Raw genomic sequence first — 57,671 nt, 5'->3', positions numbered from 1 at the left:
TCCTGGCCCTCGGTGTTCATCAGTACGTAGCGGGCCGCGTTCCAGATCTTGTTGCAGAAGTTGCGATAACCCTCGATGCGGCCCATGTCCCACTTGATGTCACGGCCGGTGGAGGCCAGCGACAGGAAGGTGAAGCGCAGCGCGTCGGTGCCGTAGGCGTTGATGCCATCCGGATATTCCTTGTGAGTGCGCTTGGTAATCTGCTTTTCCTTCTGCGGCTGCATCAGGCCCCGGGTGCGCTTTTCCACCAGGCTATCCAGGTCGATGCCGTCGATCAGGTCCAGGGGGTCGAGCACGTTGCCCTTGGACTTCGACATCTTCTGGCCTTCGGAGTCACGTACCAGCCCGTGTACGTACACCGTTTTGAAGGGCACCTCATCCATGAACTTGAGGGTCATCATGATCATCCGGGCGACCCAGAAGAAGATGATGTCGAAGCCGGTGACCAGCACGTCGGTGGGGTGGAAGGTCCTGAGATCCTCGGTTTGCTCGGGCCAGCCCTGGGTGGCGAAGGTCCACAACGCGGAGCTGAACCAGGTGTCCAGTACGTCCTCGTCCTGGGTCAGCGGCGTGTCGCCCAGGTCGTTGTCGGCGCGCACTTCGGTCTCGTCGCGGCCCACGTAGATATTGCCATCGGCGTCGTACCAGGCGGGAATGCGGTGCCCCCACCAGAGCTGCCGGGAGATGCACCAGTCCTGCAGATCGCGCATCCAGGAGAAATACATGTTTTCGTAGTTCTTGGGCACGAACTGGATGGAACCGTTCTCCACCGCCTCGATGGCGGGCCTGGCCAGGCTTTCCACGGCCACGAACCACTGATCGGTGAGATAGGGCTCGATGATCACGCCGGAGCGGTCGCCGCGCGGCACCTGCAGGGTGTGGTCTTCCACTTTTTCCAGCAAGCCCAGGGCGTCCAGGTCGTCCACCACCCGCTTGCGGGCCTCGAAGCGTTCCAGGCCCCGGTAGGCTTCGGGGACGCTGTCGTTGAGGTGGGCGTCGTCGGTGAGCAGGTTGATCATCGGCAGGTCGTGCCGCTTGCCCACTTCATAGTCATTGAAGTCGTGGGCCGGAGTGATCTTGACGCAGCCGGAGCCGAAGTCCGGGTCCACGTACTCATCGGCGATGATGGGGATTTCCCGGTCCGCCAGGGGCAGGCGGATGTGCTGGCCGACCAGGTCCTTGTAGCGTGGATCTTCCGGATGCACCGCCACGGCGGTGTCGCCAAGCATGGTTTCCGGGCGGGTGGTGGCCACCACCAGATGGCCCGAGCCGTCCGCCAGTGGGTAGCGGAAGTGCCACAGGTGGCCCTGCTCCTCCCGGTTCTCCACTTCCAGGTCGGAAATCGCGGTGTGCAGTGCCGGGTCCCAGTTAACCAGCCGCTTGCCCCGGTAGATCAGGCCTTCCTTGTGCAGGCGCACGAACACCTCGCGCACCGCCCGGGAGAAGCCCTCGTCCATGGTGAAACACTCACGGCTCCAGTCCACGCTGGCGCCCATGCGCCGCAGCTGGCGGGTGATGGTGCCGCCGGATTCGCCCTTCCATTCCCAGACCTTTTCCAGGAATTTCTCGCGGCCCAGCTCGTGGCGGTTGGTGCCTTCGCCGGCCAGACGCCGCTCCACCACCATCTGGGTGGCAATGCCGGCATGGTCGGTGCCCACTTGCCAAAGGGTGTTGCGGCCCTGCATGCGCCGGTAGCGCACCAGGGTATCCATGATGGTGTCCTGGAAGGCGTGGCCCATGTGCAGGCTGCCGGTGACGTTGGGTGGCGGGATCACCATGGCAAAGGATTCGCCCTCGCCGGAGGGGCGGAAATGCCCCGCCTCTTCCCAGGTCTTGTACCAGGCCTGCTCGATACGCTCGGGTTGGTAGGTCTTGTCCATGGTCTGCGCTGTCTTCACCGTCAAAAACGAAGGGCGAATTATAGCGAAGAGGGCGCGCCCCGTCGCCCATTGCGGGCGGCCGGGGGGCGCTTCACAGACGGTGGCTTTGGATATCGAAGCCCCGGTCGCGGTAGAAGCGAAACCGGGCCCGGCCCGCCTCGCGCAAATCCGGGTCGCCGGTGATCATTTCCGCCACCCGCTGGAAGCGGGTGGCGAAGTCCGGCACCGCCGGCGCCAGGTTGATCAGCACGTCATGGTGGTCGCCGGGATCGTCGCCATGGCCCACCACCACCGGGGAGGCGGCATTGGGCCCGGCGGGCTCATGGGGCAGGAAGCCGGTGGCCGGCTGGCGCCAGAACGCCTCGTCCACCGCCCGGGCGTGCTCGGCGTCGCCGCAATGGATGTAAATCCGGTGGGATTGACGCCAGGCCTTGTCGGCGATGCGCCAGGCGAGGGCGGTTTGCACGCCCTCGCCGGCCCGGTCGGTGATGTAGAAGAGGATCTCGGTCAAGGCCTCAGCCCTTCTTCTTGCCGTCCGCCAGATTCATCAGGTAGCGGGTCAGCATGGGCACCGGCCGGCCGGTGCCGCCCTTGTCCTTGCCGCCGCTGACCCAGGCGGTGCCGGCGATGTCCAGGTGGGCCCACTTCACGTCCCGGGCGAAGCGGTGCAGGAAGCAGGCGGCGGTGATCGAGCCGGCCTTGGGGCCGCCAATGTTTTGCATATCGGCGAAGGGGCTGTCCAACTGGCTCTGGTAGTCCTCCCACAGCGGCATGGGCCAGCCCCGGTCGCCGGTGTCCTGGCCGGCGCCCAGCAGCGCCTCGCCGAGATCGTCGTCGTTGGCGTACACCGCCTGGGCATGGGCGCCCAGTGCCACCACGCAGGCGCCGGTGAGGGTGGCGATGTCGATCACGGTGTGCGGCTTGTGCTTCTGTTGCACGTAGGTGAGGGCGTCACACAGCACCAGCCGGCCCTCGGCGTCGGTGTTGAGGATCTCCACGGTCTGGCCGGACAGCGTCTTGACGATGTCGCCGGGCCGCGTGGCCTCGCCGTCGGGCATGTTCTCGGCGGCGGCCACCACGGCCACCAGGTGGATCGGCAGGCCCAGCTCGCAGACCGTCTTGACGCTGCCGAACACGCTGGCGGCGCCGCCCATGTCGTACTTCATCTCATCCATGGTGGCGCCGGGCTTCAGGGAAATGCCACCGGTGTCGAAGGTGATGCCCTTGCCGACCAGGGAAACCGGCTTGCCAGCGGCGCCCTTGTAATCCATCACGATCAGGCAGCCCTTGCGGGCGCTGCCCCGGGCCACGGCGCAGAAAGCGCCCATGCCCATCTTCTCGGCCTGGGCGTAGCTGATCACCTTAACGGACAGCTTCTCGTAGTGCTTGGCCAGGTCCCGGGCACACTGGGCCAGATAATCCGGGTGGCAGTCGTTGGGCGCCATGTTGCCCAGATCCCTGGCCAGGGCGGTGCCCTCGGCCACGGCCTTGCCGGTGGCGGCGGCCTTTTTCAGGCCGTTATTGCGTTCCGCCAGCCAGAACGTCCATTTCTTCAGCTTGGACGCCTTGGGCGGCTTACTGCGATAGTGGTCGAACCGGTAGGCGGCTTCCTCGGCCACGCGGGTGCCTTCGCGTACCTGCCAGTCCAGATCACGCTCCACGGTGACAGTGCCCAGCACCCAGGCGGCATGTTTCACCGGCCCTTTTTGCAGGCCGCGGCTTACCTGGCCGATCAGTTTCTGGAAGGCAAGGCCGTCCAGCGGCTTGGCGCCGGTTCCCACCAGCAGCAGGCGGGCCGCCGCCAGGCCGGCGGGCTGGTGCAGCCACGCCATCTGGCCCTTGTCGCCGGAAAAATCACCGGCCTTGATGAACGCCTTCACCGCCGCGCGGGTCTCATCGGGCAGGCTCTCGGGCAGGGTGGTGTCGCTGCCGAGAGGTAAAATCAGGCAATCCACCCGTAATTTGGGCAAGGCCGAATGGCCGATGGCGTACTCCATGCTGTCTCCTGAGTTACAATGCCGCACTCGATGAGTGCAGGACAGGGCCAACGTTGATACTACACCGCTATATCAATCGTCAGATCTTCATGACCACGGTGATGGTCACCTTCATTTTGGTGATGGTGCTGGTCAGTGGTCGCTTTATCAAGTACTTGGCCGAAGCGGCGGCCGGCCAGATCGCCGCCGACGCCCTGTTTCTGGTGATGGCGTTCCGGTTGCCGGAATTCCTGCAGATGATCCTGCCGCTAAGCCTGTACATCGCCATTCTGCTGGTGCTCGGGCGCATGCACATGGACAACGAGATGGTGGTGTTGCGCGCCGGTGGCCAGGGCGATGGCAGGGTGGCGCGCTCCATCATCGCCCCGGTGCTGGTGGCGATGGGCGTGATTGCCCTGTTCGCCCTTTACGTGACCCCCAATGGCGACGCCGAGGTAAACCGCATCTTCGAGGAGCAGAAGGGGCGCTCCGCTCTGGAACTGCTCACGCCGGGCCGTTTTCACGTCAAGGGTGACGGCGATGCCCAGCGCGCCACCTACGCGGAAAGCCTCAACCGCGAGGAAGGGCACCTGGAAAACGTGTTCGTCGCCGACGCCAGTTTCGCCGACCAGGAGGCGGGGCGCCTGCTTACCGTTTGGGCGCGTAGTGGCCGTCTGGAACAGCAGGATGGCATCAGTTATTTGCTGCTCGAGGATGGCTATCAGTATCAGGGCAAGCCTGGCGAGGCGGATTATCGCGAGGTGGCCTTCGAGCAGGCCCGGGTGCGCATCGGCGAGGAGCGCTCCAGCAGCCGGCCGCCGGAAGTGCGCGGGCGCACCACCGTGGAGCTGCTCGACGAAGGCACCAATCAGGCCTGGGCGGAGCTGCAGTGGCGTCTCTCCCTGGTGCTCACCGTGCCCATCATGTGCCTGGCGGCGATCCCCCTGGCCCGGGTCAATCCGCGCCAGGGCCGCTTCCTGCGCATGATCCCGGCGGTGCTTGGCTACATGCTCTATGTCGGCCTGTTGCTGACCATGCGCAGCTGGATCGCCGCCGTGCCCGGTAGCGAGCGGCCCTGGTTCTATTCCATGCTGTGGATACATGTGATCGCGTTGCTCGCCGTCTTCATGCTGTATTTCGGTGGTCGCCTGTTTTCCCGGAGGGCCCGTTCATGAAGCTGCTCAACGGCTATTTCTGGCGGGCGGTGCTGATTCCGTCCCTGGCCATCGTCGCCATCATCGTCGGGCTGGATTGTTTGTTCGGGTTCATCTACGAGCTGGAATTCCTGCGTGGTAACTATCAGATCCTGCAGGCACTGCAGTTCATCCTCACCACGGTGCCGCGCCGGGTGCATGAATACATGCCGATGGCGATCCTGTTGGGCACCTTGATCGGGCTGGGGCTGATGGCCAATAGCGGCGAGCTGTCGGTGATCCGCGCCGCCGGCGTCTCCACCCTGCGGGTGAGCTGGATGGTGCTGCGCCCGGTGATCTTCCTGATGGTGATTTCCCTGCTGGTCGGCGAATACCTGGCGCCTTATTCCGAGCAGGTGGCGCAGAGCAATCGCTCCCTTCAGGAGGGAGGTGGTGAAGCGCTGCGCTCGGACTACGGCTTCTGGCACCGGGAAGGTGATGAGTTCATCCATATCAACACGGTGCAGCCCAACGGCGTGCTTTACGGTCTCACCCGCTACCGCTTTACCGATAACCACACCCTGGCGCAAAGCCAGTTCGCCGAGCGCGCCATCTATCAGGGCGACCACTGGTCCCTGGAGAACATCCAGGGCACCCGCTTCACCGACAAAGGCACGGAGACCTTCAGCCAGCGCGGCGGCGAGTGGCACACCAGCCTCACGCCGCAACTGCTCAGCGTGGTGGTGCTGGAGCCCGGCCGCCTGGCGATGAGCAAACTGTGGAGCTATGCCAGCTACCTGCGCCAGCAGGGCCTGGAAAGCGCCGATTACCTGCTGGCCTTCTGGCAGAAGCTGCTGATGCCGGCGGCCACCATCGGCATGGTGCTGATCGCCATTTCCTTTGTGTTCGGCCCTCTGCGCGAGGTGACCATGGGGCTGCGCATGGCGGCGGGCATCGTCGCCGGCCTGACCTTCCACTACGGACAGCAGTTCTTTGGTCACCTGTCCCTGGTGTTCCGTACCGACCCCCTGATCGCCGCCGGGCTGCCGCCTTTACTGTGCGTGATCCTGGGAATATGGATGCTGGCGCGGGTGCGTTGACGCTCGCCGCTGGCAATCGGGCCGCGCCTTGGTATACTCGCGGCCCTGGGCGACCCGCGCGGGCGGATCGCCCGCCAAAGCCAGAGTGGTGGAATTGGTAGACACGACGGATTCAAAATCCGTTGGGGTAAAACCCGTGCCGGTTCAAGTCCGGCCTCTGGTACCAGATTCAAGACCGTTCACGGTCCCCGAGAGCCCGCCCCGCGCGGGCTCCATTGTTTCCGACAGTTGCGCCCTGCCCATGCCCGAAGACGCGAAACCCGCCGGTCTGTTCAAACGCCTGATGGCCCTGGTCTACGACGGCTTTCTGGTGCTGGCGTTGTGGTTCGTCAGTGCCGGGCTGTTCGTGATCCTCTATAACCACAGCGGTCTGCCCACCCAGGACATCAACGGCGTGACCCGCGCCGATCCGGTGATTCTCAAGGGGGTGCTGTTTCCGCTGCTGCTGATCGAGACCTGGGCCTTTTATGCCTGGTTCTGGCTGCATGGCGGCCAGACCCTGGGCATGCGCGCCTGGCGCCTGCAGGTACGCGATTATCGCGGCGGCCCCTTGCGTCTCTGGCAGACGGTGGCGCGTTTCGCCGCCGCCGGCCTGTCCTGGCTGCTGCTGGGCGCCGGTTACCTGGTGGCGCTGGTGCATCCCCATCAGACCCTGCACGACCGTCTGTCGCTCACCGCTACCGTGGTGCTGCCCAAGGGCACCAAGGCGTCACGTAAAGGGTAGGGCTCGCCATGCGCGTGGATGACTTCGACTTCGATTTGCCCGACGACCTGATTGCCCGGCATCCCCCCCAGCAGCGCCGCGACGCCCGATTGCTGGCGCTTACCGGCGCCGGCATCGCCCACCGGCGTTTCCCGGATCTGGCCGGCCATCTGCGTCCCGGAGATCTGCTGGTGTTCAACGATACCCGGGTGATTCCGGCCCGGCTGTTCGGGCAAAAGGACAGCGGCGGCCGGGTCGAGGTGCTGATCGAGCGGTTGCTGGACGGCCACGAGGCGCTCGCCCATGTGCGCGCTTCCAAATCGCCCAAGCCCGGTGGCTGGCTGCATTTCGACGAGGGCCTGGCCGCCGAGGTACGGGGCCGGCGGGGCGAGCTGTTCCATCTGTTGTTCACCGGCTGCGAGTCGGTGCTGGAGGCCCTGGAACGGGTCGGTCATGTGCCTTTGCCTCCCTATATTGACCGGCCCGACGAGGCGGCGGACCTGGAGCGTTACCAGACCGTTTACGCCCGCGAGCCGGGAGCGGTGGCCGCGCCCACCGCCGGCCTGCATTTTGATGAGCCGTTCCTGGACCAGCTCCGCGAACAGGGCGTGGACGCCGGCTTCGCCACCCTGCACGTGGGCGCCGGCACCTTTCAGCCGGTGCGCGTGGACCGGGTGGAAGACCACCATATGCACAGCGAGCGTTTCCGCATTCCCGAGGCGCTGGTGGAGCAGGTGGCGGCGGCCCGGGCCCGGGGCGGTCGCGTGGTGGCGGTGGGTACCACCGCCTTGCGTGCGCTGGAGGCCGCTTCGCCGGAGGGCGGCCTGCGCCCCGGCGAGGCGGAAACCGACATCTTCATCTACCCGGGTTACCGCTTCCGTCAGGTGGACGCCCTGGTCACCAATTTCCATCTGCCCCGTTCCACGTTACTGATGCTGATCAGCGCCTTCGCTGGCCGTGACCGGGTGCTGGCGGCTTACCAGGAGGCGGTGCGCGAGCGCTACCGCTTCTTCAGTTACGGTGACGCCATGTTTATTGAAAGAGCGCCAGAGGCTGGATGCTCTATGTCGGGCGCCCAAAAATGAATCGCGGCCTGTCAGTTGATCTTTGCGTCCGGCGTCGAGCGTCTGGCGTTCAGCGAGGTTTTCCATGTCCCGAATGACATTTCAGCACCTGGCCAGCGACGGTCGCGCCCGCCGTGGGCGGCTTTCCTTCCCGCGCGGCACCGTGGAGACGCCGGCGTTCATGCCGGTGGGTACCTACGGCACGGTCAAGGCCATGCTGCCCCGGGATCTGGCGGACATCGGCGCCGAGATCTGCCTGGGCAATACCTTCCACCTGATGCTGCGCCCGGGCACCGAGGTAGTGAGCGCCCACGGCGGCTTGCACGGCTTCATGCAGTGGGACAAACCGATTCTGACCGACTCCGGTGGGTTCCAGGTGTTCAGCCTGGGCGCGTTGCGCAAGATCTCCGAGCAGGGCGTGGTGTTCCAGAGCCCGGTGAACGGCGACCGCATCGAGCTGAGCCCGGAAATCGCCATGCGCGTACAGCGCGATCTCGGCAGTGATATCTGCATGATCTTCGACGAATGCACCCCGTTCCCCGCCACCGAGAAGCAAGCGGCGGACTCCATGCGTCTGTCGCTGCGTTGGGCGGAGCGGTCCAAACGGGCCCATTTCGACGATCTCGGGAACGATGCGGCCTGTTTCGGCATCGTACAGGGCGGGATGTACGATGCCCTGCGCCAGGAATCCCTGGCCGGGCTGGTGGATATTGGCTTCGATGGCTATGCCATCGGCGGGCTCAGCGTCGGCGAACCCCAGGAAGAAATGCTTCGCACCCTGGGTGAATTGACGCCGCACATGCCCGGCGAGCGTCCCCGGTACCTGATGGGGGTGGGGCGCCCGGAGGACATCGTTGAAGCGGTGCGCCGGGGCGTGGACATGTTCGATTGCGTGATGCCTACCCGCAACGCCCGCAATGGCCATCTGTTCACCGCCGAGGGGGTGATCAAGATTCGCAACGCGCGGCATCGGCACGACCTGGGGCCTCTTGAAGAAGACTGCGACTGTTATACCTGCCGGCACTTCTCGCGCAGCTATCTGCACCATCTGGAACGCTGCAACGAAATGCTCGGCTCACAGCTCAACACCATCCACAATCTGCGCTATTACCAGCGCCTGATGGCTGGATTGCGGGGGGCTATCGAAGCGGGTACATTGAGCGCCTTCATAAGTGACTTCTACGCGGCCCTGGGCCGTCCCGTACCCGCGCTTTAACGACGATAACGTGGAGTAACGTAATGAATTGGTTGATTTCTCCCGCGCACGCCCAGACCGGCGGCGGTGCCGCGCCCGGTGGTGGTGGCATCGAACTGATCATGCTGGTGGTAATGGTGGTGGTGTTCTACTTCTTCCTGATCCGTCCGCAGCAAAAACGCGCCAAGGAACACAAGAACCTGGTGCAGGCTCTGAGCAAGGGCGACGAAGTGATCACCAGCGGCGGCATCGTGGGCCGCGTCACCAAGGTCACCGACGACTTCGTGGTGCTGGAGATCAGCAACAACCTGGAAATCAAACTGCAAAAACAGAGTGTCCAGGCCACGCTGCCCAAGGGCACCATCAAATCAATCTGAAGTAACGCCTTATGACCCGCTATCCACGCTGGAAATTCTTCCTGCTCCTGGCCGTGCTCCTGGCGTGCGGTCTCTATGCCCTGCCCAACGCCTTCCCGGACGTGCCAGCCATTCAGATCAGCGCCGATGGCGCCGGCGAGGAAGTGCCCGCCAGCGTGCGACGGCAGGTGATGGAGACCCTGGATCAGGCGGGTCTGTCCCACGGTGATGGCGAGGACGTCAACACCACCTGGATGGTGCGCCTGGACAGCACCGACGCCCAGCTGCGCGCCAAGGATCTGCTCTCCGAGCAGCTCGGCGACGACTATGTGGTGGCCCTGAATCTGGCGCCGACCACGCCACAGTGGCTGCGCGCGCTGGGGGCATCCCCCATGAACCTGGGCCTGGATTTGCGCGGCGGCGTGCATTTCCTGCTGCAGGTGGACATGGAAACGGTGATCCGCCAGCGCATGGACGCCTGGTCCGGACAGGCCAAGATGGCGCTGCGCGACGAGGGCATCCGCTACCGGGACGTGGCCGTCGAAGGCCGTACCCTGGTGGCCACCTTCGACGATCAGGTGGCCGCCGACGCCGCCCGTTCGCCGCTGCGCACCGCGCTGCCGGAGTTCACGCTGTCGCAGGCCGGGGAACAGCCGCGCCTGACTCTGACGCTCAATGCCTCCACCCTGGAGGAGTTGCAGGACTACGCGGTGGAACAGAACCGCACCGCGCTCAACAACCGGGTCAACGAACTGGGCGTGGCCGAAGCGGTGGTGCAACGCCAGGGCGCCGACCGCATCGTGGTGCAGTTGCCGGGCGTCCAGGACGCCGCCCAGGCGCGCCGTATCCTGGGCCGCACCGCGACCCTGGAATTCCGCCTGGTGGCGGATCAGTACTCTTCCCAACGGGCAGCCACCGGTATCGCGCCGCCGGGCACCGAGATCTTCCCGTTCAAGGATCAGGGCAACCGGCCGGTGATTCTGGAGAAGTCCAAGATCGCCACCGGTGATCAGGTGACCAACGCGCGCATGGGCTTTGATCAGCAAAGCGGTCAGCCGCAGGTGAACGTGGAGCTGGATTCCACCGGCGCGCGCAGCATGCAGCGGATCACCGCCAAGAACGTGGGCAACCCCATGGCGGTGCTGTTCATCGAAACCAAGACCGAGATGAAGACGGTGGAGGGCGAGGACGGCGAGCGCAGTCAGGTGCCGCAAAGCACCACCGAGCGCTACGTGATCAACGTGGCCACCATCCAGGATACCCTGGGCAGCCGTTTCCGGATCACCGGCCTGGACAGTCCGGCGGAGGCTTCGGAACTGGCCCTGCTGCTGCGCGCCGGTTCCCTGGCGGCACCGGTGACCATCGTCGAGGAACGTACCGTGGGGCCGAGCCTGGGCCGCGAGAACATTGAGGCGGGGCTCAAATCCATGGCGCTGGGCATGGGCCTGGTGCTGGTGTTCATGCTGCTCTGGTACAAGATGTTCGGCGTCTTCGCCAACATCGCTCTGCTCGGGAACCTGGTGATCATCGTCGGCGTGATGTCGCTGATCCCCGGCGCCACCCTGACGTTGCCGGGCATCGCCGGCATCGTCTTGACCGTGGGCATGGCGGTGGACGCCAACGTGCTGATCTATGAGCGCATCCGCGAGGAATTGCGCAACGGCAGGCGGCCCCGTGAAGCCATCGATGAAGGCTATAACCGCGCCTTCACCACCATCCTGGACGCCAACATCACCACCCTGATCGTGGCGGTGATCCTGTTCTCCGCCGGCACCGGCTCGGTACAGGGCTTCGCCGTGACGCTGTTCATCGGCATCCTGTCGTCCATGTTCACCGCCATCGTGGGTACCCGCGCCATGGTGGAAATGACCTACGGTCGCGGCGCCCGGGCGCCGACCAAACTGAGCATCTGAGGTGGCTATGCCTACGCCTACGAAAACGATCAATTTCATGGGCATCCGCAAGGTGCTGGGTGCCTTGTCGATCTGCCTGGTGGTGGCGTCCATCATTCTGCTCGCCACCCGTGGCCTGAACCTGGGCCTGGATTTCACCGGTGGCACCACCGTGGTGGTGGAAGCGGCGGATGATATCGATATCGCGCAGGTGCGCGAGGATCTGGAACAAGCCGGCTTCGATGATGCGGTGGTGCAGCAGTATGGTTCCACCCGTGACATCAGTGTCCGGGTCGGCCCCCAGGACGGCATGGAAGCTGATCAGGTCGGTCAGAATGTCTACCGGATCCTGTCCGCCGGCATTGACGACCTGGAACTCAAGCAGGTGGAATTCGTCGGGCCGCAGGTGGGCGACGAACTGCGTGATCAGTCCGGTCTGGCCATGCTCATGGCCCTGGGCCTGATGCTGGTGTACGTCTGGTTCCGGTTCAGCAACAAGTTCGGCATCGCTACCGTGGCGGCCCTGCTGCACGACGTGATCATCGTACTGGGTCTGTTTTCCCTGGTGCGCTGGCCGTTCGATCTGACGGTGCTGGCGGCGGTGCTGGCGCTGATCGGTTACTCGCTGAACGACTCCATCGTGGTTGCCGACCGGATTCGCGAGAATTTCCGCAACACCCGGGAAACCGACCCGCACGTGATCGTCAACGGTGCCATCAGTGAGACCCTGAGCCGTACCATCAACACTTCCTTTACCACCATGCTGGTGCTGGTGGCGCTGTTCTTCTTCGGCGGTGAAGTGATGCGCGCCTTCTCCGAGGCGCTGCTGGTGGGGATCTTCGTGGGTACCTACTCGTCCATTTACGTGGTGGCGAACCTGCTGTTCACCCTGGGCGTTTCCAAGGATGACTTCCTGGAGCCCGAGAAAGAAGAAATCGACGAAATGCCTTGAGGGCGGCGCCCGCCAAGCCCCGTCGTCGTAGGAGCGGCTTCAGCCGCGATCACCGGTAAACCAGATCGCGACTGAAGCCGCTCCTGCGTTTTGGGGTGTTGCTACCAGTCCTGCTTTTCCATCCATGGAATGATGCGCTCGAAGGCGGCCTCGATCTGATCCAGCGAGGTGGAGTAGCTGATCCGCAGCGAGTTCGAGCAACTGTCCCCGAAGGTCTCCCCGGCCACCGTGCACACTCCGGTTTCGCGCAGCAGTTTCAACGCCACGTTGCCGCCGTTGACCCCCTCTGGCAGGGAGGGGAACAGGTAGAAGGCGCCGTCGGGCCGGTAGCCGGTCAGGTGGGGCGTCTGTTTGACCAGCTCCACCAGGCGATCGCGGCGACGCTGGTATTCCTCCAGCATCCGGTCGATAAAGCCCCGGTCGCCGCGCAGCGCCGCCACCCCGGCCCACTGGCAGGGCGTGTTCGCCACCGTGGTGGTGAACATGTGATAGCGCCGGAGTTTCTTGATCGCCCCCTGGCTGGCCATCAGCCAGCCAATGCGCATGCCCGCCATGCTGAATGTCTTGGAGAAACTGGAGATCACCATGACGTGGTCCAGGTCCGAGCAGCAGGACAGCACGCTGGGATATTCCTTGCCGTCGTAGATCAGGTGATCGTAGACCTCGTCGCTGATCACATAGACGCCCCGGTAGGCCGCCTCCTGCACGATCGCCTCAATGGTTTCCCGGGGGTAGACGGTGCCGGTGGGGTTGCTCGGCGAGTTGAGCACGATGGCGTAGGTATTGGCGTCGATGGCGTCGATCACTTCCTGGGGATCGAGCTGGTGCTGGTTTTCCGCCCGGGTGGGGATGCTCTTCACCACGCCGCCGTTCATGCGAATGAGCGGCGCGTACAGCATGAACGACGGCTCCGGCACGATGAATTCCCGGCCCGGCGCCGAGGTGGCGGTGAGCGCAAGATAGATGGCCTCGGTGGCGCCGGTGGTGATCATGATGTTTTCCGGCACCAGGGTGCGGTGGTAGCGCTCGCCGTAATATTCGGCCAGCGCTTCCAGCAGCTCCGGCAGGCCGGCGTCCATGGTGTAGCCGGTCTGCCCGGCCTGCAGGGCGTCCACCGTCGCCTGCACCACGTGCTCCGGCGGTTTCAGATCCGGCTGGCCGATCGACAGGTGGATCACGTCGTCCATGGTCGATGCCAGGTTCACCATGCGGCGAATGCCCGGCACCGGAATGGTGAGCAGCGCCGGGTTCCAGATCGGGTCCTCGGTTTCGTAGAAATCCGTGTCCAGGTTGATGTTGCTCATGATCACGCCTCCATGCCGGCGAGCGCCAGATCCGGGCGCTCGGTGAACGGGCGGGCCTGTTCGAACAGGTGGCCGGCCTTGAGCACCAACTCGTCCTGGAAGCGGCGCCCGACGATTTGCAGCCCCATGGGCAGGCCGTCGCTGGCGCGCCCCACGGGCACCGACAGGGCCGGCTGGCCGGTCATGTTGAACGGGTAGGTGAACGGGGTCCAGGTGGGCCAGCGGGTATTGGGCCAGTCCCGCGGCACTTCCCGGTTGGTGTCGAAAGCGGTGATCGGCAGCGTCGGAGTGACCAGCAGATCGTACTTCTGATGAAACACCGCCATCCGTTCCGACAGCGCCATGCGCTCATTGACCGCCGCCAGGTAGTCAAGCATGGACAGCTTCTCCGCCTTTTCCACCACCTGAACCAGAGCCGGGTCCATCAGGTCGCGCTTGCGCGGGCCCAGATCCCGGCAGGCGTTGGCGGCGCCCCCGTAGAACAGGTGGCCGAAGGCGGCCAGCGGGTTGCTGAACCCCGGGTCCACCTCCACCACGGTGGCGCCCAGATCCCGGAATACCGCCAGCGCCTCGGCGGTGGCGCGTTCGATCTCCGGGTCCACGTCCACATAGCCAAGATTGTTGCTGTATGCGATCCGCAGGCCGCTCAGGTCGCCCTGGAGCGCGCCCAGATAATCCACGTTGCGGCGCGGCGCCGCCTGGGCGTCGCGCGGGTCCGCTTCGGTGAGCACCTGCATCATCAGCGCGCAGTCTTCCACCGTACGGGTCATGGGCCCGGCGTGGGCCAGGGTGCCGAACGGGCTGGCCGGCCAGTGCGGCACTTCGCCGAAGGTGGGCTTGTGGCCGACGATGCCGCAGAACGCGGCGGGGATACGGATCGAGCCGCCAGCGTCGGTGCCCAGGGCCAGCGGCGCCATGCACGCCGACACCGCCGCCGCCGAGCCGCCGCTGGAGCCGCCGGCGGTCTTTTCCGGGTTCCAGGGGTTGTTGGTGGGGCCGCACAGAGGGCTGTCGGTGATGCCCTTCCAGCCGAACTCCGGCGTGGTGGTCTTGCCCAGGGGCACATAGCCGTGCCGCTCCAGGGCCGCCACCGCCGGCGAGCGCTTGTTCAGGGTGCTCTCCGGGTCGATGGTGCGCGAGCCTTTGACGGTGGGCCACATCGGCGTCAGGAAGACATCCTTCACCGCCACCGGGATGCCGTCCAGCAGCCCGCGGGGTTCCCCCCGGCGGTAGCGCTGCTCGGCGGCGCCGGCCTCGGCCAGGGTGGTATCGCGATCAATCAGACACCAGGCGTTGATGGCGTGGTCGTGATGCTGTACGTGGTCGAGCAGGGTGGCCGCGACCTCCACCGGCGACAGGTCGCCGCTTTCGAAGGCCCTTTTCAGGGCGGTGGCGGTGAGCATCCTGATTTCATCGGCCATGGCTTTCCTCCTTCTTCAACGGCGTCCATAACCCCGCGCCGTGTCCACCGGATTGGCCAGCGGCTCGCCGAGTCGCCAGCGGTTGAAGTTGTCCGTGAACTGCTTGCCCAGGGCCTGACGCCAGCCGATGAAATCGCCGGCCATATGGGCGGAGATCATCACGTCGGAACGGTCCCAGAGCGGGTGCCCCTCGGGCAATGGCTCTTGCTCGAACACGTCCAGGGCGGCGCCGCCCAGGGGGCCGTCCAGGGCGCGCAGCAGGGCGTCGGTTTGCACGATGGCGCCACGCCCCACGTTGATGAAGGCGGCGCCAGGCTTCATGAGCCCGAAGTGGTGGTCGTCGAACAATCCCTCGGTTTCCGGTGTCAGCGGCGCGGTGACGATCACGTAGTCCGCGTAACCAAGCAGGTCGGGGAGGTCTTCCTGGGCATACACGTACTCGAAGGCGGCGTCCGGTCGGGCGCGTCGGGCGGTGCCCATCACTTCCATGCCCATGGCGCCCAGCATGTTGGCCACGTAGGTCCCGATGGACCCGGCGCCCACCACCAGAGCGCGCTGGTCGCGGATCAGCGCCGTTTCCCGGTGTAGCCAGCGGTGCTGCCGTTGCAGTGCCAGGTTGGTAAGGGTGCCCTTGGCGAACATCAGAACCGCGCCCAGCACGTATTCGGCGATGCCCCGGTCGAATACTCCGGCGGCGTTGGTCACCGGGAAGCCGCCGTCGCGAATCGGAGGAATCATCAGGGCGTCGACCCCGGCACTGGTGGCATGCACCCACTGGATCGGACACGGGTCCGGCCAGGCCGCCTGCAGAGCGTCCACGCGGAAATCCGTGACCACCAGCACGTCAGTGTCGGCGAGCGCCTCCGCGAGTCCTTCGTCACCTTGCAGCTGGCGCACCCGGGCCTGGTACCTTAGCGCTTCCAGGCCGGGCAATGGCGGCTCGTCCGGAGCCAGAAGAACGGTCACGCGGGCTTCCTTCATGCCGTTTCCTCCAGCGCGTCCTGGAACAGATCCACCGCCCGGTCGATTTCCCTTCGGCTGGCGGTGAGCGGCGGCAACCAGCGCACTACCTGGCCGTGGGTGCCGCAACGCAGCAGCAGCAAACCGCTGCTTTCACAGGCCTTGAGCAGGGCGCCGGCACGCTCGCCATCGGCCTGCCCGGGAGCCTTGACGATCTCCAGGCCCAGCATCAGCCCCAGGCCGCGCACCTCGTCGATACACTGATAACGCCCGCGCAGCGACTCCAGCCGTTGGCGCAGGTAGTCGCCCTCACCGGCGGCGTGGGCCACCAGATCCTCCTCCTCGATCACGTCCAGGGTGGCCAGGGCGGCGGCGCAGGCCACCGCGTTGGCGCCGTAGGTACCGCCCTGGGAACCGGGCCAGCCCTCGGCCATCAGGGCGCGACCAGCGGCCACGGCGGACAGCGGGTAACCGCTGGCCAGGCCCTTGGCGGTGACCAGCACGTCCGGTTGCACATCGTAGTGCTGATGGCTCCAGAAGCGACCGGTGCGCCCGTAGCCGGCCTGGATCTCATCGGCGATCAGCAGAATGCCGTGCTTGTCGCAGCGCTCGCGCAAGCCCTGCATGAAGCGCCGCGTGGCCGGGTAGTAGCCGTATTCGCCCTGCACCGGCTCGATGATCATGGCGGCGGTGTCCGCCGGCGCCGACTGGGTCAGGAACAGGTGGTCCAGCTCCTGGAGGCAGAAATCCACGGTGTCGTCCTCGCTCCAGCCATAGCGGTAGCTATGAGGGAAGGGGCTGAAGCAGACGCCGGCCATCAGTGGCTGCCAGCCGCTGCGGACCTTGGTGGTGGAGGTGGTCATGGAGGCCGCCGCCAGAGTGCGGCCATGGAAACCGCCGGTGAAGGCGATGATGTTGGGCCGGCCGCTGGCCTGGCGCACCAGCCGCAGGGCGGTCTCGATGGCCTCGCTGCCGGAGTTGGAGAACGCCACCGCGTCCAGGGCACCGGGCAGGTGCTCGTAGAGACGGTCGGTGAGCCGCAGCATGTTGGGGTGGGTGACGGTGGCGTACTGAGCGTGCACCAGGGTGCCCACCTGACGCTGGGCCGCTTCCACCACACGGGGGTGGCAGTGACCGGTGGCGGTGACCCCGATGCCTGACGTGAAGTCCAGCCAGCGCCGGCCCTCGCTGTCGTACAGATAGCTCCCTTCACCGCGTTCCGCGCAGATGCCGCTGGATTGCACCAGCAGTGGAGACAGATGATTCATGGCTTGCTCCTCCCTCGTCGATCTGGGCGGAGGGTGCCGGCCTTGGATCAAGACCGGATCAGCGGCTCCCGCCCAGGGCGCCTTGAATCCGCGCACCGATGGCTTCGGTGCCGCTCGCCGGGTGTTCACCGGCCAGGTCCGACTTCAGCGTCTCATGCAAATGGCGCGCCGCGCCATAAAAAATCGCGTTTTTTTCGCCCAGCCATTGCAGCAGCAGGGCCAGACTGAACAGGGTGGCCCGAGGATCGGCCACGCCCTGGCCGGCGATGTCCGGCGCTGAACCATGAGTGGGCTCGAACAGGGCGGGCTGGCCTGGATCGGAAGGATTGAGGTTGGCGGAGGGGGCCACGCCGAGACCTCCGGCGAGCACCGCCGCCAGGTCGGTGAGAATATCGCCGTGCAGATTGCTCGCCACCACCACGTCGAAGCGCCAGGGCGCCTGCACGAATTTCATGGCGGCGGCGTCGACCAGCTCATGGTGGGTGGCGATGTCCGGATAATCCGCGGCCACCTCCCGGAATACCTCGGTGTACAGCTCACCCCAGAATGCTTGTGCGTTGCGCTTGGTGATCAGGCACACCTGGGCGGGCTTGTCCTCGCCGCCGGGCTCATTGAACACCCGCTCGCGACCCTCACGGGTTCGCTCCGCCGCCCGGGCGCGGGCCTGCTCGAAGGCGTGGCGGATCAGACGTTCCGTGGCCGCATGGGTGAACACCTCCAGTTGGTTGGCGATTTCGTCGCGGGTGCCGGCGCGCAGACGGCCGCCCTGGCCGGCGTATTCACCCTCGCTGTTTTCACGGATCACCAGCATGTCCAGGTCCCGGGCGCGGGGATCGGCCAGATACTGAACGGTACCGGGGTAAAAGCGGGCGGGCCGTTCGCAGGCCCACAGATTGAGTCCCTTGCGCAGGGTCAGAAGCGGTGCCAGGGAAATGCCGTCGGGAAGATGATAACGGTGCGGGTCATCCAGCGGGCCCGGGTCACCCAGGGCGCCGAGCAGCAGCGCGTCGTACTGGCGCAGCCGGTCCAGCGCATCCTCGGGCATCATGGCGCCGTGGCGCCGGTGCCAGTCCGTGGCCGGCCAGGGCAGCACCTCGTGGTCCAGCGGCAGGTCGTGGCCGTGGATCAGTGTTTTCAACACTGCCTCGGCCACGGCCATCACCTCGGGACCGATGCCGTCGCCGGGGAGCAGTGCGATGCGATGTGAATCGGTCATAATGGCTCCCGATCAGAACGTTCCCACGGCCCGGGGCTCAGCCCATGCAGAGGTATTTGATCTCGCAGTATTCCTCGATGCCGTACTTGGAGCCTTCGCGGCCCAGGCCGGATTCCTTGACGCCGCCAAACGGCGCCGCCGCGTTGGAAATCAGCCCCTCGTTGATGCCCACCATGCCGGCTTCCAGGGCTTCGGCCACGCGCCACACCCGGTGGATGTTCTCGCTGTAGAAGTAGGAAGCCAGGCCGAACGGGGTGTCATTGGCCATGCGGATGCCTTCTTGTTCGTCCTGGAAGCGGATCACCGCCGCCAGCGGGCCGAAGGTTTCCTCCACGCAGAACTCCATGTCCTGGCTGGCGTTCACGATCAAGGTGGGCTGCACGAAGTTGCCGCCGCGCTCATGGGCTTCGCCGCCGAGCACCACCTTGCCGCCTTTCTCACGGGCATCCTTGATGTGCTCAAGCACCTTGTCCACGGCGCCCTTGTTAATCAGCGGTGCCTGGGTGACGCCTTCCTCGAAGCCGTCGCCCACTTTCAGTTTTTCGATCGCCGCCTTGAGTTTTTCGACGAAGGCATCGTGCACGCCATCCTGCACCAGGAAGCGGTTCACGCACACGCAGGTCTGGCCGGTGTTACGGAACTTGGAGGCGATGGCGCCTTCCACCGCCTTGTCCAGATCGGCGTCGTCGAACACCAGGAAGGGGGCGTTGCCGCCCAGCTCCAGCGACACCTTCTGGATGTGTTCGGCGCAGTTGGCCATCAACTGGCTGCCCACCTCGGTGGAGCCGGTGAAGCTCACCTTGCGAACCACCGGTGAACTGGTGATGGTCTGGGAAATGGCGGCGGCGGAACCGGTGATCACATTGATCACACCGGCGGGGATGCCGGCGCGGGTGGCCAGCTCGCCCAGGGCCAGGGCGGAGTAGGGGGTGGCGCTGGCCGGCTTGACCACCATGGTGCAGCCGGCGGCCAGGGCGGCGCCGGCCTTGCGGGTGATCATGGACGCCGGGAAGTTCCACGGCGTAATGGCGGCGGTGACGCCCACCGGCTGCTTGATCACCACGATGTGCTGGCCGGGCTTGGCGCCGGGGATGGTGTCGCCGTACAGGCGGCGGGCTTCCTCGGCGAACCATTTAAGGAACGACGCGGCGTAGGCGATCTCGCCCTTGGATTCCGCCAGCGGTTTGCCTTGCTCCAGGGTCATGATGGCGCCCAGGTCGTCCTGATGTTCCATCATCAGCTCATACCAGCGGTACAGCAGATCGGCGCGCTCGGCGGCGGTCTTGGCGCGCCAGGCGGGCAGGGCGTTGTCGGCGGCGGCGATGGCCTGGCGGGTATCCGCCTCCTTCATGCGCGGAACCTGACCGATGATGTCGCCGGTGGAGGGGTTGTCCACGTCGATGGTGGCGCCGTCCTCGGCGTCGCACCACTGGCCATTGATGTAGCACTGCTGACGGAACAGGTCTTTGTCTTTCAGTTGGAACTGGCTCATCGGGCTCTCCTGCAAATGCATCTACGCGCTAACCATAATGGGTTTAACGCTAGCAGAGCTTGGCGATGAGTCCTATCCCTTGACGCAGGCTTTTACGTGGCGGGTCTCCGAGGAGCGGCTTTAGCCGCGATAGCGCCATCCAATCACGGGAGCCATCGCGGCTAAAGCCGCTCCTACGGAATACGGCGGGTCGGGACAGGCGCGGCTTAGCCGCGCTTGAGGCTGTCGGTGAGGTGCGGTTTGATCTTCTGCAGCAGGCCCTTGAACACCTTGGGGGTGCCGGCCACCAGGTTGCCCCGGGTCAGGTGGTTGTGGCCGCCGGCCACATCGCCCACCAGGCCACCGGCCTCGGTGATCAGCAGGGTGCCGGCGGCCATGTCCCATTCCTGCAGGCCCAGCTCGAAGAAGCCGTCGGTGCGGCCGGCGGCCAGCCAGGCCAGGTCCAGGGCGGCGGAGCCGGGCCGGCGCAGGCCGGCGGTGTCCTCGGCGATGGCCCGGAACATGCCCAGGTAGGCGTCGATGTAGGCCATCTGGTCGGTGCGGAACGGGAAGCCGGTGCCGATCAGGGCGCCATCCAGGCTGGCGCGACCGGATACCCGGATGCGGCGACCGTTCAGCGCCGCGCCCCGGCCTCGGCTGGCGGTGAATTCCTCCTCGCGCAGCGGATCATAGATCACGCCATGCTCCACCCGGCCCTTGATCTTCAGGGCGATGGAAACCGCGTATTGGGGAAAGCCGTGGATGAAGTTGGTGGTGCCGTCGAGCGGATCAATCACCCACAGATGCTCGGCGCCGTCGCCCTTGCCGGGCAGCTCGCCGCCTTCCTCGGCCAGGATGCCGTGGTCCGGGTAGGCCTTGCGGATGACGTCGATGATGCGTGCCTCGGCGGCCTTGTCCACCTGGGTGACGAAGTCGTGGGCCTCCTTGCGATCCACCTTCAGCGGGTCGCCGTTCTCCGCCGCGCGGCGGATCAGGTTGCCCGCCTGGCGGGCGGCTCGCAGGGCAATATTCACTTGCGGCGCGTGCATGCAATCATCCTATCGGTTTGAAAGAGCGGGCTCCCGGGACATGGGGAGCCGGATGGGAGGCGGATTGTAACAGAGCGCGAACCAGGAAGGCAGACCCGCGCCGGCGCACCCGCCGCCCGGCGCGATCCTCGCGTTTGCCGGGCTCAGGGCCTAAAATCCCCTTCCTTCTTCGCAAGCTCCGGGAATCGAACATGCTCGACAAGGTGCGCGTGGTGATGGTGGAGACCACCCACCCCGGCAACATCGGCGCCGCCGCGCGCGCCATGAAAACCATGGGGCTGGCGGACCTGCGCCTGGTGGCGCCCAGGACCTACCCCAGCGCGGAGGCCACCGCCCGCGCCTCCGGGGCCGGCGACATCCTGGCCAATGCCCGGGTCTGCGCGGACCTGGACGAGGCCCTGGAAGGCGCCAGCCTGGTGGTGGGCACCAGTGCCCGCCTGCGCCGGGTACCCTGGCCCTGCCTGACGCCGCGCCAGCTCACCGCCCAGCTCCAACACGAGCCGGAGGACACCCGCATCGCGGTGCTGTTCGGTCGCGAGGACCGCGGGCTCACCAACGAGGAACTGCATCGCTGCAACCTGCATGTCACCGTGCCCACCAACCCGGAGTACGGTGTTCTCAATGTGGCCTCGGCGGTGCAGTTGCTGGCCTATGAACTGCGCCTGGCCCTGGTCGGCGACGAGGCGGAGCCGCGCGGCAACCGGTCCAAACGCGCCACCATGCCACTGCCGGAAATGTTCTGGGACGTGGAGCCGGCCAGCAACCAGACCGTGCAGGGTTTCCTGGAGCACCTGGAGCGGTTGATGGAGGACAGCGGGTTCCTGGACCCGGAGCAGCCCGGGCAGGTGATGACGCGCATGCGGCGTTTGTTCCTGCGTGCCCGCCCGGACAAAATGGAGATCAGTATTCTGCGCGGCACCCTGGTGGCTTTGGAAAAGCGCCTGCGGGGCCAGGATTCGAGGTAGCTATGTTTAAGCAGATCAAAGAGGACATCAATTCCGTGTTCCACCGCGACCCGGCGGCGCGCAACACCCTGGAAGTCCTGCTCAACTACCCGGGGCTGCACGCGGTGCTGTTCCACCGCCTGGCCCACTGGCTGTGGCGGCGTAACTTCAAACAGCTGGCACGGTTGATTTCCACCTTCAGCCGCTGGCTCACCGGCATCGAGATTCACCCCGGCGCGCGCATCGGCCGGCGCTTTTTCATTGACCACGGCATGGGCGTGGTGATCGGCGAAACCGCCGAGATCGGTGACGACGTCACCCTCTATCACGGCGTCACCCTGGGCGGCACCAGCTGGGACAAGGGCAAGCGCCACCCGACCCTGGAAGACGGCGTGGTGGTGGGCGCCGGCGCCAAGGTGCTGGGGCCGTTCACGGTGCACAAGGACGCCAAGATCGGCTCCAACTCCGTGGTGACCAAGGAGGTGCCCGAGGGGGCTACCGTGGTCGGCATTCCCGGCCGCGTGATCGGCCAGCCGGCCACCGAGCAGGAAAAGAACCGCAAGGAGATGGCGGACAAGATCGGCTTTCAGGCCTACGGCGTCAGCAACGACATGCCCGACCCGGTGGCGGAGGCCATCGGCGCGCTGCTGGACCACCTGCACGCGGTGGATGGCAAGTTGGACCGGGTGTGCGACAACCTGCGCCGGCAGGGCATTCAGGGCTGCGATGAAAAGCTGCCGGAACTGAAGGACGAGGATTTCGAGTCGGTGAAGGCCCGCGGCGGCACCGACTGAATTCAGGCCACCCGACCGATGATACAAACCCTCACCCGCCTGTTCCCGCTGTGGGCGATTCTGTTCTCGGGCTTCGCATTCGCTTTTCCCGACCAGTTGGCGACCCTGAGTTGGGCCATCGTGCCGCTACTTATGCTGATCATGTTCGGCATGGGCATGACACTCACCTGGGCGGACTTCGCCGATGTCGGCAAGCGCCCGGTGGTGATCGGTGCCGGGGTGGCGCTGCAGTTCCTGATCATGCCGCTGGTGGGGTTGTTGGTGGGCACCCTGCTGCGCCTGCCGCCGGAATGGGTGCTGGGTCTGGTGCTGGTGGGCGCCTGCCCGGGCGGCACTGCCTCCAACGTGATCTGTTACCTGGCGCGGGCGGACGTGGCCCTGTCCATCGCCATGACCTCGGTGTCCACTCTGCTGGCGGTGCTGGCAACGCCGTTGCTGGTATGGCTCTACCAGGGCCAGGCCATCGACGTGCCGGTGGCCTCCATGCTTGGTTCCCTGGTCAAGATCATCCTGCTGCCGGTGGTGGCGGGCACCTTCCTGAACAGTTTTTTCGGCGCCCGACTGACGCCGGTGCGCAACGTGTTCCCATTGGTGTCGGTGATCGCCATCGTGCTGGTGATCGGTGTGATCGTGGCGCTGAACCGGGAGCGCATCGCCAGCGGTGGGCTGCTGGTGATGCTGGCGGTGGTGCTGCACAACCTGCTCGGCCTGAGTCTGGGTTATGGCGGTGCGCGGCTGCTGCGGCTGGACCCGGCGCGGGCGCGCACCCTGGCCATCGAGGTGGGCATGCAGAATTCCGGCCTCGGGGTGGCGCTGGCGGTGAAGCATTTCTCCGCCAGCGCCGCGCTGCCGGCGGCGCTGTTCAGCGTCTGGCACAACCTGTCCGGTTCCTTGCTGGCCTGGTACTGGCGGCGCCGCGCCCCGGGGGACGGGCCCCGGGGCTGAGCGTCACACCGGCAGCTTGCCAAGCCGCTCCGGCAGGGTCGGATCGAACTGTTCCAGGGAGCCCGGTTCCACGTAGCGGGTCCAATTGTCGAATTCCTCCCGGCCAGCCAGGAAGCCCTCGAAGATGGCGTGGTCGGTCTTGCGCGGGGCCTGGCAATCGCCCACCCGGTGTACCTTCGGGTGGCGTTCCTTGAGCGCCAGGTAGAGCGCCTCCGCCGGCAGATGGCGTACCGCCAGGACCACGGTGTCGATGTCGTCCAGGGTGCGGGTTTCGCCGGTGTAGAGCTGGTACAGGTCCACCTTGCCGTTTTCGAAGCTGCTCACCCAGCTGTTCAGGGTGGCCTGGAAACGGTCGCCGGGCAGCTTGCCGTACACCACCGGCTGGTCCAGGGTCTGGGCCAGCTTGTGGAACAGGGCGTTCCAGCGGGTCACCAGATGGACATGGTGCCCTTTTTCCAGCAGATACTCGGTGATGCCGGCGGAATAGCGGTTGCCTTCCTCGTCCAGCACCAGCACCCGCCGGCCCACCTCGGCGCCTTCCAGCACGTCCACGGCGGTCAGCACATGGGGCGCGTCGACGCCGGGGATCGCCGGCACCAGCGGGTTGATGTCGGAATAGCCGCTGCGGTCCGGGGTGGAGCCGGTCGCCACGATCACGCCATCCGGTTGCAGGGCGAGCACGCCGTCCACGTCCGCCTCGCTGCCCAGGCGCACGTCCACGCCCAGTTTCTCCAACTGGGTGCCCAGGTCCTTGGTGATCCAGGCGAAGCTGTCCCGGCGCGGCAGTTTGACGATGTGATTGACCTGGCCGCCCAGGCGCTGGTCCTTCTCCAGCAGGGTCACCCGGTGGCCGCGCCGGGCCAGGCCCTCCGCCGCCTTCATGCCGCCCGGGCCGCCGCCGATCACCACCCAGTGGCCCGCCGTCGCCGCCGGCGTTTCGGTGTGCGGCGCGAAACGTTCCTCGCGGCCGGTGGCCGGGTTCACCTGGCAGGTCATGGAGGTGCCGTAGAACAGCCGCGCCACGCAGCCCTGGTTGCAGCGCAGGCAATGGTAGATTTCGTTCTCGCGGCCCTGGCGGGTTTTGTTGGCGAAATCCGGGTCGGCGATCTGTGCCCGGGTCATGGCCACCATGTCGGCGCCGTCCCGGGCCAGGATCGCCTCCGCCTCGGCGGCGGTGGTGATGCCGGAGACCGCGAACACCGGCAGGCCCACCGCCTGCTTGAGGCGCGCCGCCGGGTCGGCCAGCCAGCCGTTGGGCACGTCCGCCGGCGGCATGATGTAGCTGGCGGATTGGTACACCCCGGCGGTGGTCATGATGTAGTCGATGCAGCCGGTGGCCTCCACGGTGCGCGCCACCTCAATCCAGTCGTCCACCGCCAGGCCGCCGGGCACCATCTCGTCCAGGGTCAGACGCACGCCCACCACGAAATCGGGCCCGACCCGCTCGCGTACCGCGCGGATCACCTCCAACGGAAAACGCAGACGGTTTTCGAAGCTGCCGCCATACTCATCCTGGCGCTTGTTGAACAGCGGCGAGATGAACTGATGCAGCAGATAGCTGTGCGCCAGGTGCACCTCCACCCCGTCGAAGCCCGCCGCCTGGGCGTATTCGGCGGAGCGGGTCCAGCCTTCCACCACTTCGTCCATGTCCTGGCGTTCCATGGCCTTGGCCATTTCACCGAACACCGGCGATTTGATGTTGGACGACGACCACAGCACCCGGTAGTCGTCCATGGCGTGGGTTTCGCCCATCACACCGAAGTGGTTGAGCTGGGCGAAGATGCGCGCGCCGTGGTCGTGCACCGCCCGGGTCAGGGCGCGGTCGCGCTCCACCATTTCCTCCCGGTAGCCATAGGCGTAGCCCCGGCAAAAAGTGTTGGAGGTGGGATGGATCAGCCGGTTGCCGGTGATCATCAGACCGATGCCGCCCCGGGCGCGGGCGGCGTGGTACTCGATATCCCGGTTGGTGGTGATGCCATCGCGGGTGTTGAACGCCATGGCGTGGGCGGACTGCATCAGCCGGTTACGAATCTCGATATTGCCTACCCGCAGCGGACGGAACAGATGGGGATAACGTTCCTGAGTCATGATGTGCCGTCTCCTATTGCGCCTGGGTGCCCAGCGTTTCGCGCCAGTCGTGGTCGAAGCTTTCCAGTTCGCCCTGTTCGATAAAGCGATCCGGGTCGTCGAGCATCTCCCGGCCGGCCAGCATGCCTTCGTAGATCACGTCCTGGAGTGGGCGCGGCAGCAGCGCATCGCCGATGCAGTGCAGGTTGGTGATGCGTCCTTGCAGTTGCCGATAGAGGCCGTTGTGGGCGGCGTGGCCGGCGGCGATCACGAAGGTGTCCGCTTCCAGTGCCTGGCTGTCGCGGTCGGTGAACAGGTTGAACAGTTGCGCGCGCTGGCCGTCCACGGAACGCACCCAACTGTTGATGGTGTATTCCAGCCCTTTCTCGAACACGTGCCGGTAGTTCACTGGCAGATCCAGGGTCAGCGCCAGATTGGGCGAGAGCGCGTTGAAGCGGCTGACCAGATGCACCTGGTGGCCCCGGTCGAGCAGGAACTCTGCGGTACCCAGGGCGTAGCGGCCACCGTCCTCGTCGAACAGCACCACCCTGCGACCCACTGGCTCCGGGTTCTCCAGCACCTCCACCACGCTGAGCACATTGTCCTGATCCATACCCGGCACCCGGTCCACCGCCGGTCGGGTGGAGGTGAAGCCGGTTTTCAGCGGCCGCGAACCGGTGGCCACGATCACGCCGTCGGCGCCGAAGGCCGCCACCTGGTCCGCGTCCAGGCGGGTATTGAGCTGGATGTTGACACCGGCCTTGCGCAGCTGGCGCTCCAGATCACGGGGCAGAAAGCCGAACTTCTCCCGGCGTGGCAGCCGTGCCGCCAGATTGAGCTGGCCGCCCAATCGGTCGCCGGCTTCCACCAGGGTCACCCGGTGGCCACGCTGGCGCAGCACCAGGGCCGCCTTCATGCCGGCGGGGCCGCCGCCGATCACCAGCCAATGGCCGGGGGACGCCGCCGGCGTCAGGGTGTGGGCGCCGAAACGACGCTCGCGACCGGCGGCTGGGTTGACCACGCAGGAAATGGCGTTGCCCACCATCAGCCGGGCGATGCAGGCCTGGTTGCAGCGAATACAGTGATTGATTTCGTCCTCGCGACCATCGCGCAGTTTGTTGGCGAATTCCGGATCGGCGATCTGGGTGCGGGTCATGGCCACCATATCGGCGGCGCCATTGGCCACCAGTTCATCCGCTTCCTTGGGATCGACGATATGGCCGACGATGAACATGGGGATGTCGGCCTCCTCGCGGATCGCCTTGCGCATCCGCGCGCCGTCCTTCACCAGCCAGTTTTCCGGGTAGTCCCCCGGCGGAATCTGATCCGCGTGGGCGGCGTAGGTGCCGGCGGTGGCGCTCACGTAGTCCACCAGACCGGTGCGCACCATCAGGCGGGTCATCTCGATGGCCTGGTCGGCGTGCATGCCGTCCACGGTGCACTCGTCCATGGATATGCGGATGCCGACCATGAAGTCCGGGCCCACCTCGTCGCGCACCCGCTGCAGCGTTTCGATGGGAAAGCGCACGATGTTTTCCAGGCTGCCGCCGTACTCGTCGGTGCGCTTGTTGTAGACGAACGACAAAAACTGCTGGTGCAGATAGCCGTGGGAGTAATGCAGTTCCACGCCGTCGAAGCCCGCTTCCTTGGAGTAGCGGGCGGTGAGCGCGAAGTGCTCCGAGACCTCGTCCATCTCCGCTTTGGTCATTTCCTTTGCCCACTCGTTATAGGCGGGGGACTTCATGGTGGAAGGTCCCCACAGCACCCGATAGTCGTCCAGGGCACCGCTACGGCCCTGGGGGCCGAAGTGGATCAACTGCGCGACGATGCGACCGCCGTGGGCCTGTACCGCCCGGCACATCTCCCGGTCCCGCTCGATGATTTCCTCACGATTGCCCCGGGCCAGGGTGCGGCCCGGGCCGGTGGAATGTGGGTGGGTGTGGCGGGCGCCGGTGACGATCAGGCCGATCCCGCCCCTGGCGCGCTCCGCCTGGTAGTAGATGTCGCGGTCGTTGGTGAGGCCATTGCCGGCGTGGAAGCCCTTGGCATGGGCGGTTTGCATCAAACGGTTGCGCACCGTGACGTTACCGATTTTCAACGGACTGAGCAGATGGGAGTAGTGGTGCGAATCGGTCATGGGGTCGGTTTCCTTTATTGCTGTTATTGAAGCGTCGCCGGGACCGGGCGGCGCCCATGATCGGGAAAGGGCAAGACACATGCCAAAGCCGGTGGCGATTAATAACTGCATGAATCGTCAGGGCTTTTTACGGAAAGGCCGGTTTTTCCGTGCATCCCGGCTGTTTCAGAGCGGACGGTGGGCTTTCAGATTGAAGGAACGGGGGGCCGTGGGCGCGACTTCAGTCGCGATGGGGATGGCACCGGCGTTGATCGCGACTGACGTCGCTCCTACGGCGCGCGCGAAACCCTCGGCCCGCGCGCAAAAAAAAGACGCGACCGACGGTGACGCCTGCCGGTGCCGGAAAAGGTAAGCCGCCACGTCTTTTCTTTCAGGGTGAAAGGCGCGGATTTCCGTGTGAAAAGCCATGCTGTCCCTGGGGAAACCCGGTCGGCACCGTCGTCGGCCTGAAAAAGACTTTAAAAACAAACGACTAATTCACGCGGAGAAGCAAAAAACAAAGTTGGCACCGTGTTTGCGATAGGGAGTGGCGACCCTTCAACAATCACAACGTGCTGACAACCTATGACAAAACCACTCGAAGGCGTCCGGATTCTCGATCTGACGCATATGCTTTCCGGCCCCTACGCCGGCATGATTCTGGCCGATCTCGGCGCGGATTCCGTCAAGGTCGAGCCGCTTAAGGGCGAGGGTACACGAAGCCTGCTTGCCAAGGACCCGAACAATTCCTACGGCGGTCAGGGTGCTTACTTCCTGACCCTGAACCGCAACAAGAAAAGCGTTTGTATCGACCTGAAAAGCGAGGCGGGTCTGAAGGTCTTCTACGACCTGGTCAAGGACGCGGACATCGTGCTGGACAACTTTTCCGCCGGTGTCCCCACCAAGTTGAAGATCGATTTCGAGCATCTCTCCAGGATCAATCCACGCATCATCACCTGTTCCGTGACCGGCTTCGGTCAGGCCGGCCCGAACTTTCAGCGGCCCGCCTTTGACCAGGTGGTGCAGGGCATTGGCGGCGGCATGTCGATCACCGGCCACGACCGGGATCATCCGGCTCGCGCCGGCATCCCGATCGGCGACCTGGGCGGCGGTATGTTCGCGGTGATGGGCGTGTTGTCGGCGCTGCATGCACGGGAAAAGCGTGGCTACGGGCAGCACGTGGACATCTCCATGCTGGATTGCCAGATCTCCATGCTTAACTACATGGCCACCATGTATTTCCTGAGCGGCGAGGACCCCAAGCCGATCGGCAATTCCCACTTCGTGCATGTCCCCTACGACGCCTTTCCGACCAGCGATGGCTTCGTGATCATCGCGGTGATCTTCGACAGCTTCTGGGACAACCTGGTGGCGTTACTCGACATCGAGGCGCTGCGCGATCCCAAGTACAAGACCCAGCCCGGGCGCTTCGCCGACAAGGACAAGATCAACGGCATCCTCAAGGAGCTGCTGGTTACCAACACCACCGCTCACTGGGTGGAGTTGCTCTCCGGCGCGCGCATTCCCTGCGCGCCCGTCAATAAATTCTCCGAAGCGCTCAGCGATCCACAGGTGCTGTTTCGCAACATGGTGGTGGATATCCCGCAGAGCGACGGTGGCGCGGTCAAGGCGCCGGGTAACCCGATCAAGCTGTCGGTGGATTCCGAAGAAGCCTTCACCACCCCTCCCGGTCTCGGCCAACACACCCATGAGGTCCTGCGCGCGCTCGGTTACAGCGAGTCGCAAATCGAGGAGCTCATGGCCCAGGGCGTGATCGGCTAGGAGGCGAGCATGGATATCCGAATCAACGAAGTCGGGCTGCGTGACGGCCTGCAAAGCCAGGGTAAAACCCTGACGGTCGAGGAGCGTCTGAAGCTGGCCGAAGCGTTGGCCGGTGCCGGCCTGCGCTTCATGGAGGCGGGCAGTTTCGTGTCGGCAAAGGCGGTGCCGCAGATGGCCGGTACCGAGGAGCTCTTTCCCCGTCTGCCGGTGCCGGAGCGTATTCAATACGCCGCCCTGGTGCCGAACATGAAAGGCTATGAACGGGCGGTAGCCGCCGGCGCGCGCACCGTCAACGTGGTGCTCTCGGTCACCGAGACCATGAACCAGAAGAACATCAACATGTCCCTGGCGCGCACCGCCGAGGTCTGCGAGCAAATCGTGACACGCGCCGCCGATGAAGGCATCAACGCCCAGGCCTATCTGGCGGTGGCCTTTGAATGCCCCTTTGAGGGTCCGGTGGCGCCGGAGGTGGTGGCTCATTATGGCGAGCGTATGAAAGACGCCGGCGCCGGCAAGGTGATCGTCGCCGACACCATCGGCGCCGCCGACCCGGCCAAGGTGGACACGGTGCTCGGCCTGCTGCTCAAGCACCTGGAGGCGGAGCGGTTGTCCTGCCACTTCCATGATACCCGTGGCATGGCGCTGGCCAATATCCATGCCGCCGTGCTCGCCGGCGTGCGTGAGTTCGATGCCTCCATCGGCGGCTTGGGCGGCTGCCCCTTCTCCCCCGGCGCCAGCGGCAATGTCGCCACCGAGGACGTGGCACTGATGCTGCGGAGCATGGGGTTGGAAACCGGCATCGATCCCCTTGACCTGGTGCCCGTGGTCCGTGAGGCGGAACGCCTTACCGGTACCGCCCTGGGGGGCAAGGCGTTCCGCTGGCTGAGCCGGCAGTACGGCAAGACCCGGGGAGGGCAGGGCGATGACCAGTAAGCTGCTGGGCTGGGTAGCGCGCATCGCGCCCTGGGCCATCGTCGCGGGCCTGGGCTACGCGGCCGCCTTCGTGCAACCCACGGTGGAACCGCTGCCGCTCCCGCAACCGCTGGTGGAACCCCGCGATCATTTCCTGGACGTGGCCGGGGACGGCCACGGCGCCCTCTGGTTCGCCGGTAACGCCGGCACCGTGCTGCACCGGGACGCCGACGGCCTCTGGGCGCGACGGGCGTTCGAGCAACCGGTCAATCTGCAAGGCATCGCGGAGGGCCAGGGCCGGGTGGTGGCGGTGGGCAACCAGGGCTGGGTGTTCAGCGACGCCGGCCAGGGCTGGTCCGCCCAGCAACTGCCGGTGTCCGACTACGCCGGCAAGCTGATCGCCGTCAGCTATCTCAACGGCACCTTCTGGATCACCGGTGAAATGGGCACCATTTTTCGTGGCGACGGCGACGGCGCCGGCGACTGGCAGGCGCTGAGCCTGGATACCGACGTGGCGCTCAACGACATCACCCGCGCCGACGACGGCGGCCTCTGGATCGCCGCCGAGTTCGGCAATCTGTTCCGTTCCTCCGACCAGGGCCGCAGCTGGCAACGCCAGGAACTGCAGGGCGAGAGCTTGCAGGCCATCGCCTTCCATGGCCCCACCGGCGTGGCCGTGGGCAATCAGGGCCGCGTGTATCTCAGCGAAGACACCGGCGTGTCCTGGCGCGCCGTGGACAGCGGTACCCATGAGCACCTTTACGACGTGGCCCACGACGGCCAGCACTGGCTGGCGGTGGGCGCCGGTGGCGTGCTGCTGACCTCCGAGCAGGGCCGTCACTGGTCGCCGCTGACGGCGCGCGGCTTCAGCAATGGCTACCACACGCGGGCGCTGCCCACCGCCAACGGGCTGGTGGTGACCGGCGAGGATCTGGGGCGTGTGCATCAGGGGCAATGGACCGCCTGGCCGGCAGAGGAGAAAGAATAATGTCAATGAGCCGTTTCGCCATCGGCCTGTCCGAGCTGTGCATCCGGCATCGCCGCCTGGTGGTGGCGTTGATTCTGGGGATCACTTTTCTGATGTCGCTGGTGCTGTTGCGCATCGACGTGCGCACCGTGTTCAGTGACATGGTGCCCAAGGGCCATCCCTACGTGGAGGTCCACGAGCAGTACAAGGAAACCTTCGGCGGCAGTAACAAGGTCACCATCGTGGTGAAAAGCGAGCAGGGCGAGATTTTCACGCCGCCGATGCTCGCCGAGATCCAGCGCGTCACCCGGGAGCTGGCCAAGGTCAGCGGGGTCAACCCGTTCCAGATCGTGTCGCTGGCTTCGCGCAAGCTGAAATCCGTGAACGCCTCCTCCATGGGCATCGAAAGCGTGCCCCTGATGTGGCCGGACGTGCCCGCGGACGCCGCCGGCATCCGCACCCTGCGCGAGGCGGTGATCAACAATCCGCTGGTGTACGGCATCTACGTGGACCGCGATCTGCAATCGGCGCTGATCCAGGTGGATTTCTACGATCAGAAGGTGGACTACGGAAAAATCTTTCCGCAGATCAACGCCATCTTCGACGCTTCCCCGATCCCGGACCAGGTCTCCTATCACCTGGTGGGTGAGCCGATTCTGTACGGCTGGGTGGACCATTACCTGGACGAGACCGTGGTGATCGCGCTGCTGTCCCTGGGTGCCATGCTGCTGGCTCTGTTTCTGCTCAATCGCACCTGGCGCGGTGCCTTGCTGCCGCTGGTCAGCGGCACGGTGTCGGCGATCTGGGCGCTGGCCATCGGCGTGATGCTGGGCTTTAACTTCGACCCGCTGGTGATCGTGGTGGCGTTCATCATCACCGCCCGCTGCTTCAGTCATTCGGTGCAGCTGATCACCCGTTTCGATGACCTTTGCGACGGCGATGGTCTGCAGCCCCGGGCGGCGGCGGAAGCCACCATGAAGGAACTGTTCCGGCCCGGCCTGCTGGGGCTGATTTCCGACGCCGGCGCCATCCTCTGCGTGCTGCTCACGCCGATCCCGCTGCTGCAGAAGGTTTCCATCATCGGCGCTCTCTGGGTGATGACCATCATGTTCTCGGCGGTGGTGCTGACCCCGGTATTGCTGAGCTGGGTGAAGGCGCCGCTGCGTTACGCGCATCCGCTGAACCTGCGTTTCCTGCTCGACGCGGTGCTGACCGTGGCCTACCGGCTGGCCGCCGGCCGCGGCGCCTATCTGGTGCTGCCGGTGACCCTGGTGCTGGTGGGCCTGCTGATGGCCAAGGCCACCGACCTGACCATCGGCGACGCCGCCCCCGGCTCGCCGATCCTGTGGCCGCAAGCGAGCTTCAATCAGGACAGCGCCCTGATCAACCAGCGCTATCCGGGCACCGAGCAGATGTTCGTGGTGCTGGAGGGGGATCGCACCGACGCGCTCAAGCGCGTGGACGCCCTGGACTGGATGCAGCGTTTCCAGCGCCGCATGGAGCGGCTGCCCCAGGTGGGCGGCAGTGTGTCCCTGGCCGACATCGTGGTGGACGTGCGCCGCAACCTTTACGAAGGCAACCCGCGCTACCGGGAACTGGGCGCCTCGCAGATCGAGAACGGCGAGCTGATCAGCTTCTACATGCAGGGCGCGGCGCCGGACGACCTGGCTCAGTTCGCCGACCCCCTGTTCCAGAACGGTTCGGTGCTGCTGATGCTGCGCGACCGGCGCGGCGACACCCTGCGCCAGGCGATCTTCCAGATCCGCCGCTTTATCGACGAGAACCCGCTGGACGGCTTCCAGATTCGCATGGCCGGGGGCTCCATGGGCATCACGGCGGCGATCAACGAAGTGCTGCTGTCCGATCAAATCGAGGCCATCGCCCTGGCGCTGCTGGTGGTGATCGTGTCCTGCCTGCTGGTGTACCGCTCTTCAGCCAGTGGTGTGTTCTTCATCGTTCCGGTGCTGATTTCCAACGTGGTCACCTTCGCGTTCATGGCCTGGCAGGGCATCGGCATGAGCATCAGCACCTTGCCGGTGGTGGCCCTGGGCATCGGCCTGGGCGTGGATTACGCCTTCTATATCGTCGATTCGATCAAGGAATACCTGGAGAAGTACCCGGACGCGGACCCCCGGGACGCCATCCGGCAGGCGCTGTTTTCCGCCGGCCGGGGCGTGCTGCTCACCTCTGTGACGCTGGCCGCCGGGGTGCTGCTGTGGGCCGCTTCCTCGCTGCGTTTCCAGGCCGAGATGGGGATGTTGATCGGCCTCTGGCTGCTGGTGTCGGCGTTCACCTCCTTGCTGGTGATGCCGTCGCTGGTGCGCATCCTCAAGCCCGCTTTCATTTTCGATCCGCCGAAGAAAAACGCCGAGTCCGTACCACCGGTGGAACCGGCGGCTTTTTCACCGAGTAAATAAAACGCCATCGAGTAACAACACGGGGTAATTGCCATGTCTGGATTCAACAATAAGAAATCGTATAGACCGGAGCGGCGCCTGCCGGGCCGGTTGGCTCTGGTCGCCGCCCTGGCGGCGACCTCCGCGGTCCATGCCGACGACGAAAACTGGCTCACCAAGGACTGGGAAATCAGCGGCTACGCCCGCCAGTACCTGTCCTGGAACCTGGAGAACCCGACGCTGATCGGGCCCGGGCCCAATGGCCTGGATGGTCGTCAGGAAGGCGATTACCGGGGCGACCTTTCCATGGTGCGCACGGTGGGCAAACTGAACCTGTTCCGCGACTTTGGCGCGGTGCGCTTCAAGACCACCGGTCGCGTGTCCCGGGAGGCCTCCACCGGTTACCTGGACGACGTGCAGGACGTGGCCGACGCCTGGGCGCGCACCGGCGGCGCGCCGGAATCCTCCGTCGATCTGATCGATGACAGCTACAACGACGAGGAGCTGCGCGAGTTCTGGCTGCAGGGGGATCTCACCGACAACCTGAATCTGAAGATCGGCCGCCAGCAGGTGGTGTGGGGCGAGACCGACTTCTTCCAGTTGATGGACGTGATCCACGGCTATGACTTCCGCTGGCGTTCTTTCCTGGAGCCGGAGAACGAGGAACTGCGCAAGCCGCTCAATATGGTCAACCTGACCCAGCGCTTTGACGACGCCGGCGGCAGCCTGCAGCTGATCTACATTCCTGGCCGCCTCAACGACGAGGAAGACCGTGGCAACAGCTACGACGTGGAAGGTGGGCGCTGGGCCAACCAGCCCAACCGGGGCGTACCGTTCGCCACCGCGCCGTTCGGCGCCAACGTACGTTACAACTACCACCACCCGGACGCGGACATGGACGACGATTCCTACGGTCTGCGCTGGAACGGTCTGGCCGGTGACTGGGGCTATTCCCTGGCCTGGTTCCACGGTCCCAATCCGAACCCGGTGGTCAACCCCAACCCGGCCACCAACAACACCGCGCCGGAGCTGTTCCTCGGTGCCTATGAAGGAACCTATGAAGGCGGGGCTACTGAAGCGGGCGAGTTCATCTATCCCTACATCGATGTGTTCGGAATTTCCGCCAATAACTACTTCCCGTCCCTGGACGTGGTGTTCAGCACCGAGTTGGCCTATATCCCCGAGGCACCCTACAACGCCGGCATCGTGAGCAACAGCCAGGGCAGGGGTTGCGGCTTCTTTCCCGGTTTCTGCGGCATCGAGGAGAAGAACCTGTTCCGCTCCATGTTCCGCCTGGATAAGCAGGTGGATCTGACCGGCGTCCTGGGCACCAGCCGGCCGTCTTTCCTCTCCGTGCAGGTATTCAACAACTGGATCGCCGACTTCGATAAGGACGAGCAACTGGTCAACACCGCCGGCTTCAGCGGCGACACCGAAGAGTTCAGCAGCATCATCACCGCCGTGCTGGCGACCAACTACGCCAACGACCAGATCAATCCGACTCTGGCGGTGGGCAGCGACCTGACCTATGGCGGCGGCTTCATGATTCCGTCGGTGGAGTTCGTCTACGGCGATCACATCCGGGTTCGTCTGGAAGCGGACATTTTCTTCGATCGCGAAGAACAGGACCGCCCGCTGCAAGACTTCAACGACACCAACCTGTTCGGTTATTTCGCGGGCAATGATCAGCTCGTGGCCCGGCTTACCTATCAGTTCTGAGGAGATCATCATGACAATAACCAAGTATCTTTCCGCCGCGTTGCTGTCGGTATCCGCGTTCATCGGGGCGCCGGCCCTGGCCGCCGAGCTGTCCGCCGGAGACACCCTTGATGCCGGCAACCTGGACGGCCACCTGGGGGACACGTTCGAGGGACACAGCGTTGACAGCCTGCTCACCGATGTTCAGAAGCGTCTGATCCGAGAGCAGGGTCTGGTCATTACCCTCAAACACTCCGAACCGGTAAAGCTCGGCAAGGATTACCTGGCCGCCACCAAGAAATATTCCGGCGCCGTTTCCTACGACCCGGACACCCGACTGATGAAGGGCTGGAAGGCGGGCATGCCGTTCCCCAACGTCACCGAGGACACGCCCCACGCCGCCGAGAAACTGGTGTGGAATCACCACGTGGCCCAGCCGACCAAGAACTTCCAGGATTACCCCAAGTTCGCCTACCTGTTCGTGGACGATAAACGGGGCCTGGAGCGTCGCCAGGAATGGGTGTTCAAGCGCTTTTACACCAAGGGCCGTCTGGGCGAGGAGAGCACCGAGATCGGCGACGGCGACACTCTGTTCAAGCAACTCCTGTACGCCACCTACCCCAACGATATCCGCGGCCTGGGCCTGTTCACCGTGCGTTACGACGGCCCGCAGCTGGATGACAGCTGGGCGTATCTGAAATCCGTGCGTCGTACCCGCCGTCTGTCCGGTGGCACCTGGATGGACCCCATCGGCGGTACCGACCAGCTCAACGACGACATCGAGATCTTCAACGCCCATCCCACCTGGTACCCGGAGTACAAGCTGCTCGGCAAGCGCACCGTGCTGGCGGTGGCGCACAGTTCCGTGAAGGCCTGGGACCAGGGTGCCAAGGGTGACGCGGAGTTTCCGGTGATCGACCTGGCCAACGGGCCGCACTGGAATCCCCTCGACAAGTGGGAACCCCGTGAGGTATGGGTAATCGAGGCCATCGCGCCGCCGGAACACCCGTACAGCAAGAAAATCATGTACATGGACACCCAGTTCCCGCGCTTCTACATGGCCGACGTCTACGACAAGAAGGGGGAGTTCTGGAAGTGGTTCAACTACCACCTCAAGACCATCCAGACCGAGGACGGTGACACCGGCATCGTGTCCTCCGCCGGCTTCACCATCGACTACCAACGCCGTCACGCCACCATTTTCATTCTCAGCCCGGATGCACGGCTGAACACGCCCGGGGTCGATCCCGGCGACATCAGCCTGCGTGAACTGGAGCAGGCGGCGGTGCGCTGAGGCCGGTTAACAAAGCCTCTTAAGAATAAGTAACGGAGACGAAGAATGAGTTATCGATTGGGTGTTGATGTGGGTGGCACCTTCACCGACCTGCTGTTGATCAACGATGACACCGGCGCCACCTACACCGCCAAGGTGCCGTCCACGCCGAGCGACTCGTCGATCGGCGTGCTCAACGGCATCGACAAGATCTGCCGTACCTCCGGCGTCGACCCGCGTGACATCGACAAGGTGATGCACGGCACCACGGTGGCCACCAACGCCATCCTCACCCGGCGCGGCGCCCGGGTCGGCCTGGTCACCACCCGGGGCTACAAGCAGGTGCTGCACATCGCCCGGTCCTATGTGCCGGGCGGGATCGGCGGCTGGGTGATCTTCAACAAGCAGCCGGTGCTGGCGGCCCTGGAAGATACCATCGAGGCCGACGAACGCATCGGCGCCGACGGGGCCGTGGTCACGCCGCTGGACGAGGCACGCCTGCGTGAGGATCTGAAGGCGCTCAAGGAAGACGGCATCGAGGCGTTGACCGTGTGTTTGATCAACGCCTACGCCAACGGTGAGCACGAGGAACGCATCGCCGCCATCGCCCGGGAGATGATGCCGGAAATCCCAGTGTCGATTTCCTCCCGGGTGGTGCCGGAAATGCAGGAGTACGAGCGCACCGAGACCACGGTGGTGAACAGCTACGTGCGGCCGGAAGTGTCCCGCTACCTGGACAACCTGGCCCGCGAACTGGAGAAGCGGCTGGCTGACGACGTGTCCCTTTCCATCCTGCGCTCAGACGGCGGTCTCTCCGCCTGTGACCTGGCCGGCGACACGCCGGTGAACCTGCTGCTGTCCGGCCCCGCCGGCGGCGTGGCCGGGGCCATCTGGTTCTGTTCCCGGGGTGGCTACGACAAGGTGCTGACCTTCGACGTGGGCGGCACCTCCACGGACGTGGCGCTGATCGAGAACAACAGTGCCCGCCTGCGCCGAGAAACCCGGGTCGGTGACGTGGCGGTGCGCGCGCCCTCCGTGGACGTGCGCACGGTGGGCGCCGGCGGCGGCTCCATCGCCTTCGTGCCGGAACTCACCAAGGCTCTGCGGGTGGGACCGGACAGCGCCGGCGCCGATCCGGGCCCGGCTGCCTACAACAAGGGCGGTGAGCTGCCCACGGTGACCGACGCCAACGTGGTGCTCGGTTACCTGCCCGCCGATCAGAAGCTGGGCGGCGACATGGAGATCCGCCGGGATCTGGCGGAGAAGGCCATGGCCAGGGTGGCGGAGCCCATGGGCTTGTCGCTCAAGGAAGCCGCCGAGGGCGTGGTGCGCATCGCCAACGAGCACATGTTCGGTGCCCTGCGTCTGATCTCCGTGGAGCAGGGCTATGACCCCCGCGACTTCGCCCTGTGCGGGTTCGGCGGCGCCGGCCCGCTGCACGCCAACGCCCTGGGCATGTTGATGAACGCCTGGCCGGTGATCGTGCCGCCGTCGCCGGGGGTGCTGTGCGCCTACGGCGACGCCACCACCCGGGTCAAGGACGAAGCGTCCCGTTCCCTGGTGAAAGGCTTCTCCCAGCTTTCCATCGAGGAGGTGACGCGCATCCTTGAGCAGCTCACTGGCCAGGTCACCGACTCGCTCTCCCATCAGGGCATCGACACCGCCGACCAGACCATCACCTGGCAGGCGGATGTTCGCTACCAGGGCCAGGCTCTGTTGCTGACCCAGGATCTGGACCGCGAGCAGCTCGCGGATCGGGGCCTGGCGCTGATCGGAGAGACCTTCGATGGCGAGCACGAGCAGCTGTTCAATTTCGCCCTGGATGAGGAGCACGAGCTGGTGAACCTGCGTGCCATCGCCCGGGCGCCGCGCCCCAACATCGCCGAGCGCGATTATGGCGGTGACGCCGTGGCGCTGGAGGATGCCGTGTTGGGCGAAAGCCAGATCTATTTCCAGGGTGCCGATCATGACGCGGTGCTCTATGACCGGGCGCGGCTGTGGCCGGGCCACGAACTGGCCGGCCCGGCCATCGTCATGGAAATGGATTCCACCACGGTGATTTTTCCCGGCTACGGGGCACGCGTGGACGGCGTCGGCAACCTGCTGATCGAACCGGCCGATAACAACGAGAAGGAGTGAACCATGGCTGCCACTTTGATACAGACCAACAACCAGCCGTTCCAACGCCAGGACGTGGATACGGTGACCCTGGACATCATCGAGAACGCCATGGCCAACGCCCGTAACGAGATGGACGCGGTACTGTTCCGCACCGCCATGTCGCCGGGTATCCGTGAGCAGGGTGATGCCTTTCCGATGATCGCCAACCAGGATGGCAAGATGGTGGTGGGCCAGTTCGGCTCCTTCATCCATGGTTTCATGCAGTCCTATGAAGGCACCGTGGAAGAGGGCGATGTGTTCCTCACCAACGATCCCTACATGTGCGACGGCGCCGTCAGTCACCTGCCGGACTGGCTGGTGATGGTGCCGATCTTCAAGGACGGCCGCCTGATCAACTGGGCGGCCATGTTCGGGCACATGTCCGACGTGGGCGGCAAGGTGCCCGGCAGTCTGCCCACCGATGCCAGGAGCATCTACGAGGAAGGCATCCGCATTCCGCCTCTGAAGATCTATCGCAACGGCGAGCTGAACGGTGATGTGCTCGATCTGATCCTGCACAACGTGCGCATGCCGCGCTGGAACCGCTCCGACTTCAACGCCATCGTCGCCGCCTGCCGCACCGCCGGCCGCCGCTGCCTGGATCTCGCCGAGCGCTTCGGCGATGACCTCTATGTCAGCGCCCTGCAGATGATGCTTGATCGCAACCACACCGCCATGCGCGAAATCATCCGCAAGGTGGTGCCGGAAACCCGCCAGTCCTTCGAGGACTACATCTGCGACGACGGCGCCGGCATCGGCCCCTACACCATCCGCTGCACCCTGTGGCGGGAAGGCGACAAGGCCATCTTCGACTTCGAGGGCACCGACCCCCAGGCGCCGTCCTCGGTGAACTTCTACCTCAACGAGGAGATGTTCAAGATGTTCTTCGGCGCCTACACCATCAACCTGTTCGATCCGTCCATCCTGTTCAACGACGGTTTCTACGATCTGGTGGAAGTGCGTATTCCCCAGGGCTCGATCCTCAAGCCGGACTTTCCGGCGGCGCTGTCCTGCCGCACCCATTTGCTGGGCCGTATTTTCGATGTGATGGGCGGCCTGCTGGGCCAGGGCACGCCGGAGGCGATGAGCGGCGCCGGCTTCTCCGACTCGCCGCATTTCATGTACTCCGGTTACGACGACAACGACGAATGGTTCCAGCTGTTCCAGATCGGCTTCGGCGGTATCCCCGGCCGGCCCCTGGGCGACGGGCCGGACGGTCACAGCCTGTGGCCGGGCTTCACCAACGTGCCCAACGAGTTCGTGGAAGCCTACTTCCCGCTGCGCATCGAGACCTATGAATCCATCGCCGACTCCGGCGGCGCCGGCCAGCATCGCGGTGGCAACGGCATCCGCGTGGGCTACCGGCTACTCGCCGACGGCGAGGTCTCCATTCACGACGACCGCTGGCTCACCTATCCGTGGGGCGTCAACGGCGGCCTGCCGGGCCAGCGCAGCCGCAAGGAACTGATACGGGCCAACGGCGAGCGCCAGGTGCTGCCCTCCAAGTGCGACAACATCAAGGTGGCCAAGGGCGACCTGGTGATTTTTGACACCTGGGGCGGCGGCGGCTGGGGCGACCCCCTGGAGCGGGACCCGGCGGCGGTGGGCACTGATGTGTTGAAGGGGCTGGTGACCCAGGGCGGGGCGCGCCGTTACGGCGTGGTCTGCGACGCCAGGGGGCGGGTCGATCAGGCCGCCACCGAGCTCCTGCGAAAGGAGATGGCGGAGCAGCGCGGTCCCATCGAGGAGGTGTTCAACCGGGGTGGCACGCTGGAGGAAATCAAGGCGCGCTGTCTGGAGGAAACCGGCCTGCCGGCGCCGCGCACGCCGGTCTGGGAAAACTGAGGGGGAGCCATGAATCTGCAATCACGGCGCCTCGCCGCCGCCCGTCGCTATGCCCTGGTGCTGGTGGACCTGAGCCTGGGGTTCACCGACCCCGGGCTTAGCCCCCTGGCCAGCGAGGCGGGGGCGGTGATTCAGGCCAATGCCCGCCTGCTGGCGGCGTTTCGGGAACGGTCGCTGCCGGTGTTCTTCACCACCGTGGCCTATGAGGGTGACGATCAGGCCCGGGTATTCCGGGAAAAGCTGCCCGCCCTGGAGGTGCTCCAGGCCGGCGGAGGGCTGGATCGCATCGACCCCCGGGTGGCGCCCCGGGACGATGAGCCGGTGCTGGTGAAACAGTGGGCCAGCGGCTTCTTCGCCACCGACCTGGCGGCGCGCTTGCGCGCCGCCGGCGCCGACGGGGTGGTGGTCACCGGCCTCACCACCAGCGGCTGCGTGCGCGCCACCGCCGTGGACGCGCTGCAGCATGATTTTCGAACCGTGGTGCCCCGGGAAGCGGTGGGCGACCGGGACGCGGACGCTCACCGTGCCAACCTGAAGGACTTGGGGATCAAGTATGCGGATGTCCTTTCCGTCGACGAGACCCTGGCTCTGCTGGGCTAGCCTGCTGGGCCTGCTGCTCACCGGGTGCCGGCACGGGCCGGCCCCGGCGGGCGGCGACATACCGGCGGAGCTGGCGGCCCGGCTGGCCGCCGAACCCGCCGCCTGCGAGGACTATCGCAATCATTATGTGCGCGCCTTCCACCGGCACGTGGCGGCCATGAGCCGCCATGACGAGGCCGCCCGGGAACGGGCCCGCGAGGCGCTGCGGCGCCTGCGCCGGGACCTGGCCGGGCAGGGTCTGGACGCGGACGCCTGCAGCCGGCCGCGCTGCATCATCGAACCGCTGCAGGGCGGCAAGCTGGACAGCTGGTGCGGGTTTCGCCTGCCGGACCGGGAGGGGCCCAACCTGTACCGCTGGGTGGCCTGGCCACCGCCGCGTGGAGCGGCGCGCACCGAGGAATCGCCATGACACAACAAACCCTCTACGACAAGCTCTGGGAGCGCCATGTGGTGGATACCCTGCCCGGCGGCGAGTCGTTGCTGTACATCGACCGGCATCTGATTCACGAGGTGTCCTCGCCGCAGGCGTTCGCCGCCCTGCGTGAAAAACACCGGCCGGTATGGCGCCCGGGCGCCAACATGGCGGTGCCGGATCATGCGGTGCCCACCCGCAACCGGGAGTTGGGCGTGCCCGGCATTCGTGATGCCCTGGCCCGCCAGCAGGTGCGGCGCCTGGAAGACAACTGCCGCGATCAGCGTATTCCGCTTATCGACCTCACCGACCAGCGCCAGGGCATTGTGCACGTGGTAGGCCCGGAGCAGGGCCTGACCTTGCCCGGCGTCACCCTGGTGTGCGGCGATTCGCACACCTCCACCCATGGCGCCCTGGCCACCCTGGCCATGGGCATCGGCACCAGCGAGGTGGCCCATGTGCTCGCCACCCAGACGCTGCGCGCGCGCAAGCTGAAGACACTGCGGGTGCGCTTCGATGGCGAACTGGACGAGGGCGTTACCGCCAAGGACCTGGTACTGGCGATGATCGGTCGGCTGGGCACCGCTGGCGCCACCGGCTTCGCCATCGAATACGCCGGTGACGTGGTTCGCCGGCTGTCCATCGAGGCGCGCATGACCCTTTGCAATATGAGCATCGAGGCGGGCGCCCGCGCCGGTCTGGTGGCCTACGACGCGGTCACCGAGGACTATGTGCATGGCCGGCCCGGTGCCCCGCGCGACGAACAATGGACCCGGGCGGTGGACCACTGGCGGCATCTGGTCAGCGATCCGGAGGCCCGCTTTGACCGCGAGGAGGTGTTCGACGCCACCATCCTGGAACCCCAGGTCACCTGGGGCACCTCGCCGGAAATGGTGGTGCCGGTGTCCGGCCGGGTGCCGGACCCGGCCGCCGCCCTGGACGAACAGGACCGCGCCAACCTGGCCCGGGCACTGGACTACATGGGGCTCGAGCCGGGTCAGGCGCTGGAAGGGCTGCCGATCGACCGGGTGTTCATCGGCTCCTGCACCAACGCCCGTATCGAGGATTTGCGTCAGGTCGCCACCCTGGTACGGGGCCGCCGGCTTTCGCCGCGTCTTAAACAGGCCATCATCGTGCCCGGCTCCGGCCTGGTGCGGCTGCAGGCGGAACGCGAAGGGCTGGCGGACATCTTCGAATGCGCCGGCTTCGAGTGGCGCGCCGCCGGCTGCTCCATGTGCCTGGGCATGAACGACGATCGCCTGGCGCCCGGCGAGCGCTGTGCCGCCACCTCCAACCGCAATTTCGAGGGGCGCCAGGGCAAGGGCGGTCGCACCCACCTGATGAGTCCGCCGATGGCCGCCGCCGCCGCGCTCACCGGCGTGATTACCGATGTCAGGGGGCTCTGAGATGCAAGCCTTCACGCGACACAGTGGCGTGCTGATTCCACTCAACCGCCGCAACGTGGATACCGATGCCATCGTGCCCAAGCAGTATCTGAAGAAAATCGACAAACAGGGTTTCGGCGCCCATCTGTTCGATGACGAACGCTACCTGGACCCGGGCGATGTGGACACGCCGGTCCAGGAGCGTCGTCCCAACCCGGACTTCGTGCTCAACCAGGTGCCCTGGAATCAGGGCAGCATCCTGCTCGCCCAGGCCAACTTCGGCTGCGGCTCAAGCCGCGAGCACGCGGTCTGGGCATTGCAGGATTTTGGCATCCGGGTGGTCATCGCACCGTCCTTTGGTGAGATTTTCCACAATAATTGCTTTAATAACGGAGTGCTGCCGGTTTGTCTCAGCCAGCAGGACGTGGACGAGTTGTTCCAATTGTGCCGAGAGCACCCGGAACAGCCGCTCACCGTCGATCTGGTCGGGTCCCGGCTGCAATGGGGAGAGCGTGAATGGCCCTTGGAGGTAGATTCCGCCCGCCGTGAAGCCCTTATAGCGGGCCTGGACGACATCGGCATCACTCTTGAGAGAGCAGAAAAAATACAACAATACGAAGCACGCCGTCGCCGGGAGGAACCCTGGTTGTTCTAAATAGCGGGACGGTGATGGGCTGGAGGAGACTATGGAATTCGAGAACGCCGAGCTGTCGCGAGCGCGTGTCTGCCTGATCGGCAACTCCAAGCTCAGCAAGATGGTGCATTCGCTGATTCCCGAGTTTCAGGCGCAGGCGGACATCTCGATCATCGACAACATCTTCAACGACGCCCTGCTGTCCGCCCGGCAACTGGTGGAGCAGGGCGACGTGGATATTTTCATCAGTGCCGGCGCCAACGCGTACTACCTGAAGAACACGCTGCCGGTACCGGTGGTGGCGCTCAAGATCCGCCAGAGCGATCTGATCAACGCGGTGCTCAAGGCGCGTGCCATTTCCCACAAGATTCTGATCCTGCTGCATGAGCACCAGGCGGTGGAATGGGAGTTGTTGTCCCATCTGCCCGGCGTGGAAATCGTGCAGAAGAGCTACGTCACCGCCGACGACGCCAATAATATTTTCCACAGCCTGCGTCAGCAGGGCTTCGGCGCCGTGGTCGGCTCCAGCTATATCTGCGATCTTGCCGAACAGGCCGGCATTCCCTATGTGATGATCTATTCCCGGGCATCATGCCGGCTGCTTTTGCGCCGCGCCATCAACCTGGCCGGTGAATACAAGCGCGAGCGCCAGCAGCAGGCATTTTCCGATTTCCTGCTCGCCAACACCGAGGGCGCCACCCTGGTCACCAACCGGGAGGAAAGAGTGGTGGCCTTTAACGAACAGGCCCGGGAGTTGTTGGCCAACCTGTACCGTGGGCGTCGTGTCGATAAATTGCTCGACAAGCGTTTTCTGGACGCTGACGACACCGTGGCCGAGGGGATTCTGCTCAATGATCGTCTATGCCGGGTCGCCAAGCGCGCCTTCGACGTGGGCGAGGAGCGGGTCGGTCATATCTACTCCATCAAGGCGGCGCCGGTGCCCCAGGTGGAAGAGGGCCGCGACCGGGTGGAACTGGTGTTCCAGTCGCGCCGCATGCACGAGGCCACGCGGTTGCTGAGGGTCTACGGTTCCACCCCGGGTTCGGTACTGCTGCGCGGTGAAACCGGCAGCGGCAAGGAGCTGGCCGCCCGGGAGGTGCATGAGGCGAGCGCCAATCGGGATGGCCCCTTCGTGGCGATCAACTGCGCCGCCATTCCCAGCGAGCTGTTCGAGGCGGAGCTGTTCGGCTACGCCGATGGGGCCTTCACCCATGCCCGCAGTGGCGGTAAATCCGGGCTGCTGGAAGGGGCCAACAACGGCACCTTTTTCATGGACGAGATTAATTCCCTGCCGATGCCGCAACAGGCCAAGCTGCTACGCGTGCTGCAGGACCGCGAAGTACGCCCGGTGGGTTCGCGCAAGTCGGTGGCCTTGAACATCAAGTTCGTGGCCGCCTGCAACCATGACCTGCTTGAGGAGGTACGCGCCGGTCGTTTTCGTGAAGACCTTTATTACCGCCTCAATGTGTTCACCGTGCACCTGCCGTCCCTGCGCGAGCGCCCGGAGGACATCGAGCCGCTGACCCGCTATTTCATTCGGCGGTTGTCGGCGCGCTATCAGCTTTCCACCGAGGAGGATGCTCTGTGCCGGGTGTTGCTGCCGGTATTCCGGCCCTACGCCTGGCCCGGCAACGTACGTCAGTTGGAGAACCTGCTGGAGCGGCTGCTGGTGTCGTCGTCGATGTACGACACCCTCGCCGAATTCGGCCAGGCCATTCCCAACCTGGCGCCGGAGTTGTTCGAAGGCGTGGCCGGTGGCGGCGGGGATCAGGGCCACCTGAGGCAGAAGGAGCAGGAGGAAATCCTGCGTGTGCTGGAGCAGTTCAACGGCAACCGCACCCAGGCGGCGGAGTACCTGGGCATCAGCCAGACCACGCTATGGCGGCGCCTCAAGGAACTGGAAAAGAAAAAGCAGAACGGCTGAAGCCGCGCCTACCGCAACCTCCGCCCGCAACGCCGGCATCGGGCGTGGCGCGCCCCTTAGGGCGACGGAAAAAGCGGCGCCAGGGAAGGCGCCGTGATGGAGAGCAAGGCACTTAATAAGGCGGTTATTTGAGGACGTTATCGCCGCTCATGAACACGAACACACGAGAGAACTTGCCGTCTTCCACGTACCAGAAATTGCAGTTGGTAAGGCGCACCTCGGTGCCGTCGGCGGTTTTCAGATAAACATTGAAGCGTGCCGAAATGCTTTGGTTTTCCTCGTCCGCGGTGCATTCAAAATCACCGTGCCAGATGTGCTCGAAGCTGCTGAACAGGGTCTTGAACATGGCGCGCACGCCTTCCTTGCCCTCATGGACAATGGGGTCCGTGGGGATGGTGAATACCGCGTCGTCATGGAAATTGGCGAGCACGCCGTCCATGTTCTTCTTGTCCACGTTGGCGAAGTAGCTTTGCGTGGCCAGATCGATCAGTTCCTGGCGATTTAGTTTTTTCATTATTGACTCCTGTGTGTCTGCGTGAGAGTGGGGCGCTCAGGCGCCCACCAGAGCATGGAAAAGATCGTGGCGCGGCACCTCGGGCGCCGGGTAGGCATGCTTGCTGTGGGTCAGGCCCAGTTCCAGCACCATCTGGCAGGTTTTGAAGCTCACCTGGCCGGGGTTGAGCACCGGCACCGGCAGGCGTTCGCGCAGGAAACCATGGGACTGGTGCATGGTGGTGGAGCCGAGAATGATGACGTCGGCGCCGTCTTCCTCGATCAGTTTCCGAGAGGCGTCCAGCAGCTTGCCAAACACCACTTCTTCCTTGCCGGCGAGCAACTCCTCCAGATCCGGGCGGGTGTTGATGGAGCGCATCCCCGCCAGTCTGTCCCAAAGGTGGTAGTCGGTCAGGGTCTTTTCATAAAGTGGGAACCATTCGTCCCACATGGTAACGATGCCGAAGCGTTTCCCCAGGTTACAGGCCAGATAGAAGCTGGATGCCCCGGGCGCGATTACCGGAATGGTCAGGCAGGAACGCAGCGCATTGAGCGCCGAGTCGCTGACCGTGTCGATGCAGATGGCGTCGAAGCCTTGTTCCTCGGCGCGCAGGCCCGCCTCGGTGACGCTGACGTCCATCAGCAGGGTGTCGTGGTAGCTGTCGCCCAGGGCGGCGCCGGCCTTGACCGATTCGAACACCACCTGGTAGTCCGCCGGCAGAAAGCCCTCGGTGAGCTGGGCGGCGCGCGCGTTGACGCCGGCCTGGTCCATGGGAATGGGAATAATGACTTTGATTTTTTTACTCATAACGTCCTCCGTCGCCATGACTCCCTTAACGCAAGATGCGGGCCAACCGGAGGCGAAAATAAAAGTCTTTAAAATCAGTGCATTATAAGATCTCGTGTGGATTCGGTCGGGGTGCAGATTGAAACGTGGCATTCAATCTGAAAGCCGCCGGGTTACACTGCGGCCATGGCACGTTTCCTTATTGTCTTACTGATCCTGGTACTGGCCGCCGGGGTCTTCGTGGCCGGTCTCAAGCAGCAATGGTGGCCGGTACCCCGCCACTGGAATCCCTTCATGGCTCTGCATCTGGACGATCCGATCACGCCGGTGACGCGCTGGAAGCTGCGCCGGCTGGGGAATCGGCCGGAGGCCTGCCGGGTGGTGTTGAACAGCGCGCCGGAGGGCACTCTGGATGTGCTGCCACTGAAGGACTACACGCCGGTGGAAAGTTGCCCTCTGACCAACGTGGCGCGGGTGCGGTCGACGACGGTGGGGTTCAACAACAGCTTCGTGGCCCGTTGCCCGCTGGTGGCCGCCTGGTCCCTGTACGAGCGGCAGCGGTTGCAACCTCTGGCCCGCGAATATTTCGGGCAGCCGGTCGCCGAGGTGTGGCATTACGGGAGCTTCGCCTGCCGCAATATTTACCATCGCGCGGACGACCGCCGCAGCGACCATGCCACCGCCTCGGCCCTGGACGTGGCCGCCTTTTCCCTGGCCGACGGCACCCGGGTGTCGGTGCAAAATCACTGGGATGACGAGGGTGACAAAGGGGCTTTTCTGCACGCCGTCTTCGAGGGCGCCTGTGGTTTGTTCGGCACCGCCCTGGGCCCGGACTACAACGCCGCCCACGGTGATCATTTTCACTTCGGCCTGCGCGGGTTTGGTATCTGCCGGTGATTGTCGCACGGCTGTAACGTCGGTGATGGACACTGCTCCGGAAGTGACCCGGAGTGAGTTCCGACACCATGAACGCTTCTTCCACGCACCGCTCCCAGGGCGAAGCCCGGGTGGCCGGCGCCGGCTGGCCGGGGCCGGCCCTGTTCGACGCCGGCGCGGCGTCTTCCGCGCTGCTCGCCGATCCGCGCCTGGTGGCGAGTGCCGTTGGCCGCCCGGCGCGACCGGTGGTGTGGCTGCTCAGTGACGACAAAGCCGGCCACGTCAACCAGTTGCGTGGCCTGGGGGAGCGGCTGGAAGCACTGAGCGGCGCCCGGCTGGTATGGGTCTCCTGCCGCCGCCACCGGGTGTCCTGGTGGCAGGCCCTGGCGGCGCGCCAGCCGCGCATTGAGGCGCCGGCGCCGGATCTGGTGATTGGCGCCGGGTCCGGTACCCATGCGCTGCTGCTCGCCTGCCGGGGCTTCCGCGACGCGCTCACCGTGGTGTTGATGCGACCGGGCTTTCCGTCCCGCTGGGTGGATTTGAAGGTGATCCCCGAACACGACCGGCCCGCCGCCCGGGGCGATATTCTCGCCACCCAGGGCGCGCTCACCGCGGTACGACCCAATCCCCGGCTCAGCGCCGCCCGCCGTGGCCTGGTGCTGCTTGGCGGCGAGTCGCCGCATTTTCACTGGCGCGACGACTCGATTCTCGACCAGCTCCTTACCCTGCTGCGGGAGTACCCGGACTGGCGCTGGACGGTGACCAGCTCCCGGCGCACCCCGGCGCCCCTGGTGGCCCGGCTGCGTGAGCTGAGGGCGCCGAATCTGCGCTTCCACCACCACGACGACACGCCGGTGGACTGGCTGCCGCATCAGCTGCGTGCCCACCGGGTGGCTTGGGTGTCACCGGACAGCGTCTCCATGCTCTACGAATCTCTCACCGCCGGTGTCGCCACCGGCACCCTGGACCTGGCCTGCACCGGCAAGGCGCGGGTGGCCGGCGGCATCCGCGCCCTGTGCCGACGTGGGCAGGTCCTGGCCTGGCGGGATCGCGCGGCGCTGATGGCGGCCTCCGCCCGACCGCCGCACCTGTGGGAAGCCAACCGGGTGGCGCACTGGCTGATCGACCGCTACCAGGAGGCGCGTCTTTGAGGGTGCTGCAGGTTCTGCCGGCGTTGAACAGCGGCGGCGTGGAACGGGGCACCGTGGAGTTTGCCCGGGAACTGGTGGCGCGGGGGCATGAGTCCTGGGTGCTGTCCAGTGGCGGCGCCCAGGTGGCACGGCTGGAGGCGGAGGGCAGCCGCCATGTGACCTTGCCGGTGCATCGCAAGTCGCCGCTGTCGCTGCGGCGGGTGCCGGCGCTGCGACGCCTGATTCGCGAGCTGGCGCCGGATGTGGTGCACGTACGCTCGCGGATGCCCGCCTGGCTGGTATGGCTGGCCTGGCGCCGGCTACCCGCCGCCGGGCGCCCGGCCCTGGTAAGTACCTTCCACAGCCATTACTCGGTGAGCCGCTACAGCGCGGTGATGGCCAGGCCGCGCCGGGTGATCGCCATCTCCGAGACGGTGCGTGACTACATCCTGGCGAATTATCCGGTGGCGCCGGAGCGCATCTCCCTGATTCCCCGAGGGGTGGACGTGGCCTATTTCCGGCCCGGCGCCCCGGACCCGGAGTGGCTGGACCGCTTGTACGCCGATTTTCCGCACCTGCGCGGCAAGCGGCTGATCCTGATGCCCGGCCGGCTGAGCCGCTGGAAGGGCCAGGAAACCTTTCTGCGCGTGATGCAAAGGCTGATCGAGCGGGACCCGGATGCCCACGGCGTGATCCTCGGCGGCGCCGAGGCCAACAAACAGCATTACCGCACCGAACTGGAGAACAGCGCCCTGGCCATGGGGCTGGCGCCCCACGTGACCCTGGTGGGGCGCCGCGACGACATCGTGCAGTTCTATCGGCTGGCGGAGGTGGTCTGCCATCTATCCAGCAAGCCGGAGCCGTTCGGGCGCGTGATCACCGAGGCCCTGGCTACCGGATGCAAGGTGGTGGCCTTCGACCGGGGCGGCGCCCGGGAATCCCTGGCACCTTGTTTCCCCGAGGGGCTGGTGACGCCGGACGACGTGGGCGAGGTGGTGGAGCGCATCGGCATGCTCACCGGCACCTCGGTGCGCATCGAGCTGCCGGAACGGTTCCACCTGGATCACCAGGTGGCGGCCACCCTGGCGGTGTATCAGCAGGCCCTGGCGGACCGGGACGGCGCCGGCGAGGCGCGACCATGAGAGTGCTGCACGTGGCCTACCAGCAATGGCGCCGCTATGGCAAAACCCGGGTCAGTTGGGCCCACAAACTGACCCTGGGGCTGATCCACGACGGCCATTACGTGCAGGTGTTCAGCGACCGGGATGTGGCGGCCATGGAGGCGCCGTTCGGCATCCGCGACCTGGGCCGCAAGCAGGCCAACAAGCGGCTGCTGGAAACCGTGGAGGCGGTGGAGCCGGACCTGGTGATCCTCGGTCACTGCGATCTGATCGGCAACGACACCCTGCGTCGCCTGCGCCAGCGCTGGCCCCACATCGTGCTGGCCCACTGCAACAACGACCCGCTGTTCGTGCCGGACAACGTGGCCCGCCTGCGCCACCGGGGTGAGGTGGTGGATGCGGTGTTCGTGTCCACCGGCTGGCCGGAGCTGCGCCGTTTTGACGACCTGCCGGCGTGCTTCCACCACATGCCCAACCCGGTGGACGCCAGCATCGAGAACCTGGACAACAGCCGGCGCCGGGACCTGCCGGTGGACCTGCTGTTCTGCAGCAACAGCACGGATTTCACCCGACGCCTGGAGCAGGTGAAAGCGCTCAAGGATGCCCTGGACCGGGAGCTGGTGTTCCACACTCATGGCAGTTTCGGCCAGCCGCCGGTGTGGGGCCGGGACTACGAACGGGCCCTGGCCTCGACCCGCATGGGGCTGAATCTCAACCGCCAGGAAGGGGATTACTGGTATTCCTCGGCGCGCATGGCGCAATTGGCCGGCAACGGCATCCTGGTATTCACCCATGCGGCGCCCCGCTTTGACGAGCTGATGCCGGCGCGGTCCCTGGTGTATTTCCGTGATCAGGAGGATCTGATCGAACGTATCCGTGAGTTTCACCGTGACGACGACCGTCGCCGGGACTGGGCCGGTCGGGCCCGGGACTTCTTCCACCGGGAAATGAATTCCCGGCTGTACGCCCGCTTTATCGTCGAGTCGGCCCTGGGCCTGCCGCTGTCCCACGATTACGTGTGGCGGAGCCGGCCATGACCCTGAGCCTCAAGGAACGGGCGCCGTTCGCCCAGGGGGGTAACCGTTTGTGTTTCGTCGACCCGGATCACCGGGACCGCTGCATCAAGGTGCGCAGGCCGGATTTCACCCTGGCGGACCGACGCCGCAAGAAAGGCTTCCCCGGCAACCTGCGGCCGCTGTCCTGGTTTGACGACAACCGCGAGGAGCACCGCGTGCTGACCGTGCTGTGGCGCCGTCACGGTGCTTTGCTCGGTGCCCACCTGCCGCGCTGCCACGGTTTCGTCGACACCGATCTGGGCGCCGGTCTGGTCACCGAGCTGATCCGCGATGCCGACGGCGCCATTTCCCAGACCTTGAAGAAGGTGCTTTGGGATGACGGCCTGACACCCTCCTGCAGCCGGGCGGTGGGTGTGCTCGGCCGGTTCTGGATCGAGCAGGGCATTCCGTCCCGGGACCTGCTGCCGCACAACATCGTCGCCCAACGGGGCGCGGACGGAGGGCTGCGCCGGTTGGTGGTGATCGATGGCCTGGGCCGCCCGGGGCTGGCCGGCGTCCGGCGCAGCCGGTCCGCCGCCCGGCGCAAGGTGGCCAACCTGCACCAGCGCATCGAGGACCTGCTGACGCAGCGCGGCGCCCGGGCCGGTGCCTTCCCCGGTTACCATGGGCTGCTGTTCCACGACGACGCGCCGGAGCGGCCATGAGCGGCGAGCCCCGTCTGGCCCAGGTGCTGGCCGGCGCGCCCCGGGGCGGGGCGGAGAACTTCTTCGTGCGCCTGGTGACCGGCCTGCATAGGGAAGGCGGCCTGGAGCAGCGCGCCTTTATTCGCCCCCACCCGGACCGGGTGGCGCGGCTGCGCGAGGCCGGGGTGCCGGTGTCCGGCTTCCGTTTCCCCGGTCCGCTGCGACCCCTGGCCCACTACCGCTACCGGCGCGCCCTGGCCGCCTACCGTCCGGACCGGGTGCTGACCTGGATGAACCGGGCCAGCGCCGCCACGCCGCCTGGTCCCTATACCCTGATCAGCCGGCTCGGGCATTACTACGACCTCAAGCACTACCGACACGCGGATTACTGGATCGGCATCACCCGGGGTATCTGTGACCACCTGGTGCGCGGCGGCATGCCGGCGGCGCGGGTGGTGCACTTGCCCAACTTCGCCGATGAAACCCCGGTCACGCCGTTGCCTCGGGACAGCTTCGACACGCCCGCCGGGCCGCTGCTGCTGGCCGCCGGCCGGCTGCACCGCAACAAGGGCTTCGACGTGCTGCTCCAGGCCCTGGCGCGGCTGCCCGATGCCACCCTGTGGCTGGCCGGCAGCGGCCCGGAGGAGGACGCCCTGCGGGCCATGGCGACGCAGCTCGGGGTGACCGGGCGAGTCCGTTTTCTGGGCTGGCGGAATGACGTCACCGCGCTGATGGCTAGCGTCGATGTGTTCGTCTGCCCGTCCCGCCACGAGGGGCTGGGCTCCATCGTGCTGGAGGCCTGGGCCCACGGTTGTCCGATCGTGGCCACCGCGTCCCAGGGGCCGGCGGAGCTGATCCGCGCCGGCGAGACCGGGCTGCTCACCCCGCTGGACCGGGTCGATGCCCTGGCCGACGCCCTGCGCGACTTGCTTGCCGACGGTGCCGCCCGCCGGCGGCTGGCGGACATGGCCCGCGATCACTACCGGGCCCACTACAGCCGCCAGGTGGTATTGGGCGGCTATCGGGATTTCTTCACCAGCCTGCCGGCCAGGGGGCGCTGACCATGTTCAAAGCGAGACGTCGGCAAAAGCGCCTGCGCGCCCGCCGCGACGCCCTGGCCCGGGACACCGCCATCCAGCGTGCCGGCCAGCTTCACTGGAACGCCCTGCACGCCAGCGTCAGCGGTGTGGGCAACGGCCTGGCCGAGGATGTCGTGGTATCGCTGACCACCTTCGACAAGCGCATCGACAACGTCTACCTGACCATCGAGAGCCTGCTCCAGCAGTCCCTCAAACCGGACCGGGTGGTGCTGTGGATCGCCGAGGGCGAGCTGGGCGGCGCCGGCTTGCCACACATTCTTCGCCTGCAGGAACGGCGCGGCCTGGAAGTGCGGTTCTGCGCGGAGGATCTGGGGCCCTATAAAAAGTTCTACTACGCCCTGCAGTGCTTCCCCGACAGTCTGCTGATCACCGTGGACGATGACACCCTCTATCCCCATGACCTGGTGGATCAGTTGTACCGTGCCCACCGGGCCGATCCGGCCACCATTCCCTGCCATCGCGCCCACCGCATCCGGCTGGCCGCCGGTGGCGGGGTGCTGCCCTACAAGCGCTGGGAGAAGCCCACCCTGGACGCCACGCCCTCGCCGCTGGTATTCCCCACCGGCGTCGGCGGAGTGCTCTATGCCCCAGGCCACCTGGATGACCAGGTGCTGGATCGTAACCGTTTCATGGCCCTATGCCCCGGCGCCGACGACATCTGGCTCAAGGCCATGAGCCTCAAGGCTGGCCGTGGTTGCCGCCGGGTGCCCGATCCGAGGGATTTCCGGGGCCGCTTCCTGACCGTGGAAGAAAGCCAGCTGCATTCCCTGAAGCGTGCCAACAAAGCCGTCGACGGCAACGACCTCAAGTTTCGGACGGTATTCGACCACTATGATCTTTGGGGCCGTTTGGTGGAGGGCGCTTGAGCCCGGCGGCGACCCTGGAGCGGATAGGGCCCTGGCTGGTGGCCGCCTACGCCGGCACCGCCCTGGCGCTGCCGGAGGCGGGCGAAGGCTTCAAGGTACTGGTTCTGGTGGCCGGGTTCGGCGGCTTTTTCTGGCTGGCCCGGGGGCGGCGCTTCGGCGCGCCGCTGAAGCTGCTGCTGGCGGCGGCGCTGGTGGCGCTGCTGTCCTGGGGATTGGCGCGGCTGCACCATCCGCAGTGGGCGGAGTCTTCCGCCAAGGTGCACCGGCTTACCCATTGGTTTTCGTTTCTGGCGGTGGCCTGGTTGCTGGCGGGCCGGGTTCGGGCGGTGCTGCTGGCCTGGGGCGCCAGCCTGGCGGGGCTGTTGGTGGCACCCTGGTTCACCGGCCAGGGGTGGCGGGGCTGGTTCCTGGGCTGGCACGGCGAGCGGGTGGATTTCGGCCTGCACAATGCCCAGCACGCCACCCTGTTGTTCGCCACCGGCTTGCTGGGGCTGACCGCCCTGGCGGGCCGCTGCTTGGCGCCAGGGCCCTGGCGCCTGTTGCGCGCCGTGCTATGGGCACTGGCCATCCTGACCTGCGCCATCGCGGTGGTGATCACCCAGACCCGGGGCGTGTGGCTGGGGCTCGCGGTGGCGGCGCTGGTGATGCTGGCCGCCGCCTGGCTGGTCCTGCGCCGACGGCTGTCGCCGGGGCCGCGCCGGCGCTGGCTTACCGGAGCCATGCTGGCCGGGGTGCTGGGCCTGGTGCTGATGGCGGCCTTCTCGCCCATCGTCGAGCAGCGTCTGGCCGATGAGCACCAGGCCATCACCCGGCTGGCCCGGGGCCAGTTCGACGGGGTCACCGGCAGCGTCGCCGGGCGGCTGGTGAGCTGGCGGGCGGCGCTGCCCTGGATCGCCGAACGGCCCTTGTTGGGGTGGGGCGGCAACGGGCGTTCCCTGGTGCTGACGCACTCACCGGGGCTGCCCGGCTGGATCGGGGAGCAGGGCTTCCGACACCTGCACAACGGCTATCTGGACACCCTGGTCAATTACGGCCTGGCCGGCCTGGCGGTGCTGGCGGGGCTGCTGGTCTGGTTGACCCGTGAAGCATTGAGGGCCCGCCGCGCCGGCGCGCTGCCGGCGGACTTCCTGCTGTTCTATCTGGCGTTTCTGGGCTTCTGGCTGGTGGTGAACCTGTTTGAGTCGTTCCTGTACTTCTCCAGCGGTGACTGGGCCTTCACCCTGGTGGCCGGTGGCGTGGCCACGTTCATGCCCTGGCGGGCGGCCGCGGCAGGGTCAGATACACTCCCAGCAGCAACAGGGGCGCACCCAGCACATGCTGCATGCCCAGGGCGTCGCCGAGAATCAGAAACGCGAACAGGGCGGTGAAGAACGGCGTGCTCAGCCGCACCACCGTGGCCGAGGTGGCGTTGATGTGCTGGCAGGCGAGGGGATAGAGATACCCCGGCGCCAAAGTGGAAAACGCCGCCAGCCCCAGGAACAGGCCCCACTGGCGGGCATCCGGCACCGCCGCGCCGGGGTCGGCGAACGGCGCGCTGACCAGCAGGCCCAGCGCACAGGCGATCCACACCACGTTCCAGCCCTGGCCGCGCAGCCGGTCCCCGGCCCGGGAATACAATGCCATCACCAGGGCCGCGCCCAGGCCACACAGATTCCCGACCAGGTGGCTTTCGCCGCTGGCCGGGGCGCCCAGCAGCAACACCGTGGCGACACCGCCGAAGGCCAGCAGGCCGCCCAGAAGTTCACGTCCCGTCAGGCCTTCCCGGCGCAGCAGCCGCAACAGCATGACGAAGAACGGCGAGGTGGCCACCAGCAGCGACACCGTCACCACATCGCTTATATAGAAGCCCACGGTGGCCAGCACATAGTAGGCGGCCAGCAACACGCCGCCCTCCAGGGCCGAGCGGTTGGGACGCCGGAAACCGCGCAGGGCGGCCAGCATGGTGGTGAGCAGCAAGGTGGCGGTAAGAAACCGGAACACCAGGGTGGTGCCGGTGGGCAGGTCGCGCAGCAGCGCCACCCAGATACCGGTGGCGCCCCACTGCGCGCTGGCCAGCAGGGCCAGGGCGGTGCCTTTACGGGTGTCCAAAACTCACACGTTGAACAGGAAGTTCAGCACGTCGCCATCGTGGACCACGTAGTCCTTGCCCTCGGCGCGCATCTTGCCGGCTTCCTTGGCGCCCTGTTCGCCATTGCCGGCGATGAAGTCCTCGTAGGCGATGGTCTGGGCGCGGATAAAGCCCTTCTCGAAGTCGGTGTGGATGACGCCGGCGGCCTGGGGCGCGGTGGCGCCCACCTTGATGGTCCAGGCGCGCACTTCCTTCTTGCCAGCGGTGAAGTAGGTTTGCAGGCCGAGCAACTGGTAGCCGGCGCGGATCACCCGGTTGAGGCCCGGTTCATCCATGCCCAGGTCGGCCAGGAAGTCCGCTTTTTCCTCGTCGTCCAGCTCCGCGATCTCGGATTCGATCTTGGCGCAGATCGGCACCACCGAGGCGTTTTCCTTCTCCGCCTGCTGGCGCACGGTGTCCAGCAGCGGGTTGTTCTCGAAGCCGTCCTCTTCCACGTTGGCGATGTACATGGTGGGCTTGAGGGTGAGCAGATTGAGGCCGCGGATGGTCTTGCGCTCGTCGGCACTCAGGTCGGCGGCGCGGGCCGGTTCGCCCTCGCTGAGCAGGGGCAGCAGCTTCTCCAGCACCGGGATCATCGCCTGGGCTTCCTTGTTCTGGCCCTTGGCGGCCTTCTGCGCCCGTTGCAGGGCACGCTCCACGGAGTCCAGGTCGGCCAGGGCCAGCTCGGTGTTGATCACCGAAATATCGTCCAGCGGCGAGACCTTGCCGGCCACGTGGATCACGTTCTCGTCGTCAAAGCAGCGCACCACGTGGGCGATGGCGTCGGTGTCACGGATGTTGGCGAGGAACTGGTTACCCAGGCCCTCGCCCTTGGAGGCGCCGGCCACCAGCCCGGCGATGTCGACGAATTCCATGGTCGCCGGCATCACCCGTTCCGGTTTGACGATGGCGGACAGCGCGTCCAGGCGCGGGTCCGGCACCGGCACCACCCCGGTGTTGGGTTCGATGGTGCAGAACGGGAAGTTCTCGGCATCGATGCCGGCCTTGGTCAAGGCGTTGAAAAGGGTGGATTTGCCCACATTGGGCAGGCCCACGATACCGCACTGAATACCCATAACTGCACCTCCGTTTTCGAGGGCGCAATGCTACTCAAGGCGCGGCCAAAATGCGACCGGTAGCGGCACGGGGGCGGTCTCGGCGGGCGCCGGGGCCAATTGCCAGGGAGCCGCTCCGGCGGGGCTCTGATGCCGGGAGCGGAAGCGCCGGGTTTGGCTAGACTGATGAGTCACGAAAGCCGGCAGCACGATGATCATGCGAATTCTGTATCAATTCCCCATCTCCCACTACTGCGAGAAGACCCGCTGGCAACTGGACCACAAGGGCCTCGATTACCGACCACGCAATCTGCTGCCCGGGCCACACCGGCTGCGAACCCAGTGGCTGGCGCGCATCAACACCCTGCCGATCCTGCGTGATGGCGACCGCATCGTGGGGGATTCCACCAAGATCGCTTATTACCTGGAAAAGTACTATCCGGAGCGTCCCCTGGTGCCCGATGACGCGGACAGCCGTGCCCGGGTGATCGAGCTGGAGCAGCACTTCGACCGGTTCGCGGTGCATGTGCGCCGCTGGCTGTATGGTCAGGTGCTGGACCGCCCGGAGATCATGGACGCCATGCTCGACCCCTATCGTCTGCCCGGTCCCATCAAGCGTGCCCTGGTGCCGCTGACCCGGGAAG

At 65.8% G+C, this 57,671-nt stretch carries 48 protein-coding genes, 1 tRNA gene and 1 pseudogene (2 of these 50 cut by a window edge); 34 read left to right on the top strand and 16 right to left on the bottom strand.

Features of this window, described 5'->3' with window-relative positions:
• The 3 genes from ACLD02_RS13650 to ACLD02_RS13640 form a co-directional block, all read right to left on the bottom strand.
• On the bottom strand, positions 1-1,880 hold the 5' portion of the coding sequence (locus tag ACLD02_RS13650) for a valine--tRNA ligase (protein ID WP_410298936.1). Its footprint begins 886 nt before the window's first position; only the first 1,880 of its 2,766 coding nucleotides appear in the window; it begins with the start codon at positions 1,878-1,880; its stop codon lies beyond the left edge, outside the window.
• A gap of 91 nt (positions 1,881-1,971) precedes the next feature.
• Positions 1,972-2,391 (bottom strand): DNA polymerase III subunit chi, encoded by a 420-nt coding sequence (locus tag ACLD02_RS13645; RefSeq protein ID WP_410298935.1) that lies wholly within the window; start codon positions 2,389-2,391, stop codon positions 1,972-1,974.
• A 4-nt stretch (positions 2,392-2,395) separates the two neighbouring features.
• A complete protein-coding gene (locus ACLD02_RS13640) occupies positions 2,396-3,877 on the bottom strand; it encodes a leucyl aminopeptidase (RefSeq protein WP_203105365.1) in 1,482 nt (493 codons plus the stop codon).
• A gap of 53 nt (positions 3,878-3,930) precedes the next feature.
• Here ACLD02_RS13640 and lptF point away from each other — a divergent pair, with 53 nt between their 5' ends.
• From lptF to secF, 9 genes are all read left to right on the top strand, one after another.
• On the top strand, positions 3,931-5,031 hold the full coding sequence (gene lptF / locus ACLD02_RS13635; RefSeq protein ID WP_203105364.1) for an LPS export ABC transporter permease LptF: 1,101 nt from the start codon (positions 3,931-3,933) through the stop codon (positions 5,029-5,031).
• Positions 5,028-6,089: an LPS export ABC transporter permease LptG gene (lptG, locus tag ACLD02_RS13630; RefSeq protein ID WP_203105363.1), complete on the top strand. Its 1,062-nt coding sequence runs from the start codon at positions 5,028-5,030 to the stop codon at positions 6,087-6,089. Before lptF ends, lptG begins: the two co-directional genes overlap by 4 nt.
• Before the next feature lie 79 nt (positions 6,090-6,168).
• Positions 6,169-6,255, top strand: a tRNA-Leu gene (locus ACLD02_RS13625).
• Positions 6,256-6,330: 75 nt separating this feature from the next.
• Positions 6,331-6,813, top strand: coding sequence for an RDD family protein (locus ACLD02_RS13620; protein WP_203105362.1), 483 nt, complete (start codon positions 6,331-6,333; stop codon positions 6,811-6,813).
• Between the two features lie 8 nt (positions 6,814-6,821).
• A complete protein-coding gene (gene queA / locus ACLD02_RS13615) occupies positions 6,822-7,877 on the top strand; it encodes a tRNA preQ1(34) S-adenosylmethionine ribosyltransferase-isomerase QueA (protein ID WP_203105361.1) in 1,056 nt (351 codons plus the stop codon).
• 73 nt (positions 7,878-7,950) lie between these two features.
• Positions 7,951-9,072 carry a tRNA guanosine(34) transglycosylase Tgt gene (tgt, locus tag ACLD02_RS13610; protein ID WP_203105389.1) on the top strand — a complete coding sequence of 374 codons (1,122 nt, stop codon included), beginning with the start codon at positions 7,951-7,953 and terminating at the stop codon, positions 9,070-9,072.
• A gap of 23 nt (positions 9,073-9,095) precedes the next feature.
• A complete protein-coding gene (yajC, locus tag ACLD02_RS13605) occupies positions 9,096-9,428 on the top strand; it encodes a preprotein translocase subunit YajC (RefSeq protein ID WP_203105360.1) in 333 nt (110 codons plus the stop codon).
• An 11-nt stretch (positions 9,429-9,439) separates the two neighbouring features.
• Positions 9,440-11,320: a protein translocase subunit SecD gene (secD, locus tag ACLD02_RS13600; protein ID WP_410298934.1), complete on the top strand. Its 1,881-nt coding sequence runs from the start codon at positions 9,440-9,442 to the stop codon at positions 11,318-11,320.
• 37 nt (positions 11,321-11,357) lie between these two features.
• On the top strand, positions 11,358-12,251 hold the full coding sequence (secF, locus tag ACLD02_RS13595; protein ID WP_238401097.1) for a protein translocase subunit SecF: 894 nt from the start codon (positions 11,358-11,360) through the stop codon (positions 12,249-12,251).
• 101 nt (positions 12,252-12,352) lie between these two features.
• Here secF and ACLD02_RS13590 read toward each other — a convergent pair whose 3' ends face one another.
• The 7 genes from ACLD02_RS13590 to suhB all read right to left on the bottom strand — a co-directional run bounded on the left by ACLD02_RS13590 (position 12,353) and on the right by suhB (position 20,940).
• Positions 12,353-13,555, bottom strand: a complete 1,203-nt coding sequence (locus ACLD02_RS13590) for a pyridoxal phosphate-dependent aminotransferase (RefSeq protein WP_203105357.1) — start codon at positions 13,553-13,555, stop codon at positions 12,353-12,355.
• Between the two features lie 2 nt (positions 13,556-13,557).
• Complete coding sequence (locus tag ACLD02_RS13585; protein WP_410298933.1) at positions 13,558-14,976, bottom strand: amidase; 1,419 nt, start codon at positions 14,974-14,976, stop codon at positions 13,558-13,560.
• A 15-nt stretch (positions 14,977-14,991) separates the two neighbouring features.
• Complete coding sequence (locus tag ACLD02_RS13580; RefSeq protein ID WP_203105355.1) at positions 14,992-15,957, bottom strand: D-2-hydroxyacid dehydrogenase; 966 nt, start codon at positions 15,955-15,957, stop codon at positions 14,992-14,994.
• On the bottom strand, positions 15,954-17,204 hold the full coding sequence (locus ACLD02_RS13575; protein ID WP_410298932.1) for an aspartate aminotransferase family protein: 1,251 nt from the start codon (positions 17,202-17,204) through the stop codon (positions 15,954-15,956). The genes ACLD02_RS13580 and ACLD02_RS13575 overlap by 4 nt, the downstream gene beginning before the upstream one ends.
• Before the next feature lie 58 nt (positions 17,205-17,262).
• The gene (locus ACLD02_RS13570; protein ID WP_410298931.1) at positions 17,263-18,420 is read right to left on the bottom strand and encodes an isocitrate/isopropylmalate dehydrogenase family protein; all 1,158 of its coding nucleotides are present in this window, start codon (positions 18,418-18,420) and stop codon (positions 17,263-17,265) included.
• A gap of 37 nt (positions 18,421-18,457) precedes the next feature.
• Complete coding sequence (locus ACLD02_RS13565; RefSeq protein ID WP_203105352.1) at positions 18,458-19,912, bottom strand: NAD-dependent succinate-semialdehyde dehydrogenase; 1,455 nt, start codon at positions 19,910-19,912, stop codon at positions 18,458-18,460.
• 206 nt (positions 19,913-20,118) lie between these two features.
• Entirely contained in the window at positions 20,119-20,940 is an 822-nt protein-coding gene (suhB, locus tag ACLD02_RS13560; protein ID WP_203105351.1) for an inositol-1-monophosphatase, read from the bottom strand.
• Positions 20,941-21,131: 191 nt separating this feature from the next.
• Between suhB and ACLD02_RS13555 the strand changes: the two genes are divergently transcribed.
• Genes ACLD02_RS13555 through ACLD02_RS13545 form a run of 3 tightly spaced genes read left to right on the top strand, consistent with a single transcriptional unit; the run spans position 21,132 to position 23,623 of the window.
• The gene (locus ACLD02_RS13555; protein ID WP_203105350.1) at positions 21,132-21,905 is read left to right on the top strand and encodes an RNA methyltransferase; all 774 of its coding nucleotides are present in this window, start codon (positions 21,132-21,134) and stop codon (positions 21,903-21,905) included.
• A 2-nt stretch (positions 21,906-21,907) separates the two neighbouring features.
• Complete coding sequence (cysE, locus tag ACLD02_RS13550) at positions 21,908-22,678, top strand: serine O-acetyltransferase (protein WP_203105349.1); 771 nt, start codon at positions 21,908-21,910, stop codon at positions 22,676-22,678.
• Between the two features lie 18 nt (positions 22,679-22,696).
• Complete coding sequence (locus ACLD02_RS13545) at positions 22,697-23,623, top strand: bile acid:sodium symporter family protein (RefSeq protein ID WP_203105348.1); 927 nt, start codon at positions 22,697-22,699, stop codon at positions 23,621-23,623.
• A 3-nt stretch (positions 23,624-23,626) separates the two neighbouring features.
• Here the strand turns inward: ACLD02_RS13545 and ACLD02_RS13540 are convergent, their stop codons facing one another.
• The gene (locus ACLD02_RS13540; RefSeq protein WP_410298930.1) at positions 23,627-25,711 is read right to left on the bottom strand and encodes an NAD(P)-binding protein; all 2,085 of its coding nucleotides are present in this window, start codon (positions 25,709-25,711) and stop codon (positions 23,627-23,629) included.
• A 13-nt stretch (positions 25,712-25,724) separates the two neighbouring features.
• Complete coding sequence (locus tag ACLD02_RS13535; protein WP_410298929.1) at positions 25,725-27,827, bottom strand: FAD-dependent oxidoreductase; 2,103 nt, start codon at positions 27,825-27,827, stop codon at positions 25,725-25,727.
• Between the two features lie 564 nt (positions 27,828-28,391).
• On the opposite strand from ACLD02_RS13535, the gene ACLD02_RS13530 reads away from it, so the two are divergent.
• Genes ACLD02_RS13530 through ACLD02_RS13470 form a run of 13 tightly spaced genes read left to right on the top strand, consistent with a single transcriptional unit; the run spans position 28,392 to position 45,794 of the window.
• Complete coding sequence (locus ACLD02_RS13530) at positions 28,392-29,588, top strand: CaiB/BaiF CoA transferase family protein (RefSeq protein WP_410298928.1); 1,197 nt, start codon at positions 28,392-28,394, stop codon at positions 29,586-29,588.
• Between the two features lie 9 nt (positions 29,589-29,597).
• Positions 29,598-30,521 (top strand): hydroxymethylglutaryl-CoA lyase, encoded by a 924-nt coding sequence (locus ACLD02_RS13525; RefSeq protein WP_410298927.1) that lies wholly within the window; start codon positions 29,598-29,600, stop codon positions 30,519-30,521.
• Complete coding sequence (locus ACLD02_RS13520; RefSeq protein ID WP_410298926.1) at positions 30,511-31,488, top strand: WD40/YVTN/BNR-like repeat-containing protein; 978 nt, start codon at positions 30,511-30,513, stop codon at positions 31,486-31,488. The genes ACLD02_RS13525 and ACLD02_RS13520 overlap by 11 nt, the downstream gene beginning before the upstream one ends.
• Positions 31,488-33,884: an efflux RND transporter permease subunit gene (locus tag ACLD02_RS13515; protein ID WP_410298925.1), complete on the top strand. Its 2,397-nt coding sequence runs from the start codon at positions 31,488-31,490 to the stop codon at positions 33,882-33,884. Before ACLD02_RS13520 ends, ACLD02_RS13515 begins: the two co-directional genes overlap by 1 nt.
• A 33-nt stretch (positions 33,885-33,917) precedes the next feature.
• Positions 33,918-35,582, top strand: coding sequence for a DUF1302 family protein (locus ACLD02_RS13510; protein WP_410298924.1), 1,665 nt, complete (start codon positions 33,918-33,920; stop codon positions 35,580-35,582).
• A gap of 10 nt (positions 35,583-35,592) precedes the next feature.
• Positions 35,593-36,855 (top strand): DUF1329 domain-containing protein, encoded by a 1,263-nt coding sequence (locus ACLD02_RS13505; protein ID WP_410298923.1) that lies wholly within the window; start codon positions 35,593-35,595, stop codon positions 36,853-36,855.
• A 45-nt stretch (positions 36,856-36,900) separates the two neighbouring features.
• Positions 36,901-38,973: a hydantoinase/oxoprolinase family protein gene (locus ACLD02_RS13500; RefSeq protein WP_203105339.1), complete on the top strand. Its 2,073-nt coding sequence runs from the start codon at positions 36,901-36,903 to the stop codon at positions 38,971-38,973.
• Positions 38,974-38,976: 3 nt separating this feature from the next.
• Positions 38,977-40,839: a hydantoinase B/oxoprolinase family protein gene (locus tag ACLD02_RS13495; protein ID WP_203105338.1), complete on the top strand. Its 1,863-nt coding sequence runs from the start codon at positions 38,977-38,979 to the stop codon at positions 40,837-40,839.
• Positions 40,840-40,848: 9 nt separating this feature from the next.
• Positions 40,849-41,439, top strand: a complete 591-nt coding sequence (locus ACLD02_RS13490; RefSeq protein WP_410298922.1) for an isochorismatase family protein — start codon at positions 40,849-40,851, stop codon at positions 41,437-41,439.
• Positions 41,393-41,848, top strand: coding sequence for a hypothetical protein (locus ACLD02_RS13485; protein ID WP_203105336.1), 456 nt, complete (start codon positions 41,393-41,395; stop codon positions 41,846-41,848). The genes ACLD02_RS13490 and ACLD02_RS13485 overlap by 47 nt, the downstream gene beginning before the upstream one ends.
• Positions 41,845-43,257, top strand: coding sequence for a 3-isopropylmalate dehydratase large subunit (gene leuC, locus ACLD02_RS13480; RefSeq protein ID WP_410298921.1), 1,413 nt, complete (start codon positions 41,845-41,847; stop codon positions 43,255-43,257). Before ACLD02_RS13485 ends, leuC begins: the two co-directional genes overlap by 4 nt.
• A gap of 1 nt (position 43,258) precedes the next feature.
• Positions 43,259-43,891: a 3-isopropylmalate dehydratase small subunit gene (gene leuD, locus ACLD02_RS13475; protein WP_410298920.1), complete on the top strand. Its 633-nt coding sequence runs from the start codon at positions 43,259-43,261 to the stop codon at positions 43,889-43,891.
• 31 nt (positions 43,892-43,922) lie between these two features.
• Positions 43,923-45,794 (top strand): sigma 54-interacting transcriptional regulator, encoded by a 1,872-nt coding sequence (locus ACLD02_RS13470; protein WP_410298919.1) that lies wholly within the window; start codon positions 43,923-43,925, stop codon positions 45,792-45,794.
• 124 nt (positions 45,795-45,918) lie between these two features.
• Here the strand turns inward: ACLD02_RS13470 and ACLD02_RS13465 are convergent, their stop codons facing one another.
• Both ACLD02_RS13465 and ACLD02_RS13460 read right to left on the bottom strand, forming a co-directional pair.
• Positions 45,919-46,308 (bottom strand): nuclear transport factor 2 family protein, encoded by a 390-nt coding sequence (locus ACLD02_RS13465; protein ID WP_203105332.1) that lies wholly within the window; start codon positions 46,306-46,308, stop codon positions 45,919-45,921.
• Positions 46,309-46,344: 36 nt separating this feature from the next.
• Positions 46,345-47,094, bottom strand: coding sequence for an aspartate/glutamate racemase family protein (locus ACLD02_RS13460; protein WP_203105331.1), 750 nt, complete (start codon positions 47,092-47,094; stop codon positions 46,345-46,347).
• A gap of 165 nt (positions 47,095-47,259) precedes the next feature.
• On the opposite strand from ACLD02_RS13460, the gene ACLD02_RS13455 reads away from it, so the two are divergent.
• From ACLD02_RS13455 to ACLD02_RS13420, 8 genes and pseudogenes are all read left to right on the top strand, one after another.
• Entirely contained in the window at positions 47,260-47,970 is a 711-nt protein-coding gene (locus ACLD02_RS13455; RefSeq protein WP_203105330.1) for an extensin family protein, read from the top strand.
• Between the two features lie 53 nt (positions 47,971-48,023).
• On the top strand, positions 48,024-49,100 hold the full coding sequence (locus ACLD02_RS13450; protein ID WP_410298918.1) for an ELM1/GtrOC1 family putative glycosyltransferase: 1,077 nt from the start codon (positions 48,024-48,026) through the stop codon (positions 49,098-49,100).
• A gap of 2 nt (positions 49,101-49,102) precedes the next feature.
• Positions 49,103-50,221, top strand: coding sequence for a glycosyltransferase family 4 protein (locus ACLD02_RS13445; RefSeq protein ID WP_410298945.1), 1,119 nt, complete (start codon positions 49,103-49,105; stop codon positions 50,219-50,221).
• Positions 50,218-51,237, top strand: coding sequence for a glycosyltransferase (locus ACLD02_RS13440; protein ID WP_410298917.1), 1,020 nt, complete (start codon positions 50,218-50,220; stop codon positions 51,235-51,237). The genes ACLD02_RS13445 and ACLD02_RS13440 overlap by 4 nt, the downstream gene beginning before the upstream one ends.
• Positions 51,234-51,920, top strand: coding sequence for a YrbL family protein (locus ACLD02_RS13435; RefSeq protein ID WP_203105326.1), 687 nt, complete (start codon positions 51,234-51,236; stop codon positions 51,918-51,920). The genes ACLD02_RS13440 and ACLD02_RS13435 overlap by 4 nt, the downstream gene beginning before the upstream one ends.
• Entirely contained in the window at positions 51,917-52,960 is a 1,044-nt protein-coding gene (locus tag ACLD02_RS13430; RefSeq protein ID WP_410298916.1) for a glycosyltransferase, read from the top strand. Before ACLD02_RS13435 ends, ACLD02_RS13430 begins: the two co-directional genes overlap by 4 nt.
• 2 nt (positions 52,961-52,962) lie before the next feature.
• Complete coding sequence (locus tag ACLD02_RS13425) at positions 52,963-53,865, top strand: hypothetical protein (protein ID WP_410298915.1); 903 nt, start codon at positions 52,963-52,965, stop codon at positions 53,863-53,865.
• A 38-nt stretch (positions 53,866-53,903) separates the two neighbouring features.
• Positions 53,904-54,908 (top strand): annotated as a pseudogene (locus ACLD02_RS13420) (O-antigen ligase family protein); the annotation flags it as partial.
• A gap of 202 nt (positions 54,909-55,110) precedes the next feature.
• Here ACLD02_RS13420 and ACLD02_RS13415 read toward each other — a convergent pair.
• Positions 55,111-55,953: a DMT family transporter gene (locus ACLD02_RS13415; protein ID WP_203105323.1), complete on the bottom strand. Its 843-nt coding sequence runs from the start codon at positions 55,951-55,953 to the stop codon at positions 55,111-55,113.
• 3 nt (positions 55,954-55,956) lie between these two features.
• Positions 55,957-57,048, bottom strand: coding sequence for a redox-regulated ATPase YchF (gene ychF, locus ACLD02_RS13410; RefSeq protein ID WP_203105322.1), 1,092 nt, complete (start codon positions 57,046-57,048; stop codon positions 55,957-55,959).
• 196 nt (positions 57,049-57,244) lie between these two features.
• On the opposite strand from ychF, the gene ACLD02_RS13405 reads away from it, so the two are divergent.
• On the top strand, positions 57,245-57,671 hold the 5' portion of the coding sequence (locus ACLD02_RS13405) for a glutathione S-transferase family protein (RefSeq protein ID WP_410298914.1). The gene runs 308 nt beyond the window's last position; only the first 427 of its 735 coding nucleotides appear in the window; it begins with the start codon at positions 57,245-57,247; its stop codon lies off the right edge, out of view.

This window comes from Alloalcanivorax sp. C16-2 (genome assembly GCF_046507615.1).
GTDB lineage: Bacteria > Pseudomonadota > Gammaproteobacteria > Pseudomonadales > Alcanivoracaceae > Alloalcanivorax > Alloalcanivorax marinus_A.
Note: the sequence above shows the minus strand (reverse complement) of the source record. Positions and strands in the feature narration are given on the sequence as shown.

What these genes read in the sequence shown, in the direction of transcription:
- ACLD02_RS13640 (WP_203105365.1), bottom strand. Translation starts at nt 3,877, where the DNA reads ATGGAGTACGCCATCGGCCATTCGGCCTTGCCCAAATTACGGGTGGAT.
- lptG (WP_203105363.1), top strand. Translation starts at nt 5,028, where the DNA reads ATGAAGCTGCTCAACGGCTATTTCTGGCGGGCGGTGCTGATTCCGTCC.
- ACLD02_RS13620 (WP_203105362.1), top strand. Translation starts at nt 6,331, where the DNA reads ATGCCCGAAGACGCGAAACCCGCCGGTCTGTTCAAACGCCTGATGGCC.
- queA (WP_203105361.1), top strand. Translation starts at nt 6,822, where the DNA reads ATGCGCGTGGATGACTTCGACTTCGATTTGCCCGACGACCTGATTGCC.
- tgt (WP_203105389.1), top strand. Translation starts at nt 7,951, where the DNA reads ATGACATTTCAGCACCTGGCCAGCGACGGTCGCGCCCGCCGTGGGCGG.
- yajC (WP_203105360.1), top strand. Translation starts at nt 9,096, where the DNA reads ATGAATTGGTTGATTTCTCCCGCGCACGCCCAGACCGGCGGCGGTGCC.
- secD (WP_410298934.1), top strand. Translation starts at nt 9,440, where the DNA reads ATGACCCGCTATCCACGCTGGAAATTCTTCCTGCTCCTGGCCGTGCTC.
- secF (WP_238401097.1), top strand. Translation starts at nt 11,358, where the DNA reads ATGGGCATCCGCAAGGTGCTGGGTGCCTTGTCGATCTGCCTGGTGGTG.
- ACLD02_RS13590 (WP_203105357.1), bottom strand. Translation starts at nt 13,555, where the DNA reads ATGAGCAACATCAACCTGGACACGGATTTCTACGAAACCGAGGACCCG.
- ACLD02_RS13585 (WP_410298933.1), bottom strand. Translation starts at nt 14,976, where the DNA reads ATGGCCGATGAAATCAGGATGCTCACCGCCACCGCCCTGAAAAGGGCC.
- ACLD02_RS13580 (WP_203105355.1), bottom strand. Translation starts at nt 15,957, where the DNA reads ATGAAGGAAGCCCGCGTGACCGTTCTTCTGGCTCCGGACGAGCCGCCA.
- ACLD02_RS13575 (WP_410298932.1), bottom strand. Translation starts at nt 17,204, where the DNA reads ATGAATCATCTGTCTCCACTGCTGGTGCAATCCAGCGGCATCTGCGCG.
- ACLD02_RS13570 (WP_410298931.1), bottom strand. Translation starts at nt 18,420, where the DNA reads ATGACCGATTCACATCGCATCGCACTGCTCCCCGGCGACGGCATCGGT.
- ACLD02_RS13565 (WP_203105352.1), bottom strand. Translation starts at nt 19,912, where the DNA reads ATGAGCCAGTTCCAACTGAAAGACAAAGACCTGTTCCGTCAGCAGTGC.
- suhB (WP_203105351.1), bottom strand. Translation starts at nt 20,940, where the DNA reads ATGCACGCGCCGCAAGTGAATATTGCCCTGCGAGCCGCCCGCCAGGCG.
- ACLD02_RS13555 (WP_203105350.1), top strand. Translation starts at nt 21,132, where the DNA reads ATGCTCGACAAGGTGCGCGTGGTGATGGTGGAGACCACCCACCCCGGC.
- cysE (WP_203105349.1), top strand. Translation starts at nt 21,908, where the DNA reads ATGTTTAAGCAGATCAAAGAGGACATCAATTCCGTGTTCCACCGCGAC.
- ACLD02_RS13545 (WP_203105348.1), top strand. Translation starts at nt 22,697, where the DNA reads ATGATACAAACCCTCACCCGCCTGTTCCCGCTGTGGGCGATTCTGTTC.
- ACLD02_RS13540 (WP_410298930.1), bottom strand. Translation starts at nt 25,711, where the DNA reads ATGACTCAGGAACGTTATCCCCATCTGTTCCGTCCGCTGCGGGTAGGC.
- ACLD02_RS13535 (WP_410298929.1), bottom strand. Translation starts at nt 27,827, where the DNA reads ATGACCGATTCGCACCACTACTCCCATCTGCTCAGTCCGTTGAAAATC.
- ACLD02_RS13530 (WP_410298928.1), top strand. Translation starts at nt 28,392, where the DNA reads ATGACAAAACCACTCGAAGGCGTCCGGATTCTCGATCTGACGCATATG.
- ACLD02_RS13525 (WP_410298927.1), top strand. Translation starts at nt 29,598, where the DNA reads ATGGATATCCGAATCAACGAAGTCGGGCTGCGTGACGGCCTGCAAAGC.
- ACLD02_RS13520 (WP_410298926.1), top strand. Translation starts at nt 30,511, where the DNA reads ATGACCAGTAAGCTGCTGGGCTGGGTAGCGCGCATCGCGCCCTGGGCC.
- ACLD02_RS13515 (WP_410298925.1), top strand. Translation starts at nt 31,488, where the DNA reads ATGTCAATGAGCCGTTTCGCCATCGGCCTGTCCGAGCTGTGCATCCGG.
- ACLD02_RS13510 (WP_410298924.1), top strand. Translation starts at nt 33,918, where the DNA reads ATGTCTGGATTCAACAATAAGAAATCGTATAGACCGGAGCGGCGCCTG.
- ACLD02_RS13505 (WP_410298923.1), top strand. Translation starts at nt 35,593, where the DNA reads ATGACAATAACCAAGTATCTTTCCGCCGCGTTGCTGTCGGTATCCGCG.
- ACLD02_RS13500 (WP_203105339.1), top strand. Translation starts at nt 36,901, where the DNA reads ATGAGTTATCGATTGGGTGTTGATGTGGGTGGCACCTTCACCGACCTG.
- ACLD02_RS13495 (WP_203105338.1), top strand. Translation starts at nt 38,977, where the DNA reads ATGGCTGCCACTTTGATACAGACCAACAACCAGCCGTTCCAACGCCAG.
- ACLD02_RS13490 (WP_410298922.1), top strand. Translation starts at nt 40,849, where the DNA reads ATGAATCTGCAATCACGGCGCCTCGCCGCCGCCCGTCGCTATGCCCTG.
- ACLD02_RS13485 (WP_203105336.1), top strand. Translation starts at nt 41,393, where the DNA reads ATGCGGATGTCCTTTCCGTCGACGAGACCCTGGCTCTGCTGGGCTAGC.
- leuC (WP_410298921.1), top strand. Translation starts at nt 41,845, where the DNA reads ATGACACAACAAACCCTCTACGACAAGCTCTGGGAGCGCCATGTGGTG.
- leuD (WP_410298920.1), top strand. Translation starts at nt 43,259, where the DNA reads ATGCAAGCCTTCACGCGACACAGTGGCGTGCTGATTCCACTCAACCGC.
- ACLD02_RS13470 (WP_410298919.1), top strand. Translation starts at nt 43,923, where the DNA reads ATGGAATTCGAGAACGCCGAGCTGTCGCGAGCGCGTGTCTGCCTGATC.
- ACLD02_RS13465 (WP_203105332.1), bottom strand. Translation starts at nt 46,308, where the DNA reads ATGAAAAAACTAAATCGCCAGGAACTGATCGATCTGGCCACGCAAAGC.
- ACLD02_RS13460 (WP_203105331.1), bottom strand. Translation starts at nt 47,094, where the DNA reads ATGAGTAAAAAAATCAAAGTCATTATTCCCATTCCCATGGACCAGGCC.
- ACLD02_RS13455 (WP_203105330.1), top strand. Translation starts at nt 47,260, where the DNA reads ATGGCACGTTTCCTTATTGTCTTACTGATCCTGGTACTGGCCGCCGGG.
- ACLD02_RS13440 (WP_410298917.1), top strand. Translation starts at nt 50,218, where the DNA reads ATGAGAGTGCTGCACGTGGCCTACCAGCAATGGCGCCGCTATGGCAAA.
- ACLD02_RS13435 (WP_203105326.1), top strand. Translation starts at nt 51,234, where the DNA reads ATGACCCTGAGCCTCAAGGAACGGGCGCCGTTCGCCCAGGGGGGTAAC.
- ACLD02_RS13430 (WP_410298916.1), top strand. Translation starts at nt 51,917, where the DNA reads ATGAGCGGCGAGCCCCGTCTGGCCCAGGTGCTGGCCGGCGCGCCCCGG.
- ACLD02_RS13425 (WP_410298915.1), top strand. Translation starts at nt 52,963, where the DNA reads ATGTTCAAAGCGAGACGTCGGCAAAAGCGCCTGCGCGCCCGCCGCGAC.
- ychF (WP_203105322.1), bottom strand. Translation starts at nt 57,048, where the DNA reads ATGGGTATTCAGTGCGGTATCGTGGGCCTGCCCAATGTGGGCAAATCC.